The following is a 55698-nucleotide window of genomic DNA, read 5'->3' as shown; positions in this document are numbered from 1 at the left end:
GTCATCGAAAGCCATGGCGATCCCTTTCAGGTCGGAGTGCGAGCGACGTCTACTTACCCAGGGCATCGCAAGAACACTCCCGCACGTGCCGGGAGACCGCCAGCGCCCGGCACCGGCGGCCGTGGCCGCGCGCTCGGCCGAGCCGCATCAGCGCACCGAGACGGGCGGGGATGGCCAGATGTTACCGGCCGGTTCGGGTGACCAGGGAGATCAGCTGGTCTGCGGCCGGCGCCGAGGAGGCGGGGTTCTGACCGGTGACCAACAGCCCGTCGGTCACCACGAACGGCTCGAAGTTGCCCACCTTGTCGAATTCCGCCCCCTTGGCGATCAACTCGTCCTCCACGAGGAACGGCACGACCTGGGTCAGGCCCATGGCCTCCTCCTCGCCGTCGGTGAACCCGGTGACCCTCCGCCCCGCGACCAGCGGCTTTCCGTCCGGCGTCGCCGCATGCCGCAGCGCCCCCGGCGCGTGGCACACCAGCGCGAGCGGCTTCTCCGTCGCGAACATCCGCTGGATCAGCCTGATCGAGCTCTCGTCCTCGGCGAGATCCCACAGCGGGCCGTGGCCGCCCGGGTAGAACACCGTGTCGTAGTCGTCGGCGGACACCGAATCCAGCCGCAGCGTCTGGTTGAGCTGGGCCTCCGCGTCCGCATCCGCCTCGAACCGGCGCGTCTGATCGGTCTGGAAGTCCGGCTCGTTGCTCTTGGGGTCCAGCGGCGGGCGCCCACCCTTGGGCGAGGCGAGCGTCACGTCCCACCCGGCGTCCCGGAACCGGTAGTAGGGCGCGGCAAGCTCCTCGAGCCAGAAGCCGGTCTTGCGTCCGGTGTCACCCAACTGGTCGTGCGAGGTCAGCACCATCAGTACCTTGGTCATCGTGCCTCCTGAAGTAGTCGGTCCAGCCCCTACCTGCAGTGGATCACGGCGCGGGCGATGGTGTGGCCGAACCTTCAGGCGCTCACGAGCGAGGGTCGCCGACCGGGCCGAGTTCCCCGGGGGCCTGGCGCCGTGGTGGGGCGACGAGCGCCGCGTCGGCGACCCGGTGTGAGGGCTCCGGCCGGGCGCGCTGATGACGCGCGGCCCGACCGGAGGCCCCGCCTACCGGTGCGGCCGGGACAGGTCCAGGTCGACCTCGGCCGGATGCGCGTCCCGGAACGCCTTCAGCTGGTCCTTGATGTCGTCCCAGCTGCCGTACCCGTCGATGCCCTGGTAGGACCAGAACAGGTAGCCGGCGTAGCCGAGCGACCAACTGTCGTCGATCTTGGTCTGCCGGGTGAAGTACCTGTCGTCCTTGGCCGGCAGCTCACCGATGATCACCGGCTTGCCGTCCGTGTTGTAGAACGACGGACCGCGGCCCTCCCACGGCGAGAAGTCGTAACCGTCGCCCTTTTCCCAGTCGTACCAGTGCACCTCGTAGAAGTCGCTGTACGCGTACCGCCGGGCCGGCCCGCTGACCTGGGCCCGCAGGGCCGCGTCGGACCACCAGTTGCCGACCGTCACGTCGGCCCGGGTGGCGCTGAGCCACTTGTACGCCCCGGAGCCGGCCGCCACGACCAGCTTGTGGCCGTACCGGTGCAGCGCCACCACCTGCTGCGCGACGAATCGCTGCATGACGTCCAGCGGGATGAGGTCCCGGTCACCGGGGCCGGTGGCGCCGTTGCCGGTCCCCCACACGTCGTCCGAGGCGACGGTGAACTCCGGCTCGTTGATCACCTCGTAGCCGAGCAGCGCCGGGGCGTGGGCGTACCGGCGGGCCATCGGGATGAGCACCCGGTCGAGATAGCTCTGCGTCCTGGCCGGGTCGGTGATCAGCTTGGTGTGCGTCGGGCGGACCTGCTGGTAGCCGGCCGAGGTGTTGGTCAGGTCGACCGACCAGAGGGTGAGCAGCACGGCCACGTTGTGCCGCCGGGCCCGCTCCAGCAGATCGTCGAGGTTGGGATAGAAGGCGGCCGGTACGCCGGTGACGGTGTCGTCGGCGGCGAACGTCGGGCTGCACCGGCCGTCGATGTGCAGCCAGAACCGGACCGAGTTCACCCCGTACGCCTGCAGGTTGCTGAACATCGACTCGAAGGCGGCCGGGTCGTACTGGCAGCCGATGTCGGTGCCGAAGGTGTTCACGCTGCCCCACGGCACGTTGACGCCGTTGAGGAAGATCTCCTTGCCGTTGAACGGGAGCCGGTTGCTCGGCGTCGGCCGGTGGTGACGATCGGGCGAGCCGGTCCGGCTGTCCGCCCGGCCGGTCCGGTCGCCGGCCGGCGCGGCGACGGCGGGGCCGGTGGCGGTGGCGACGAGGCCGGCCAGCAGCGCCGCGGCGAGCAGCGCGCGGCCGAGTCGGCGGGTGCGGGTGGTGCGCATCCTTGCTACCTCCTCAGTGTGGTGGACCTGACGGGTGGAGCGGGAAACGTCGACGTGATCGGGACGAACCGGCCCTCGGTGGCGGACCGGTCGAGTGCGCACATCACCTCCAGAACGTGGTGGGCGAGGTCCCCGCCGGCCTGGTGCGGCACCCCGGCACGGATGGCGGCTCCCATGTCGAGCACCCCGATGCCCCGGTGGTTACCGGCGGCCGGGGCCTCGATCACCTCCGGCGTGTCGGCCCCGAGCGGCCAACGGGTGATGGTGCCGCCGAACGCGTTCGGGTCCGGCAGCGCCAGCGTCGCCTCGCTGCCGGTGATTTCGACGAAGCCGTGCCGGTTGAGCGGCGAGTCGAAGCTGAAGATCATCGTGGCGGCCGCGCCGGAGGCGTACTCGACCATCCCCGAGACGTGCGTCGGCACCGCCACCGGCACGGTCGTACCGGCCAGCGGACCGTTCGCGACCGTCCGGCTCGGCCGGGAGGTGCGGGCGACCGAAACCGCCCGCTCGGCCGGCCCGAACAGCAGGGCCAGGGTGGTGAGGTAGTACGGGCCCATGTCGAACAGCGGTCCGGCGCCGGGCTGGAAGAAGAACGCCGGGTTGGGGTGCCAGACGTCCGGACCCGGGCCCTGCATCAGGGTGAGCGCCGTCAGCGGGGTACCGATCCCACCGGCGGCGATCAGCTCACGGACGGCGGTCAGCCCCGGCCCGAGGACGGTGTCCGGCGCGCAGCCCAGCCGCAGCCCCCGCTGCTCGGCCAGGGCCAGCAGGGCAGCCGAGGCGGCCAGGTCGGTGGCCAGCGGCTTCTCGTTCCACACGTGCTTGCCGGCCTCCAGCGCCGCCTTGGCGACCGGCGCGTGCGCCGCCGGGGAGGTCAGGTTGACCACCAGCTCGACCCCGTCGTCGGCCAGCGCCTCGGCGGGCAGGCCGTGCCGGCCGACGCCGTACCGCTGGGCCTGCCGGGCCGCGGCCGCCCGGTCCAGGTCGGCGCACCAGGCGACCTCGACCGTCGGCGCGGCGCTCAGGGTGCCCAGGTACTCGCCGCTGATGTTGCCGCAGCCGATCACCGCCACCCGCAGCGGCGCCACGCCGGTCACCGCGCACCCCGCGGGTAGCCGGGGCCGTGCTCGAACAGCCACCGCGCGCTCTGCTGCACCGCCGCCAGCACGTCGGTGGCGCACCGGTCCAGCTCCACGATGTGCCATTGCGCGGACGGCGCGGCGGCGAGCGCCTCGACGACCGGTACCCGGCCAGCGCCGACGGCCGTCATCGGCGCCTGCGGATCCGTGGCCGGACCGTCCTTGACGTGCAGCAGGCGTACCCGGTCGCCGAGCCGACGCAGCAGGTCCGGCATATGCTCACCCCCGACGGTCGCCCAGTAGATGTCGACCTCCAGCACGACCCGCGGATCGAGCGCGTCGGCCAGCACCTCCAGCCCGGACCGGCCGTCGACCCGGTTGGCCAGCTCGAACTCGTGGTTGTGGTAGCCGACCCGCACTCCGTCGTCGGCCAGCCGGGCGGCGACCCGGTTGAGCCGGTCGGCCAGGTTGAGGATGGAGTCCCGCTTCTGGAACGTCTCGGCGGCGATCCACGGAAAGATCGCCGTGTCGGCACCGAGCACCCCGGCCACCTCGACCACCTCGGCGGGCGCCCAGTCCAGCAGGTCGGCGTGGATGCTCGACACGGTCAGGCCGGCGGCGTCCAGGTCGGCCCGCAGCCGCCGCGGATCGTTGCGGACGTCGATCGGCTCGATCGCGCCGTAGCCGGCGTCGGCCAGCTCGCGGAGCACCTCGGGCCGGCGCTCGACCGGGGTGTCCCGGAACGTGTACCACTGGACGGCGAGGGGATTTTTCATCACCGATCTCCTTTGCTCAGGTCGTTGACGCATCGGACGACACCCGGCGCGGCCCAGCCCGGGTCGGCGGCCGGGACGTCGGTGTGGATGGTGAAGACGTGCCGCTCGCCGGGGAGCAGCGTGATCATCTGCTCGTCGACCACGGCGGCCGGGTCGATCAGGTCGGCGAGCACCACCAGGTCGCGCAGCAGCGTCTGCGCCTCGACGGTCAACGCGACACCGGAGCCGTCGGGCAGGTCGGCCGGACAGATCCGGAGGCGGGCCGGCGGCAGGTCGACCGCCACGTCCTCGGCGAGCAGCCGGCGGACCGGCGGCCCGTCCGCGTGCGCGGTGAGCAGCAGCGCCGCCGCCGGCACCTCGAACGGCAGGCTGTAGCGCCCGGCCGGGGCCAGCTCGACGGGTTGGTCAAGACCGCCCAGCAGGTCACCGTCGAGGTCGTGCAGCTGCACCCGCAGCGCGGTCCGCCACGGGTCGGGCGAGTTGTTGACCAGGTGGACGACCGGCCGCCGGCCGGTTGCGCCGGTCACCGTCAGCAGCCGCGGCGCGTACGCGCGGCGGACCGCGTACCAGCTGGGTTTGCGCCGTTCGTCGCCGTCCACCATGGCCCAGGAGACCACCGGCCAGCAGTCGTTGAGCTGCCACAGGATGGTCCCGGCGCAGTGCGGCCAGAGCGCCCGGAAGTGGCCGATGCCGAATTCGACGGCCCGGGCCTGGTTGAGCTGGGCGAGGTAGTGCCAGTCGGCGGTGGCCCGCCGCGGGTCACCGGACGGGATCGCCGGCAGGTGCGGACGCAGCCCGTCCAGGATCTTGCGTTGCCCGCTCTCGGCGCGCTGCCGGTTGGTGGACGCGGCGGTGTCCCAGCCGAGGGTGGGATCGCTGGTGGCCCGGTCCATCGTGGACCGCGCCGGCGGGCCCTGGAAGCCGAACTCGGCGACGAACCGGGGCTGGTAGCCGGCGTACGCCGAGTAGTCGCGCTGGTTCCACACGTCCCACACGTGCATGGTGCCGTGCGCCGGGTCGTTCGGGTGCACGTCCGCCGAGCCCGAGTACGGGCTGCCCGGCCAGTAGGGGCGGGTCGGGTCCAGCTCGGCGACCAGCGCCGGCAGCAGCTCGGTGTAGTAGCCCAGCCCCCATGGCCGGCCGGCCAGCGGCTCCTGCCAACTCCAGTCCTGGAAGCCCCAGATGTTCTCGTTGTTGCCGTTCCACAGCACGAGGCTCGGGTGCGGCGCGAGCCGGGTGACGTTGTCCCGGGCCTCGGCCAGCACCTCCGAGCGGATCGGCTCCCCCTCCGGGTAGGCCGCGCAGGCGAACAGGAAGTCCTGCCAGACCAGCAGGCCGGACTCGTCGCACAGGTCGTAGAAGTCGTCGGTCTCGTAGATGCCGCCGCCCCAGACCCGGATCAGGTTGACGTTGGCGTCCAGCGCCTGCGTCAGGCGGCGCCGGTAGCGGGGCCGGTCGACCCGGCTGACGAAGCAGTCGTCCGGGATCCAGTTGACCCCCCGCACGGCCACCGGCACGTCGTTGACCCGGATCACGAACGGGGTGCCCGCGTCGTCGGGCCGGGTGTCCAGCTCGACCCGGCGGAAGCCGATCCGGGCCTGCCAGCGGTCCAGCTCGGCACCGGTCACCGGGTCGGCCAGCCGGACCGTCAGGTCGTACCGCGGCTGGTCGCCCATCCCCACCGGCCACCACAGCCGGACCTGCGGCACCGTCAGGGCGACCGGTACGGTGTCGGCGCCGGCTGGCAGCTCAACGGTCCGCTGGTGGTCGTCGACCGCCACGGTGACGGTCAGCGGGCCGGTGCACCCCTCGGCGCGAACCACCGCCACCTGGGCGCTCACCCGACCGGTCAGGTCCTCGACGGTGACCAGCGGCAGCACCGGCGCCAGCCGGGCCGCCTCGACGGTGACCAACTCGACCGGCTTCCAGATGCCCGCCGTCACCAGCGTCGGTCCCCAGTCCCAGCCGAAGTTGGCCGCCATCTTGCGGACGTACTGGAACGGCTGGTCGTAGGCCGCGGGCAGGTCGCCGAACCGGTCCCGCATCGCGTCGGTGTACGTGCGCACCGGGTCGAACTCCACCAGCAGCTCGTTGTCGCCGGCCACCACCAGGTCGGTGACGTCGAAGACGTACCGGCGGTGCATGTTGGCGGTCCGCCCGACCGGTCGACCGTTGAGCCGGATCTCGGCGACCGTGTCGAGGCCGGCGAAGTGCAGCTCGTGGCGGCCGGCGCCGAGCCGGTCGGCGGCCAACGCGACGGTGCTGCGGTATCGCCACCGGGTCCGGCCCACCCAGTGCTGGTGGTCCTCGTTGCGGTCCAGGTACGGGTCGTCGAGCAGGCCGGCGGCCATCAGGTCGGTGTGCACGCAGCCGGGCACGGCGGCCGGCAGCACCGCCCCGGCCACCGCAGCCGGCACGTCGGGGCCGGCTTCGACGGCGCGCAGCGTCCAGCCGGCGTCGAGAGGGGTTCTGGTCGTCATGCGGCGGTTCTCCTGTGCTGTGCTGCGCCCACCGGGGACCGGTGAGCCACGTTGGGGGGCGGGGAGGGGTCGAGATCGACCTCGACCATGCGGGCCGGGGCGCCGGGGACCGCCGCCAGGTCGACGCCGGTACGGTCGGCGCCGGTGACGGCCAGGCCGGCCGGCAGGTCCAGGCCGAGCCGGAGTGGGCCGTCCGCCTGGCGCAGCCGGACGGTCAGCGGACCGGTCGCGGCCGCAACCGTCGCGGTGACCCGGGTCAGGTCGCCCGGCTGCGGTTCGATCCGGGCAAGCCGGCCACCGGCGGCCTGGATGGCGTAGCCGACGATCCCGTCCACCAGTGCGATCAGCGGGCCGGCGGCGCAGTGGCTCCACTGGTGGTGGCTGTCCGGCCGGGCCGACCACATCTCCTGGATGGTGCCGTTGTGCCGGATCGAGGCCATCGGCGCCCACCGGTCGCGCAGCTCGTCGAGCACCGGCTGGATCCGCCGCCGGGCCACCAGGGCGCCGAACCGCCACACCGCGTTGGCCGGGTAGGACAGCCCAACGGACCGGTCCGGCCCGGCGAGCAGATCGGTCATCGCGTCCAGCGCACCGCCGGGAGCCAGGTCGTAGCGGACGGCGGTGGCCAGCGACCGGTCGTCCAGCCGGTAACCGTCCGGGCCGTCGGCCCACGGCAGGTTCGCCACGTACGCCTGCCGCTCGGGCTGCCAGAACGACGCCTGGACGAGTTCGAGCAGCGCGTCGGCGAGCCGCCGAGCCGCCTCCGCCTCCGCCGGCTGCCCGGCCAGCTCGGCCAGCGACGCGTATCCGCTGCGCAGCATGGCGACGGCGTACAGGTTGAACGCGCAGGTCTTGTCCCGCTGCTCGGCGAAGGCGTCGTGGTCGATCCACACCTGCGGCGAGCCGAGCCCGGTCACCGGCAGCAGCCCGGCGGTGTCGTGCCACCGGCGCAGGTAGGCCACGAAGCGTCGCAGGGGTGCGAAGACGGCGACGGCGGTGTCCCGGTCGCCGGACTCCCAGTAGTGCTGCCAGCAGTCGAGGACGAAGCCGATGCTGTGATCGACCATCGAACCCCAGCCGGTCAGCTCCAACTCCCGCTGGCCCAGCCGGACCAGCCGGTCGTGACCGGGCCAGCTGTCCAGGAAGTACCCCTCCCGGGTCAGGCCACGGGCATAGGTGCGGATGAACCGGGCCGATTGCGCGGTCGCGCCGAACAGCAGGCGGGAGACCCGCAGCTGGTGGCTGCCGTCGCCGCTGTACTGCTGGCGTTCCCGGCCCATCCCGTCGACCACGGCGTCCTGTGCGCTGTTGCGGATGGTGTTGAGATTCGCGGTGAGCACCCGGTCGACCAGCGGGTCGGCCAGCTCGACAACCGGTTCGACCGGCCAGGGATACTCCCGCCGGCGGAATGCGACCCGGCCGATCCGGACCGGCCCGTCCGGGTTGCGCACGTGCAGCTGGATCCAGCGGCAGCACTCGTACTCGAACGGCTCGTAGCGGACCGGCGTGCCGCCGAGGATGACCCGGGACCAGCTGAACTGGCCGTGGTCGAGCCATCCGGTGGCGGTCGGGTCGTGCCCCTCTGCGGTGACCACCTCGACGGTGCTGCCGGCCGGACCGGCCAGCTCGACCACCGGCCAGCCGACCCGCTGCCGGTCCAGCCGGTAGGTGACGTACCAGGACCGGCCGACCGCGCTGGCCGGCAGCATCAGCTCACCGGTCTGGCTGTCACCGCCGTCCCCGCCGGCGGACGGCCACCCGACCGCGCCGGCCGACGACGACCCGTCCCGGCCGGCGGACGGCGACCCGGCCGGGCCGGTGACGGCGGCGCCGGGGCCGGTCGACCGGGTGTCCGGCGACGCCGGAGCGCGGAAGTCGAACCAGTCGTCCGGATCGGCGGACCAGTGCACCGATCCGCGGTCGGTCAGCTCGACCGGCAGCAGTCGCGTCTCGTCCAGCATCGGGATCGGCCGGTCGATCAGCGTGCCGGGTTCGAGCGGCCGCGCGTCACCGACGATGTCGGTGAGCGGACCGCCGATCGGCGGCCGGTCGGACGGCACGTCCAGCGGCACCGCCGCCCGCCAGTCCAGCCCCGACCCGGCCGGCCCGGTGCTCGTGGCCGATCCGGCCGCCCGCAGGTCGGTGATCTCCTGCCAGCCGCGCAGGTAGGACCGGCGCCGGCCACCGGGGCGCCGGGTCCGGTCGACGGCCACCTGCCACCGCTCGTCGGTGCCGATCACCTCGGTACGGCCGTCGGCGTGGTCGAGGTCGAGCCGGCAGATGAAACCGGGCCGGCCGGCCACGTAGGTGCCCTCGCCGGTGCCGAAGTAGACCACCTCGGCGGCGATCGTGTTGCTGCCGGCCCGCAGCAGTCCGGTCAGGTCGATCCGGTCGACTTCCAGCACGCGGGGATCGCAGGGTGCGGGTCCCCAGCCCACCCGTTCGCCGTTCACCGTCAACCGGTACCGGCTGTCGGCGCTGAGCCGGGCGACGGCCCGGCGGACCGGACCGTCCAGGGTGACCTCCCGCCGGCAGCGGACCACCGTGTTGGGCAGCGCACGCTGGCCACCGATCCAGATCCACCGCGCCGGGGCGAGGTCGACCGGCGGTTCCACCGCGACCCACCGGACCCCGCCGGTCATGACGGGCCGCCGCCGGTCATCGCTGGGCTCGACCCGGCGATGAGCAGCCGGTATCCCCACGGGCCCAGCGCCACCGCCTCGCCGGCCGGCACCGGCTCGCCGGTCACCAGGTCCGACCAGCCACCGCCGACCGGGCCGCCGGCCGGCCCGCCGGCACCGCCGGGCGGCCCGCCGGCACCGCCGGGCGGCCCGCCGGCACCGCCGGGCGGCCCATCGGCACCGCCGGGCGGCCCGCTGTCCGCCGGGCGGAGTCGGGTCGGCTGCCAGGACCAGTTGGCGTAGAGGTGCACCCGGCGACCGTCCGGGGTCCGGCCGGTGCTGCGGCGTACCGCGTCCGGCAGGTCGGGCCGCTCCACACCGGCGTCGGCGAGGACCCGGGCGGCCAGCCAGCGGCCCAGCTCCGGATCGGGCACCGTGCCCACCACGGTGATCCAGCCGGCGCCGACCGCGACCCGGGTCGCCGCGGCGAACCGACCGAAGTACGGGTGCGCGTACCGGGCCAGCACCGCGACGTTCTCTCCGGTCGGCAGCAACCCGTCGGCCCAGCCGGTGGCCAGCCCCGGCGGCGGTTCGCCGGCCAGGTCGCCGCCGGCCCCCGGGCCGACCGGCAATGGCTCGATCAGGTTGCTCGACTCGTCGTAGTCGATGCCGGCGGCCCGGATCAGCTCCGGAAAGGTGGTCCGGGCCCGGGCCAGCTCGTCGGCGTAGCCGGTGCGCGGGCCGAGCACCAGGTGCCCGCCGGCGCGCGCGTACGCCAGCAGGGCGGCATGCTCGTCGTTTCTGCCGGCGTACAGGGTGGGTACCACGGCGACCGGGAAGCGACGGGCCAGCGCCGCCGGGTCCTCGGCGGGGAGGGTCCGCGCGTCCCGCACCGCCAGCTGCGCGCCCACGTCGTGGTACGCGCGGTAGAAGCTGTCCACCAACCGGCCGTACGACTGCGGATCCGGCGCGGTGTTGTCCGGGGTGACCAGCGGCGGCTGGTACTCCAGGGCCCGGCGGCTGCGGTGCGAGGTGACCAGCAGGACCTCGGCGTCCGGCGTCGACCCGGCCAGGGCCGGCCCGGCCTCGCCCAGCACGCCGGCCAGCTCGCTCAGTTCGGCGTAACACCGGCCCGTTTCGAGCCGGTGGTTGAGGATTCCACCGGTGAACGTCTCGGCGCCGAAGTGCAGGGTGTGCCAGTGCCAGTAGCTGACCAGGTCGGCTCCCCGGGCCACCATGGCGAGCGCGGTGAGCAGCCACTGCCCCGGGTACGGCGGGTTGTTGACCTCCGAGGCGCCGATCGAGCCGGCATTGGTCTCGGTCACCAGAAACCGCTCGTCGCGGTACCCGCGCGCGGTGTCCGCCTGCAGGTAGACGTGCCACGCGCCGCTGTCCCGGTTCCACCAGGGAGTGCCCTGCGGCTTCGCCGTCGGCGGATCGGCGGCCAGACCGTCCTGGGTGGCGTGGTAGACGTTCGCCGCCGTCCGGTCGCAGCGGGCGGCGATCCCGAGCCCGTCCGCGGCCGGCTGGTGCGCGGCGATGCAGGTGGTGATGAACTGGTCGGGCCGGGCATACCGGCGGACGATCGCGACCTGCCAACCGATGAACTCGTCCACCAGCGAGTCCTGGTAGGTCCGCCAGAGCAGGTCGTACGTCGGGTTGGTGTTGAAATCCGGTCGCCACAGCTCGTCGAATCCGGTCAGCCGGTGCGACCAGAAGGTCAGCCCGCACGCCTCGTTGAACGCCGCGACGGTGCCGAACCGCCGCTCGACGTACCGGACGAAACCGGCGAACGCCGAGTCGTTATGCAGCAGGTGCGCTCCCGGCTCGTTGTCCACCTGCCAGCCGACCACCGCAGGGTGGCCGGCACAGCTGTCCGCCACGGCCCGGATCACCCGCTCCGCGTACCGGCGGTAGACCGGGTCGCAGAGGTCGGCGTTCTGCCGGCCGCCGTACCCGATCGGCCTGCCGGTGCGGTCGTGCGCCAGCACCTGCGGGTGCGCGGTGGCCAGCCAGGCCGGGATGGCGTACGTGGGGGTGCCGACGATGACGTCGATGCCCCGCCGGGCCGCGCCGTCCAGCACCGGACGCAGCCACTCGACGTCGAACTCGCCGTCGCGGGGCTCCCAGGTGGACCAGACCGACTCGCCGACCCGGATCACCCGGAAGCCACCCGCGGCGATCAGGTCGAGGTCGGTGTCCAGCCGGTCCGCCGGCAGGTACTCGGGGTAGAAGGCGGTGCCCACCCGGGGCCAGTCCGTCACGCTCGCTCCTCGATCAGCCGGTGCAGGGTCACCTCGGTCAGTCCGTACCGGCCCAGAGCCACGGTCACCAGGCCGTCCGCCCCGGCGGCCCGGTCCGCCGGCCGGTAACCGGGCGGCGGTCGGAAGGTGACCTCCCGGCGCTCCGGGGTCAGGTTGGTGACCAGCGCGGACAGCTCGCCCTGCCGGTCGGTCCCGGTCAGCGAGACCGACGCCTGCGCCGGGACGGCCAGCTCCAACACGGTCCCCGTCCGGTGCGCGGCGGGGGCCCCGGCGGGGAACCGGTCCAGCGGGCTGACCTCGCTGCTCAGGCCACCCAGCCGGGCCTGCCGGCCGAACCGGTACGCGGTGACCGGGTCGAACGCCCCGACCGGGGTGAAGGCATACCGGAACCGGGCCGGGCCGGGCTGCTCCGGGGGCGTGTTGCAGGGCCAGAAGTTGTTCATGACGTACGAGTAGAGATGCCCGGTCCGCACGCCGAACCGGTCCGGCCAGCGGCCCCGGACCAGGTCCCCACAGGAGAACAGCGGCGCGTCGGGGGTGGCCCACAGCACCCCCGGTCCGTTGGCGGCGGTCAGGCAGACCGCGGACTGGCAGGTGAGCCACTCGTTGGCCGCGCCGGGGCCGTGGTCGGTGACCGGCTGCACCCAGCCGAGCTGCCGGTCGTAGTGGACGGCGGGTCGATCCACCCGGAACGGGAAGGCGATCGACAGCGAGGCCATCGCGATGCCGGGCAGCGGGTCGAGCGTAACCTCGAGTTCCGCGATGCCGGCGTCGCCCAGCAGCAGGTCGAGGTGCAGGTCGCGCAGTCCTGCGCCGGTTCCGCGCCAGCGCACCCGCAGTCCCTCCGGGGTTCGCCTGGCCCCGACCAGCCGGACCGTTGGAACCTGCTCGGCCAGCTCGGTCCGGGTCGGGTGGTAGCGCGAGTCAAGTTGGTCGATCCGTTGCCGGTCATGCGGGCCAGCCGCGGTACCGGCGGCGGCGAGCCGGACCAGCTGGCCCAGCGGGTACGGCGCGGTCGGGTCCAGCAGGTCCCGGCCCGTCGGCCGGTGCACCAGGCCGACCGGCAACCCGTCGCCGTCCCGCAGCGCGAGCCGCCAGGTGTCGGTCTCCAGCGGCGCCCCGCCGGTGGCCGGCCGGACCGGGCAACGCTCATCGACCGGCCCGTCGCCGCCCGCTGGCCCGAGAGGTACCGCCGGATCGGCGGATGGCTGCTCGGGGCCGGCCGGGACGGCGTCGGGCCCCTCGGTCAGCGGCAGGAACCGGTAGCCGTGTGCGGGCAGCTCACCGAGGCGTGCCCGGACCCGGCGCCAGCCGGCGCAGGCGCTCAGCTCCTCCACCGGCAGCGGTGCGCCGTCCGCGTCGAGCAGCCGGCCGCCCGGGGGCAGGTCCAGCTCCACCGCCAGGTCCGCGGCCCACGGGTGCGGGTTGTAGCCGAGCACCCCCGGTCCGGTCAGCCCGAGCACCTCGGCGAGTTGGCTCAGCGACCGACGCGCCCCGTCCTGGCCGGTGCCGTACGCGGCGGCCAGCGCGCGCCGCTTCCAGCCGAGCTGGTCGGCGACCGGCGCGGCGTGCGGATGGCTGGTGGCGCGGGCCCAGGTGTAGGTGTGTTCACCGGCCACCGCGAGCCCGTCCCAGGCCCGGTCCAGGCTGTCCCGGTCGGGTCGGTACCGGTCGTCCCACACGGTCAGCGCTGCGGCCAGCTCCTCGGCGGCCAGCACGGTGAGCTGCGCGCTCCGGTAGGTCGCCGTGTCGGCCGCCGCCGCACCGGCACCGTCCTCCCAGAACCCGCCGCTCTCGGATGAGTGCACCGGCAGCCGCTCCCGCAGCGGATGGATCGCCGAGAGGTAGTCCAGGAAACTGGAGACCCGCAGCCGTGGGTAGACGAACCGCGCGTTCCACCGGGCGACGAAGTCGACGTCACCGTCGGCCAGATCCTCGTTGTCGGCGTGCGTGCCGATCACGGCGAGGTCGGTGGGCAGGTGGTCCGGTCGCTCGTAGCGGGCCAGCAGCCGGCCGAATCCATCCGCCGCGCCCGCCACCGACTGCGGGTCGCCCGCCACGAAGCGCAGCTGCGAGTAGTGGTCGGCGAAGTGCGCCAGCACCTCGGCGCCGTCCGGGCCGCGCCACCGCACCGGAGAGGCCAGGTGCAGCTCGTCGCTGCTGTCGGTGGCGGCCCGGTGGTGGTTGGCCATCCCCACGAAGGCCGGCACCCCGGCCGCGGCCAGCACGCTGGGCAGCGCGGCCGGATAGCTGGGTACGTCGGTCAGGTTGGCGTACCGGCGCACGGGGGCGTCGGCGGCGGGCAGCGAGCCGCCGAACCGCAGCGCCCGGCGCAGATCGGCCAGCCCGACCAGGTTGACGAGCAGGTTGCTGTGCAGCGCGTTCACCCCGAGCCGGCCGGCCCGGACGGCCGCCAGCAGCCGGTCCCGCTGCCGGGCGGACCGGGTCCGCCGGTACTCCTGCACCACGACGGCGCCGTCCACACAGAACCGGAAGTCCGGATCGGCGTCGAACCGGTCCAGGGCCCGGTCGATGTTGCGACTGTGCAGCTCCAGGACCTTGCCCTGGTTGTCGGTGAAGCCGAGGTCCAGGTGAACGTGCGGGATCAGGTGCAGGGTCCAGCGGCGAGCCGGGGTGACCCGGACGGTCCACTCCCCGGCCGGGCCGTCGGTCCGGCGTACCGTCACGTCGGCCGGCCCGTCGAGACCGGGCAGCGGGAACCGCCAGCGGAACATGCCGAAGTGCCGGCCGGCCGGCACCGGCGGTACGGCGTACTCGCGGCCGGCGTGCCGGACCACGAGCCCGGCCGGGAACGTCCCGCCCGGCGGCACGGTGACGTCGAGATCGACCAGCTCGACCGGTTCCCCGGCCCGCTCGACGAAGAACGGGGTGGCCCGCAGCGCCACGGTGACCGCCGCCACGTCCACCGACCCGGTCGGGTCCGCCGGACCGGCGGGGTCCGCCGGGCCGGTCGAGTCCGCCGGGCCGGTCGGGTCCGCCGGGCCAGTGGGGTCCGCCGGGCCGGCGCGGTCCGCCGGGGGGATCGGCCGCAGGCTGATCCGGGTCCAGCGCAGCCACGAGCCGAACCAGGAGCCGTAGTGCCGGCGAGCCGGCGGCAGCGGCTCGCCGGGTATCCGGGCGACGTCCGCGCCGGCCGGCCGGTCGGCGCCGGTGGCGGCGTACTCGTCGCTGACCGTGCTCACCGCGAGCTGGTGTCGGCCGGCGGTCAGCCACCGCGCGGGCAGCCGGACGAGGAGCTGGCCGGTACCGGCGATCGGCCCGGGTTCGCCGGTGTGCCGCCGGTCCAGGCGCTCGACGACGGGGTGGTACACCGCCCGGTATCTGCCGTCCAGGACCAGCTCGAGGTCGGGGCACGGGCCCCGGTCGGCCGCGTATTCCAGCCGCAGCTCCGCGTCGGCGGGAGTGTCGATGGTGAACGCGCCGAGCACGCGGTGCGACCGGAACCCTCCGGTCGCGTCGTACACGCCGGGCTGGACGGCCGGCCAACCGCCATCGGGCAGCTCCACCCGGACGGTCGGTGCACCGTCCACGGTCGGCCAGGCCACCTCGCCCGGTGTCGTCGTGACCGACCAGGCCATCTGGTCAGCGGGCACGCTGGTCCCCTCGGGTGACCGGCCCACCGGTGACGCGGGTGAGGAACAGGATCTGCTCCCGCAACTGGTACGTCGCGCCGCCGTCGTGCCCGTTGTACTCGTACACCTGGATCCGCTTGTCGTCGCCGGCCCAGTGGTTGAACGCCGCGAAGACGGTCGACGGCGGGCACACCGAGTCCATCAGCGCGGTGGAGAAGAGGGTCGGGGCGGTGGCGCGGGCGGCCAGATTCACCCCGTCGAAGTAGCCGAGGGTGGTGAAGACCTGGGCCACCCGGTCCCGCCGGTACTGGAGGTAGTCGGCGATCTCCCGGTACGGATACTCGTTGCTGATCTGGGTGGCCCGGCGGAAGCCGCAGAGGAACGGCACGTCGACGATCGCCCCGGCCAGCCCGCTGCTGAGCCCGGCGGCGGCGATGGCCAGGCCGCCGCCCTGGCTGCCGCCCTTGACCACCACCCGCTGCCCGTCGACGGCGGGTAGTTGCCGGAGAGCGTCCACCGCCATCGCGGCGTCGGTGTAGAGCCGGCGGTAGTAGTAGCTGCCCGGGGCGCCGATGCCCCGGGTCATCACCCCGCCGACCTGCGGTTCGACGTCGCCGTCGGGGGTGTCGGCGCTGCCGTAGTAGCTGGACTGGCCGCGGCTGTCCATGATCATGTGCGCGTAGCCGAGCGATGACCAGATGGTCGGCTCGACCGCCGGGCCGCGTCCGCCGCCGTAGCCGAGGTACTCCAGCACGACCGGCAGCGGTCCGGAAGCGTGCTTCGGTACCCGCAGCCAGCCCTTGATCGGTTCGCCCTGGTAGCCGGAGAACGTCATGTCGAACGTGTCGACATGGATCAGGCCGGTCTCCACCTCCGTCAGTTGAGGTGGCACGGCGGCCGACCGCGCGGCGTCGAGGGTCTTGGCCCAGAATTCGTCGAAGTCACCGGACTCGACCCGGTCGGGTCGGTACGCTCGCAAATCCTCAAGGGACATGTCGATCAGCACGGAAGCCTCCTGGGTGCGGGTCGGTCAGGGTGCGGACAGCCGCGACGTCAGCCGGCTCGTCCGTCGGGTGGGAGCGGTCCGCCCGGCGCGCCGTCGAGGGCGAATTCGGTGTCCGGAGCGCGGCCGGTCAGCCGCAGCCCGCTCCACCGCACGTCGGTGCACCGGTCCACGACGAGGGTCGGCCCGAACTCATCGGCCGGCACGTCCCGCCAGACCACGGCGAGGTCCCGGAGGGACACGTCGCGAGCGCCTTCGACGTGCAGCGCCGGCGGCCGGCACGCCCGCAGGCCGTTGATGTCGTCCTCCCGGCCCGGATACGGGGCGGCGGAGTCGATCGGCCGCAAATCCTGCCGGCGGCCCGGCCGGTCGGTCCACCTGTCCATCTCCAGCCGCACGTCGCTGAGCTGAACGTCGTCGATCTCGCCCGGCGCCTGCGCGTAGATCACGATCCCGTTCTCGGCGCGGGCCAGGATGTTGCGGATCCGGACCCGCCGGACCGCTCCGGCCTGCTCGTGCCAGGGCGCGGACCGGATCATGATCGGCTCCCCGGCGCCCCACCAGTCGGCTCCGTCGTGCCGGGTCTCGATGACCAGGTCGCTGAAGAGCACGTTCTCGACGTCTCCGCCGGGGCCGGTGCCCATCGACACGGAGATCCCGCGGTGGCTGTTGCGGATGGTGCACCCGGTCACCACGACGTTGCGGATCGGCCGGTCGGTCTCCACGCCGATGGTGATCGCGGTGGACCGGGACTCGATGGCGCAGGCGGTGACCAGGACGTCCGACGTGCCGCCGAATCCGGCGAACTCGTCGGTGGTCTTCAGGCAGATGCCGTCGTCGGGACAGCGGATGTCGCAACCGACGACCCGTACCCGCTTGCAGTGGTCGATGTCGATGCCATCGGCGTTCGGCACCCGCATGTCGTTGGCGATCCGGATCCCGTCGATGTGCACGTCGACGCAGCCGGAGAGGCGCACCGTCCACAGCGCCGCGTCGACCAGCCGGACGTCCCGCAGGAGCACCCCGGTGCAGCCGATCAGGATGACCGGGAACGGCCGGCTGGGATCCATCCGGTAGATCCCGTCGCCCTCGCCGCGGACGTACGCCGGCGCGGAGCCGTCAATCGTGCCCGTACCGGTGATGGCCACGTCGCTGGCGCCCTCGGCCCAGATCAGCGCGCCGTTGGCGACCCGGCTGCCGGTCGACTCCCCCGCGGCCAGCGCGCCGACCCGGAAGGTCCGCGAGTAGTCGGCCGGGTCGGTGGCGGCGACCAGCCGGCTGCCGGCGGCCAGGTGCAGTTCGACGTTGCTCTTCAACTCGATCGAGCCGCAGCGGTACGCGTCGCCCGGCAGCAGCACCACCCGACCGCCGCCGCGGGCGGCGGCAGCGTCCACAGCGGCCTGCACGGCGTGGGTGTCGTCGGTCTGGCCGTCGCCGGTCGCTCCGAACGTACGGGGCAGCTGATCCGTGCCGAGCTGAAAGGTGTCCATGCCGATCCTTCGTCGCGTCGCGTCGCGGCGCTCGCCGGGGACCGCCGGATCGTGCGGTGCGGCGTCCCGGTCCGCTTCAGCAGTAGATCACTGAATCGCTTAAGCAACAAGGGGGATGGCCGGGCGGATCGTCGCGACCCGGCCGTCAGCTCCGGCGCGGTCGCAACGGTCGGGTGGACTGCCGAGCGTTGAGGGTGCCCGCCGGCAGCGTGACGTGGCTGACGTCGCCCCGCAGCTGCATCGCCAGCACCGCCCGGGCCGCCAGCTCGGCCTGCCGGGCCGGCGTCTGCTCGACCGCGGTGATGGACGGCACGGTTATCTCGCACAGATCCGAGTCGTCCCAGGCGACCACCGACACGTCCGCCGGCACCGAGAGCCCCATCTCGTGGGCGACCCGCAGCGCGGCCGCGGCCATGACGTCGTTGTCGAAGACCACGGCGGTGGGCCGCCGGCTGGCGCTCATCAGCCGGCGCATCGCCCGCATTCCCTCGGCGGCGCTGTAGTTGGTGTAGAGCACCTGGTATTCGCTGCGATCCAGACCGGCCCGGTCGACCGCCTCCAGGAAGCACTGGTCGCGCCGCCAGGTGTGGAACAGGTTCTCGTTGCCGGCCACCCGGGCGATCACCCGGTGACCGAGGGCCCGCAGGTAGTCGATGATGCTGGTGGTGATGCCCGCCATGTCCGCCTCGACCGTGCTGAAGCCGGCGAGCCCGACGTCTCCGCCGATCACCGCGGCCGGCATGCCCAGCTCACGCAGGACGTCCAGCCGGGGATCCTCGCGACGCAGATCGGTGACGATGACACCGTCGACATGCCGGCCGGCCCACCACTTGCGGTAGACCGCGAGGGTGTCGTCGATGGCGTCCACCAGGTGCAGCACCAGGGCGATGCCGTTGCGGTTGAGCTCGGCCTCGAGGCCGCTGAGCAGCTGAGTGAAGTACGAGTCGACGGTCATCACCCGGGGCGGTCGCACCACCACCAAGCCGACCGCGTGGGCCCGGGAGGCCACCAGCGCCCGGGCGGCGATGTTCGGCGCCCAGCCGAGGTCGCGGGCGGCGGCCTGCACCCGGGCCCGGGTCTCGCTGGACACGCCGGGCCGGTCATTCAGGGCGTACGAGGCGGCCGCCTCGGAAACCCCCGCGTGGTTCGCCACCTGCCGGATGGTCACCCGGGCGGGCTTCCCGCTCGATCCGTTGTCGTTGGCTATCGTGGCCACCCGCGCTCCCGTTCCCCGGCCTGCCCGTGCCGCCGGGCCCGGGAATTTCTCCTCCCCCGGATCGTACCGGTCGGCACTACTTAAACGCATCGGCCCCCATTGAGCCGCCGCAGCCCGACGGGCCGGGCGACGCCGGAAGTCCCCTGCCACGCGCGAGATCGCAGCTGAGGCCGTTCCCAGCCCACCCGGCCCGCTCCTGGCCCTCCGGCGACGCCCGATGGCTCCAGGAGGTTACGGTTCGATTACGACGGCCGTCCGATCAATATGAACTGAATCGCATAAGCGTTACGCTCGCCGCCACCGTCTCCCGCGGGGCGGAACATCAACAGTCCTGAATCGGAGTGGTCGATGAACAGACGACGCACCGTCTCTGCCGCCACGCTCTGCGCCGTCGCGCTCGTCGCCTCGGCCTGCGGCAATGGCGGCGACAGCAAGGGCAGCGGCAGCAAGGAACTCAACATCATCAGCATCGCGACGCCGTCCGGCCCGGGATACGCCACCCTGCAGAAGGCGATCTCCACGTTCGAGCAGCAGTCCGGCGCCAAGCTGAACCTGACCACCGCCGCCGGCGACTCGGTCATCAGCCAGTTCGAGTCCAGCTCGCTCGCCGGCAACGAGGCCGACGTGGTCAACATCAACCCGGTCGGCAACGTCCGCAACTGGCTCAAGAGCGGCGCCATCGTGGACGCCAACCAGTACCTCGACTCCTGGGGCTTGAAGGACACCGTCAACCCGGAGGCCGTCAAGCAGTGGACCCTGGACGGCCAGCTGCAGGGCTTCCCGTACGAGACGTTCACCTGGCCGCTGTGGCTGAACATGGACCTGCTGGCCAAGGCGGGCATCACCGCCGCGCCGGCCACGCTCGACGAACTCCAGGCGGACGCCGCCAAGCTGAAGGCCGCCGGCATCACCCCGCTCGCCGTCGGCGGCAGCGACTGGACCGGGCAGGACATGCTCCAGCGGTTCATCCAGCTGTACCTGCCGACGTCGGACTACCCGGACGTGTTCGGCAGCGGCAAGTACTGCGCCAACCAGCACGCGATGGACGCGCTGACCGAGGTGACCAGGCTGCGCGACGCCGGGCTGTTCGCCAAGAACGTCCAGGGCCTTACCTCGAACGACATGAACACCGCGTTCTACACCGGCAAGGCGGCCATGATGCTCGCCGGGTCCTGGGCCTTCGGCGACGTGCCCAAGGCGTTGGCGCCGCACATCGCCTTTACCGGCCTGCCGCTGCCGGCCTCCGGCGCGGCGGTCAGCAAGCCGGCGTTCGCCGTCGGCTACACCTCGGCCGGTTGGCTGATCAGCAAGAACGGCGCGAAGAAGGGCGACCTGATCAAGCAGTTCCTCAAAATCATCTACAGCGACGAAACGGTCAAGGAGACGATCAGCAGCGCCGGGTTCGTGCCGGCGGTGGCCAAGGTCCCGGATCTGCCGGCCGACGCCAGCCCGCTGGTGACCGCCTCGATCAAGGCGGTGGCAGCCACCGACCGGCTGGTGCCGACCGACGCGTGGGTCCCGCCGTCCGTGGTGAGCAGCTACACCCAGGGCTCGTCTGTCGCCTACACGCCGGGCAAGTCCGCCGCGGACGTCTGCAAGGCGCTCGAGAAGGTCTACGCCTCGGCGAAGTAGCGGACCGTGCCGGGGGAACGGGTCACTCCGCTCCCCCGGCACTCCACCGACCCGGAAGGGAGTCGCGTCACCGATATGACCCAGGTCCTCACCCCCAGCACGCCGGCGGCCGTACCGGCGGCCCGGGTCGATCGCCGGCCGGGCCGGCAGCGACGCCGCGCCGACCGGCTGCTGGCCCTGTTCGCCGCCCCGGCCCTGCTCTGCTACGCCTTCTTCCTGCTCGGCCCGCTGGTCGCGGTCTTCTACATCAGCTTCCTGCGCTGGCCCGGGATGCTCGCGCCGAGTTCCTGGATCGGGCTGGACAACTACCGCCGGATGATCGACGACCCGGTCTTCTGGACCGCCTGCCGGGTGACCGCGATCCAGCTGGTCGCCACCGTACCGGCGCTGGTGGTGCTGTCGTTCATGCTCGGCTATTACGTGGCGCAGAATCCGCCGGGGGTCCGCGCGCTGCGGGTCCTGCTGTTCATTCCCGGCCTGCTGTCGCTGGCCGCCCAGACCACTGTCTTCTTCGCGGTGCTGTCGCCGAACGGGCTGATCAACAGCACTCTCCAGTCGCTCGGACTCGACTCGTGGGTCCGCGCCTGGCTGGCGGACCCGGCCACCGCGCTGCCGGCGCTCATCCTGGTCACCCTCTGGGGCGGCGTGGGCTACACGTCGATCCTCTTCTCCGCCAACCTGTCCAGCATCGAGGAGGCCGTCTACGAGGCCGCCGAGCTGGATGGCGCCGGCCGGTGGCGGACGATGTGGCGGATCGCGTTCCCGATGTCGTACAGCTACGTCGGCGTGGTCACGATGTTGCAGTTGCTGTGGAACCTGTTCGGCTCGGCGGCGATCGTCCTGCTGCTGACCAAGGGCGGGCCGGGGAACTCCACCACCACGCTGTCGTACCTCGTCTACCAGAAGGCGTTTCTGCAGTACAACGTCGGCTACAGCCAGGCCATCGGCGTCGTGCTCTTCGTGGTCGGGATGCTCGGCATCCTGATCATCCGCCGGATCTTCCGTCCCCGTTTCTGACCCGCGCAGTGAGGACATCCCGATGAAGCGCCGATCCCGCGCGGGCACACTGCCCGCGCACATCATCGTCTGGCTCTACGCCGCGGTGCTGTGTGTTCCGCTCTATTTCGTCCTGGCATCCACGGTCAAGGACAACACCGCGGTCTTCGCGAACGGATTCGCCCTGCCGAAAGAATGGCTGTGGAGCAATTTCAGCAAGGCGTGGGAGTTGGCCGGGCTGGGGCCGGCGATGCTGAACTCTTTGCTGATCACACTGGCCGCCGAGGTGTTCGGGCTGGTGCTGGCCATCCCGGCGGCCTACGCGGTGGCCCGGTCCCGCAGCTGGTTCGCCGGTTTCGCCGAGAAGGCGTTCAGCCTCGGCTTCCTGATCCCTGCCTTCGCGGCCCTGGTGCCGACGGTGCTGCTGGCCATCCGGCTCAACCTGTTCCACACGCGGCTCTTCCTCATCCTGTTCCTGACCGCCACCGCGCAGCCGCTGTCGGTCATCCTGCTCGCCCAGTTCATGCGGCTGGTCCCGGCCGAGATCGAGGAGGCCGCGCTGGTCGATGGCGCGGGTCGGTTCCGGATCCTGTTCACCGTCTTCATCCCGCTCTCGATGCCAGGGATCGCCACGATCTTCATCCTGAACTTCCTCGGCATCTGGAACGAGTACCTCTTCTCGAACGTCCTGCTCGGCTCGGACATCGCGGTCCGCACCATCCAGGTCGCGCTGCCGACCCTCCAGTCGCAGACCAATCCGCAGTACGGATCCTCTCCGCGGCCACCGTGCTCTGCTCGGTGCCGGTCTTCCTCCTGTTCGCCCTGGCCCAGAAGCGGATGATGACCGCGCTCAGCCAGGGTGCGGTGAAGGGCTGACCGGCGCTCCGATCCGGTCGCGCCGGTGGGAGCGAAGCCGGGGACAGCTTCGCTCCCACCGCCTGTCACGGGTTCTGCACGATGGCGAACGGGCTCTCCACGCCCCACGACGAGGCGCCCTGCTCGAAGTCACCGTTGTTGAGCAGGTTGCCCCCACCGCTGCTGAGCGACGCGTCGTCCAGGTAGATGGTGCCACCGGACGTGGAGTCGGTCAGTCGGAAGGTCACCCGGTTGTTGCCGCCAGAGTCGAAAATGATCTGACAGGGCTGCCAGGATCCGGTCGCGGTGCAGCGGTTGCCGCCGAGCTCGGCGCCCCACTCACCGGCGTGGATCCGGAAGTCGATCGTGCCGGAGCCGCGCAGGTAAACGGTCGCGGTGTACGAGGTGTTGCCGCTGACGTTCGGGATCTGGGTGAGGTTGCGCCACCCGCCCTGGGCGGCCAGCTTCGCCGCCCAGGAGCCGCTGCGGGTGTTGCCGCCGCCGGTCCCGCCGGGGTTGCCGGAGCCGCCGGTGTTGCCGGAGCCGCCCAGGTCGAGGTCGACCTCGCCGGCGTGCGCGTCGTGGAACGCCTTCAGCTTGTCCTTGATGTCGGCCCACCCGCCATAGCCGTCGATCCCGTTGTACGACCAGAAGAAGTACCCGAGGTAGCCGAGGTTGTACGTATCGTTGATCTTGGTGTCCCGGGTGAAGTAGGCGTCGTCCTTGGCCGGCATCTCACCGATCACCACCGGCTTGTCGTCGCTGTTGTAGAACGTCGGGCCGCGACCCTCCCAGGGGGAGAAGTCGTAACTGTCGCCCTTCTCCCAGTCGTACCAGTGCACCTGGTAGAAGTCGCTGTACGCGTACTGCTGGTCGGAGCCGCCGACCTGGGCCCGCAGCGCCGCGTCGCTCCACCAGTTGCCCACCGTCGCGTCCACGTGGTTGGCGCTGAGCCACTTGTACGCTCCGGAGCCGGCGGCCACCACGTACTTCGAGGTGTTCTTGTGCAGCGCGACGACCTGTTGGGCGACGAACCGTTGCATCGTGGAGAGCTGGATCAGGTCCCGGTCGCCCGGCCCGGTGTTGCCGTTGCCGGACCCCCACACGTCGTCCGACGCGGTGGTGAACTCCGGCTCGTTGATCACCTCGTAGCCGAGCACCGCGGGGTTGTCGTTGTATCGCTGGGCCATCGGCACCAGCACATTGTCGATGTAGCTCTGGGTGCGCCCGGAGTCGTTGATGAAACTGGTCCGGGCCGGTCGGATCGCCAGGTAGGCGCTGGAGGTGAAGGTCAGCTCCGGGGCCCAGAGGGTGAGCAGCACGGCGACGTTGTGGTTGCGGGCCCGACCGAGAAAGTCGTCCAGGTTGGGGTAAAAGTTCGCCGGTACGCCGGTGACGGCGTTGTTGCCGTCGAAACTGGGGCTGCACCGGCCGTCCACGTGCACCCAGAAGCGCACCGAGTTCACCCCGTACGCCTGCAGGTTGCTGAACATCGACTCGAAGCTGTTCGCGTCGTAGTTGCAGCCGATGTCCGAGCCGAACTTGTCGACTCCCCATGGCACGTTGACGCCGTTGAGGAACACGGACCGGCCGTTGATGGTCAGCCGGTTGGCCGGGTTGGCGTGCGCCGACCGGGCCCCGCCGCCGACGGCGACGGTCAGGCCGGCAGCTACCAGCAGCAGGGCGACGAGCGCTCTCGTTCGCCACATTCGGGCAATACAGGACACAGGTACCTCCTGTGAATCGGAGGGGCACGTCCGTCGGGAGGATGCGGGTCGGGCGGACCCGGATCGCGAACGTGCGGGACTGACCACGGTCCGGGTGGGCCGCGGTGGCGGGAGACGGGTGGAGCGGGCGAGCGGGTGGCGAGAGCTCCGACCGGCCCCAACTGCCTTAAACGTATAAGCATATGACGATGGATCAGATTGAAGCACTGCGTTACCTGCGTGTCAACGATCCCGATCTATCTGACCAAAGTGGGCAACACTCTGTCGGTCGCCGATTACTGAGTCGTTTCAGCTCGGCGACACCGCCGAGATCCGTCGCCGTGGCCTACACCTGGAGGCCGAGGCGGCTTGGCGTGCTTGCCGGGGTTCCGGGTCGCCCGCAGGAGTGCGCGGCTGGCCGGGCTGCACCAGCCGTCATCCGCGGGCGATGAAGACGTCGAGAGCGGCGAGCGGGTGGCGAGAGACGGGGCCAACGTGTTCCCGCAGGGCTTGGTCGAGGCGGTGGAGCTTGCCCTCGGGTAGGCGCAGGCGTCGACCGATCGCCGAGGGGGCGGTGCCGCCGTGCCAGGCGATGAGCAGGGTGCCACCGGGGCGCAGCACGCGGCGCAGTTCCCGCAGACCGGCGTCCAGGTCGGGCCAGATGGCCACGGTGTTCACCGAGACGATGCGATCGACGCTGCCATCGGGCAGGCCCGTCCGGGCCGCGCTGCCGATCCGCAGGTCGACCCGTCCGGTCTGGATCGCGGCGCGGTTGTTCTTCGCGGCAAGGGTCCGCATCTCCCGTGCCGGGTCGACGCCCTGGACAAGGGTTGCCCCGGTGCGTTCGGCGATCAGCCGGATCAGCGCTCCCGGGCCGTAGCCCACTTCGAGGACCCGCTCCCCCGCCCGTACGTCGAGGAGGTTGAGCAGGTCATCCTGGCGGTTGGCGCGGAGCATGAACAGGCCGGCGAGACGGCCGAGCAGGCCGCGGGGCATCGCGAAGGGAGACGTGACCGGTTGGCCGGTGACCGACGAGGCAGGGCGTTCCATCCGGCCAGGCTGGCACTTCAAGCCGGCTTGAAGTCAAATGGGGCATGGAGCTCGTTCCCATCGGTGAGGCCGCCCACCGGCTCGGCATGAACACCTCCGCGCTGCGCTACTACGAGGAACGCGGGCTGGTTCGGCCGGCCGAGCGCCGCAACGGACGGCGCATGTACGGACCCGACGAGCTGCGCCAGCTGGCGTTCGTTCAGGTGATGCAGCGACTCGGGATGGGGTTGGACGTCGCGGCGGCCGTGCTGGAGCAGCCGAGCGATCAGTGGCGGTCCCTGCTGCGAGAACAGATGGCCGCGTTCGAGCTCCTGATCGCCCGGGCCACGGCGGCCCGTGGGTTCCTGCAGCACGCGATCGACTGCCCGGCCCACCACCCCGTCCGCCAGTGCCCCCACCTGATCGAGACCTTGGACCGGCAGCTGCGCCACACGACTGCCGACAGCGCCACCTCAACGCCGTGACCGCCTGAGGTTCTGCGGCTCAGCCGCGTTTCACGAGGCGGCCGATGGCGGCAGTCAGCTCGGTGGCCCCGCTCTCGACCGTCTGCCCGATCCCGCGGGCCTGGCCGTCGACCCACCGCAGTCGGGCGAGCAACTGGTCCTTGCCGGCGCCGTAACCGGGAGTCCGGTGACGGGGCTCCATCATGCGATCCCTGGTACCCCCCGGGCCGGTGGTCGAGGGCACGCTGGCGATCCTCGGCTCGCCGACCGAACGGGAGCAGCGGATCAGCCCAGACATCGCGGCGGTCCTAAGCCGCCGGCCTCGCCCCTTCGCTGCCTGGGCCGCGCGCAATATCGACGCCTTCCGCTGATTCGGCGGAGGCGCCCGGTCGGGCCCGGGCCCGGCGGCGTCGGACCGGCCGGACACCGTGCGATACATGAACCACCCTGCGGGTTCCCGATCGACCCACTCTGAATCGAGCCGGACGGAGAGCAGCGGTGCTGCGGTCCCCCCTTCAGACGAATCGGCGGGCGGTGGTCTCCAGCCGGTCGCGGTACGCGGCCCACCACGCCTCGTCGCCGTCGGGCAGGTTGTCGCCGGGCCGCCGCAGCCCCACCCGCCCGTCGATCAGCTCGCGCGTCAGGTCGGCCTGCCCGGCGTGCCGATGCAGCTCGGCAAGCATGTGCACCAGGATCAGGTGCAGTGTCACCGCCTCGTCGCCCCACCACGGCACCACGCCGGGCGCGTCGAGCGGGAGCGCCTCGATCGTCGCGTCGGCGTGCGCCCAGACCCGGTGCCAGAGCCCGACGATCTCGTCTCGTGGCTCGTCGGCGGTGGCCCACATGTCGGCGTTCGGCTCCGCGCCCTCGGCCAGGGCGGCGACGGGCTCGGGAAAGGGCCGGCCGAAGACCAGACCGAAGTACTCCGAGGTCACCAGCGCGGTGTGCTTCACCAGCCCGAGCAGGTTCGTGCCGGTCGGGACGAGGGGGCGGCGCACGTCGTACTCGGAGAGTCCATCGAGCTTGCCCAGCAGCGCCTCTCGCCCCTCCCGCAGGTATTGCTGGAGGTTGGCCTTGGCATCCAGGTCCGTCATGCCGGCCATGATCGCACAGCCGGTCGTCCTGCTTACGGGACGAACGAGTCCTCCGCCGTGGCTGGGATGCCGATCTCGGCGCGGGCGCGACAGGTGACCGCCTCCTCGAACCGGGTGTGAGGCGAATCTGTCGCCCACCGTGCGGGCCGGCAACGTTCCCGGGCGTGCGCCGGTTCCTGGCTGTCGTAGGGGTCTCATAAGCTCCGGCAGACCCATCGCCACTGTCGAGGGTGACCCCGGTGGCCCCGACCAGCCTTGAGGAGTTCCGAGCATGCGTCGTCCGGTTCGGTTCGAGCCCAGCAGCGGGATGACCGGCATGCCGGTCACCAAGATGGGCGGACAGCCCGTGTGGCTGCGGGCGCCGCAGTGGCCGGTGTCACGTTCGCTCGGCGAGCCGATGACGTTCATCGGCCAGTTCCGCCTCGACGCCGACGGCGAGGTCCGGATGGCCTACCTGTTCATGACCGACGGTGACGAGTACGTCGATGGCACCTGGGAGCCCGACGGTGGCGAGAACGCCGTGATCGTTCAGCCCGAGGGATCTGTACCGGCTTTCCTCACTGTGACTGACATGAGCGTGGGCCCGTCCTGGCCCGTGGAGGACCACCTACCGGTGGCCCAGCAGGTCCCCGGAGACGAGGAGGTGTGGGAGTTCCTGGGCGACGAGCCGGTGTGGTTGCAGGGGGACCAGACGCCTGGGCCGGACTGGCGGCTGATCGGACAGCTGACCGACCATCTGGGCCACAACTTCGGCGACGCCGGAATCGGCTACGTCTTCGTTTCGGCGGACGGCACCGAAGGCAGGTTTCTCTGGCAGTGCGGCTAACTATCCGTACGCCGACCGTGCGCCTCCGGCCAGACCGCGTGATCAGGTCGTGATCAGCGCGGGGAGTTGGGACATGTGCCCGAAGACAAGGGTGGCGCCCGCCGCCCGCAGCACCTCCGGGGCGGCGTGGGTGGGGCCCGACGGCGCGAAACCGAACACCGTTGCCCCGGCGGCCACACCGGCGGTGACACCCGCGACCGAGTCCTCGATCACGACGGCCGCCTCCGGGTCGATCTTCAGCGCCTGCGCCGCGGCCAGGTAGACGTCGGGCGCGGGTTTGCTCCTGGGCACCTCCATACCGCTGAAGACCCGAGCGCCGAAGTACCCGTCCAGCCCGGCGATCTTCAGTTGCATCTCGACCTTTCCGCGGTCGGCCCCGGTGACGCAGGCGAACCGGTCATCCATGAGCGCCGCGACGGCCCTCACCGCTTCCTCGGCTCCGGGGATCGGGACCAGACCCGACCGCAACGCCGCGTCCCGCCGGGCGCGGAAGGTAGCCAGCCAGGCGTCGTCGATCCGGAAGCCGGTGTTCTCCTGGATCACCGACCACTCGTCCCTGAGCGCCCGACCGACGAACAGCTGGATGCAGTCCCGCTCGGAGATTTCCCAGCCGAGCTCGAGGAGCATCGTGCGCAGCACGCCGTTCGTGATCGCCTCGGAGTCGACGAGCACACCGTCACAGTCGAAGAGCACCGCGGAGAAGCGGGGGGTCGAGGCAAGCATGTGGAGCAACTCTACGTGCTGGCGAGCGACGCTCATGATCAGCGGCGCCGGCCGGCCGGACTTGACTGCTCCGCCGGTGTAGACGTGTCCGTCATCACCGCCGTTCTGGGGGGCATGCGGGCCTTTCCCGCCGGTCGCGCTATGCTTCCGGACCGAAGGGGAGTAGTCCCTCGCTGGTCGTCGACATGCTGGAGCCCGCCGTCGCGGGGTCCCGGTGGCCGGGTCCCTCGCCGGGATGGACGAGACCTTCGACCCGTTGGTGACGAATGCGTTGCCTGCGGCGTCGAGGCTCCCTTCGTCATCCGGGACCGACGCGCCCTGGCCGCGCGGAGGGGAAATTCGGTCCGTGATTCATTTCGTGTTGCTTGTCGTCTGCGCGGCGGTCATCTACCTGTCCTGCGAGTGGTTCGTCAACGCCGTGGAGTGGCTGGGGCAGCGGCTGAACGTGGGGGCCCTGGCGGTGGGCACGATCCTGGCGGCCTTCGGCACCGCACTGCCGGAGAGCGTGGTGACGTTCGTGGCCGTGGTCTTCGGCCACTCCGCCGAGCAGAAGGACATCGGCGTGGGCGCCGCGATGGGCGGCCCGCTGGCGTTGGCCACCGTCGCCTACGGCGTCACCGGCGTGATGCTGCTCCTGCGCCGCCGTACCAGGGTGACGACCGCTGTCGCCGCCGGGGTGCCCGACGGCGCCGGCGCCGGACCGGTGCCGGGTCACGGCCTGGGCGACCTGGGCCGGCTGGCCCGTGACCAGCGGTGGTTCCTGACGATCTTCGTGGTCAAGGTGGCGCTGGGCCTGGTGGCCTTCGCGATCAAGCCGTGGCTCGGGTTGCTGTTCTTCGCCGCGTATGCCGCGTACTTCTGGAAGGAGATCCGCAGCTCGGCCGCCGACGGCGAGGGTGAGGATCTGGACCCGCTGCTGATGCAGCGGCGCCGCAGCGTTCCCGCCACCTGGGCGGTCGTGACCCAGACCCTGATCACGCTGGTGATCATCTTTGGCGCGTCCCAGTTGTTCGTCCGGCAGCTGGACGCGATCGGCCCGATGCTGGGTCTGCCCGCCGCGGTCACGGCGCTGCTGCTGTCGCCGATCGCGACGGAGCTGCCCGAGATCATGAATGCGATCATCTGGGTCCGGCAGGGCAAGACCTCGCTGGCGCTGGCGAACATCTCCGGCGCCATGATGATTCAGGCCACCGTGCCCAGCGGCCTCGGTCTGCTGTTCACCCCCTGGCGATTCGACGCCGCGCTGCTGATCTCCGGCATCGTCACCATGGCGGCCATCGTCTACCTGCTGGTCCTGCTACGCAGCGGCCGGTTCACCCCGCGCAACCTGTCCTTCGCGGCCCTTTTCTACCTTGCCTTCGCCGTCGCGCTGATCCCCGTACTGGCCTGAGTCACGTCGCGGGCTGCGCCAGCGCTCCGGGTCCGGCGCCGTTCCGGGTCCGGGCAAACGTTGCAGGTCCGGCTCACCTCACGGTCCGGGTCACCGCCCGCTTCGACCGGGTCCGCCTGGTCGAAGCGGGCGGCGGCGTGTCCGACGGTGGTCGGCGCCCGCCGACCGCAGGCCTCAGGCCCGCAGCCGGCGGCACCCCCGATCAGGAGTTCTTGCTCAGGTACGGGGTGAGCGACTTGACCTGGCGGGAGTCGCTGGCAAAACCGAGGTAGCCGAGCTTCCAGTTCTCTTCGATGGTGCGCAGCAACGAGTAGTGGTTGTACTTGACGGTGTTGGTGTAGCCGCGTGCCCCCTGGCGGGACACGACGATCATCGGAACGTTGCCGCCCCCGTGCACCTCGGGGTTTTTGCTCAGGTCGCCGGCGGTCACCGGCAGCGAGTCGCAGCAGTATTCCCCGCCGGGGCCCTCGTCGTAGGTGATGAAGATGGTCGAGTTGCCGGTCCAGGCCGGGCTGCTCATGATCTTCTTGACCTGCTGGTCGACGAAGTTGTCGCCGAGCTGTTCGAGCTGGGTCTCGTCCAGGGTGTCGCAGCCCGGACCCATGTGCATGTCGTGGCAGAGGTTCGGGGTGATCCAGACGAACTCCGGCACCTTGTTGGCCGCGATGTCCGCGTCGAGGTAGGTCAGCGGGACCACCTTGTTGAGCCGGCTCGGGTTGTTGACGATGCTCGGGTAAAGCACGAACGGGTTGTGCCCGGGCGCGTACGCTCCGGATCCGTTGGGGTCCATGTAGCGACCGCCCAGGTAACCCGGGTACGGCGCCGACTCCATGTACGCCTTCCAGGAGACGTGGTTGTCCTCGAACTGGTCGACAATGTTCGTGTGGTCCAGGAACGGGCCCTGGTTGTTGTTGTTCGCCGCGCTGCCCCAGGTGGAGCCGGAGGTGACCGCGATGTAGTTGGGCTGGCTCGGCTGGGTGACGCCGTAGTAGTTCATCGCCGACCCGTAGGTGCTGGCAAGCGCCCGCAGGTGGGGCGTACCGGCGTTGTTCGGGTCCAGGATCTGCTCCCGGCTGTGGTTCTCCATCATGATCACAAAGACGTGGTCCATGTGGTGCGCGTCCTTGTCCCGGTGGGCGGGGTGCGCGAACGACGCCTGGCTGGCGCCGAGGGCGACGCCCAGGACGACGGCCACGCCGGCGGCCAGGCCGGCGAGGAGTTTGGTCTTCACTGTGCACCTCTCGAGAGGTAGTGGGCGGAAGGGCGCCGGCACGGCAGCCTTCCGCCGGGGGTCACGATCGACGCTAGGAACCAGAACTGAACTCCCCATGGAAAGCGCAAGAAGCGTGGCCATCTGGGCGAAGCCCCGCATATGGACCGGGTCGCGCCATCGCTCGTGGCGCGCTTGACGGTCACGTGCTGCAGGTGGTCTGCAATCCGTGGGCGGCCTCGATGCCGGGCAGCCCACCGCCGACACGGCCGGGCGAGAGCACCAGCACCGGCGAGGGTGGGCCGGCCAGCAGCGGGGTTTTCCCAGGCATCGCGGAGGACTACCGGCCCTCCCCCGCGACGGCGGACGCGAGCGCCAGCGACGCGACGGCCAGGGCGAGGAAGGCGCCGGGGTAGGCGATGTTGTGCAGCACGCGGGCGCGGACGTGGGTGATGACAGCACCGGTGAAGAAAACGACGAGCCCGGCGGCGGCCGCGATGCCGAGGGGTCGCACGCCGAGCAGCCCGAGCAGGAGCCCGGTCGCTCCCGCGGCCTTGAGCAGCCCCAACGGCGCGAGCCAGGACCGCGGTACGCCGACCTCGCTCATGTTGGCCAGGACGAACCGGGCCCGCGCGAGATCGGCGACGGCAATGAACGCGTTGGACACGGTCGTGGCGATGGTGACGGCGACGTAGGCGGCGAACATCGTGCTCCTTCGCGACGCGGCTGTGACGGAGTCAGCCGGATGCCCGCTGACCCGATCGAGCCTCGCCGCAGGGCGAGATCGCGTCCAATAGACGCTTCCATAACCTGATGGCATGGATCTCGACACCCGGTTGCTGCGCTACTTCGCCGCCGTGGCGGAGGAAGGGAACCTCACCCGCGCGGCGGAAGGGCTCTTCGTGTCCCAGCCGGCGTTGACCAAGCAGATCGGCCGGCTGGAAACTCACCTCGGCATGCGGCTGTTCACCCGGTCCCGCGCGGGGATGGTGCCCACGGCGGCGGGTCAGGCACTCGCCGCCGGAGTGCCGGCCGTGCTGGCCGCCCTCGATCGTGCGCTGCGAGAGGCCCGGCGCGCCTCGAGCCACGCCGCTCGGGTACTGCGGGTCGGGTTCCTGGCCGGCGCCGCCAACGAGGCCACCCAGCAGATCATCGCCGCCTTCGCCCTTCGGCACCGGGACTGGCGGGTCGAGATGCGGGCCTCCCCCTGGACGGACCCCACCGGCGGACTGGCGAACGGCGACACCGACGTGGCGCTCCTGCGGCTGCCCTTTCCCGGTCAGGACGGTCTGCACGTGGAAACGCTGTTCACCGAGCCCCGCTGCGTGGTGCTGCCCGTCGGCCACCCGCTGGCCGGACGGGACCGCATACCCTTCCGGGACCTGTGGCAGGAGCCGTTCGTGGCCGCCCCGGCCGAGACCGGCTGGTGGCGTGACTGGTGGCTGGCCACCGCCGAACGGGAGGGTCAGCCCGTCCGGATCGGCGCCGTCACCGACAGCGGTCAGCCCGACGACTGGCTGACCGCGATCGCCAGCGGCTACGGCGTCGCGCTGGCCCCCGAATCCGCCGCCCGCTACTACGCGCGCCCCGACGTCACCTACCGAAGCGTCACCGGCGTCAGCCCCAGCCAGGTCGGGGTCGCCTGGCCGCCCGGGGCTGACGCCGACCCTGTCGTCCGGGACTTCATCCGGTGCTGCCTGGACAACCGCCCGGGCCCACAGCGCTAGCTACCGGCTGCGGTCGTGTGGAGTTCGGCGTAGACCACGATGTTGTCGACGTAGTGCAAGGTGTGGTTGTCGAAGTCACCGCCACAGGTGATCAGCCGCAGCCCGGCGTGGTCGATGGCGCCATAGATGGCGTCGGCCGGGAGACGGTCCTTGGCGTAACGATCGACGTGGCTGACCGCGAACACGGCGGTGATGCCGTCCTGACGGGTCACCCGGACCTGGTCGCCGGGGCGCAGCGCGGAGAGGCGGGCGAACGTGCCGTCGGCCCCGTGGTAGTTGACGTGTCCGGCGAGCACCGCGGGGCCGAGGGACCCGGGGGTCGGCGCCTTGGTGTACCAGCCGACGGTGCGGGCGTCGGCAGGCACCTGCATGCTGCCGTCCGGGTTTTGACCGAGGCCGGTCACCGCCTCGTCGACGTGCAGCGCGGGGATGCGGATCCGGGTGGGGATCGAGGTGGGCAGCAGAGTGCCTCGGGTGAGCACACCTTGGCCGTTCGTCGAGGCGGCGGAGGGGGCTGCGGTGGGCGATCCGCTCAAGGGCGGCTCGGGTGCCGGCTGGTCGTGGTGGCCGATCGCCAGCGCGACGGCCCCGACGACCGCCAGCACAGCGGCGATCGTCGGGGCGTAGACGCGGGTACGGGTCATCGCTGCGCGCGGCTGAGGGCGAACGAACGACGGCGGGTGACCACGATGATGCCGAGGGCTGCGAGCAGGGCGAGGCCGCCGGCGCCGTACCAGACGGCAGGCTCGTGCCGGGTGCTGCCATCGCCGGTGGCGACTCCGCCGACCGGCACCGAGCCCGCGGCGGCGCCGGAGACCATGCCGCACAGGGCCGGATCGGTGGCCTCCTCGGGGATGCCGCGCAGCCCCGCGGACTTGGCGAGGGTGGACTCGCCGAGACCGGCGAGGTCGTACTTGTGGTTGCCGTTGGCGTCGATGCCGTGCTGGACGACGTGCAGGTCCTTGAGGTGTGCGATGGTGCCCTTGGGCAGATCGGCGGCCGGGATCGTCCGGTCGTACATCAGGTTTCCCTTCGCGTCCGCGACGGGCATCCGGTCGACGGCGAGGCCGCTGGCCTTGGCGGTGTCACCCCTGGTGGTCAGGGAGATGAAGATGTCGCCATAAACCGGCATGCCCTCCTCGGTGCTGACGTAGCCGTTGCCGTTCTTGTCGGCGGACATGTCGGGGCAGTGGAAGTCCATGCCGCCGGTGGAGCCGTGCAGGTGCTGGGCGTGCGGCGAATTCGGCACCAGGCCGGTCGAGCGGATGCTGACCCTGAGGTCGCCGTCGTCCATGGCGGTGAGCGTGGCGGTGCCGCTCGCGCCGGACTTGTTGAGCTCAAGCAGCTTGACGTGCACACTTTCGTCTGCAAACGCCGCGGTCGGAGTGGCCAGGAGCAGCGCGGCCATGGCCGGGATGGCGAACAGGGTGCGACGGAATCTCATGAAATTCTCCTTTGGAATGTGATCAACGGGCTGAAGCGAACAAACTGACGAGCGTCTTCTGTACGGGCAGGGCCTCCTTCCAGCCCGGCTCGGCGACGGTCCAGCGCAGCAGGTATGAACGGCCGTCGGAGACCGCGATCAGGACCCGGCGCTCGTGCAGGGTGGTGTCCGAATCGGGCCGCCAGGTGTACTCCCAGTCGGCGCCGCCGCGTCGCAGCAGCAGGACGCCCATGCTGATGCGCCGGTAGCCGGGCAGCCCGCCGTCCTTCTCCCGGGCCTGCCAGTAGGCCAGCGGTTGGTGGGTCACCACCGGCGACTGCGTCACCGTGAACGCCCGCGGCCCGGTGGGGTCGGCGAAGCAGACGTCGTTCCCCACGGCGGAGCGCCGCCACCCCTCGGGGAGCGCCAGCGCGAACCCCGTCGGATCGCGGAACCAGATCCATCCCGGCGGGAGTTCGGCCGGGACGCGCGTGGTCGCCGCGGCGACGGGTTGCCGGTCAGCGCCCGGGCCGCACAGGTCGTTGGCCTGGTCCGCGGGCGCGGCGGTGGGGGCGGCCGACTCCACAGCGGTGGGCCGGGCCGGCTCGACATGATGGGACCGGGCGGCGTAGGCGGCGCCGCCCGTGACACACAGCGCGACCGAGGCACCGGCCACCACGACGCCACGCAGACGACGGCGCCGGCGCGGTGGGACGGCCGCGCGGCCCCGGGCGACGCTCCCGGCCGGCGGGATGGCCGCGGCGCTGGTCATGCGCGCCGGTGGGGCCAGCACGGGCGCCCCGCCGGTGACCGTCGCCAACCACGCTGAGGTCGCCGCCGCGTCCGGACGACGGTCCGGGTTCTTGTCGAGCAGTGCCAGCAGCAGGCCGGCCAGTGGCCCGGCCCGACGCGTCGGGTCGGGATCGTCATTGAGCAGCGCCTGCAGCGATGCCTCGACACTGTCGCGGGCGAACGGCGCCCGGCCCTCGACGGCGGCGTAGAGGGTGGCTCCCAACGACCACAGATCAGCCGGCGCGCCGGCCTGCTGAGCGCGCAACCGCTCCGGAGCGAGATAGTGCGGCGAGCCGAGCAGCGGGTCCGGTCCGCCGGCGCTCCGGTCACCGATGGTGGCCAGCCCGAAGTCGGTGAGCACGACCCGCCCGTCGGTGGCGAGCAGGATGTTGGCCGGTTTGACGTCGCGGTGCAGCACCCCGGCTGCGTGCGCGCTGCGCAGCGCGGAGAGCACCCTGGCGCCGAGCCGGGCGACCTGCTCCGGCGGCAGCGGCCCATCGGTCTGGATCACCTGTTGCAGGGAGCGGGCCGCGACGTGTTCCATGACCAGCCAGGAGCGGTCCCGCTGCCATACGACGTCGTGCACGGTGATCACGCCGGGGTGGTCGAGCCGCGCGGCGGCGCGGGCTTCCCGCATCGTCTGGGCGGCGAGCAGGGCGGTGGAAGGGACCGTGATCTCCTTGACCGCCACGAACCGCTCAAGCAGCTCGTCGCGGGCCCGCCATACCCGGCCCATGCCGCCCGAGCCGATCAGGTCCAGCAGCCGGTACCGGCCGCCCACCAGCTCGTCCATCGCCTCACTCCGATCCCGTCACGTACAGGGGATTCGGAACCGCTGGCGGGGCGGATGGGTCGGATCAGGTGAGTTTGACGAGCGCGTCCAGCGGGGCCGTCGGAGTGGTCGAACCCGGCGCGGGTTCGACCGTGACGCCGACGCCGGATGAGCCGGGCAGGCCGTCCACGATCTGCACGACCGCGGACTGGCCCTGGTGAAGCGCGCCGACCGAGGACGGGACGCCGCCGCGGATCGTCCACAGCTGGTACACCCGACCGGCCGCCGGGGCGCCCGTTGCGGCCAGCATGATCACTCCGGCGTCGTTGAGTCGCGAGCTGGCCACGGTGACCCGCCCGCCGCTGGTGAGCCGCTGGTCGCGTACCACCAGATCCGGTGCGGCGAGGATGGCGCGGACCCTGGCCTCGCTGGCCTGCGCCGCCTCGGCGAGCTGGTGCTCGTGGCGGACCCGGTGGTCCTGCACCGCGTAGACCGCCGTACCGGTGCCCACCGCGGTGACCAGCACGGCTGCCGCCGCGGCCAGCCGCATCCGGCGTGACGGCCGTGTCCCGGCCGGCGGGACGGCCGGTTCGGTGGGCGGGAGCTGCCGGGTGTGGGCGATGGCGGTCAGGACCGAGTCGCGTAGCCGGGGCGGCGGTACCGCCCAGGTCCCGTCGGGAAGCCGGGCCGCCGCCTCGCGCAGTTCGATGAGCTCGGCTCGGCAGTCGTCGCAGTCGCGCAGGTGCCGTTCGAAGGCGGCGCGTTCGAGGTCGTCAACGGCGTCCAGCGCGTACGCGCCCACCAGGGAGTGCACGTTCGGGTTCATGCCGTCACCTCCGCGGAGAGGCAGTCGCGCAGCCGAGCGAGTCCGTCGCGCATCCTCGACTTGATCGTGGGCAGTGGCGCTCCCAGCAGTTCGGCGACCTGCGGGTAGGTGTTGCCGTGGTAGTAGGCGAGGGAGACCGCTTCGCGTTGCAGTTCGGTCAGCTCGTCCAGGCAGTTGCGCACCTGGCGGCGTTCCAGGCGGACGGCGACCTCGTCGGCGACCTGGTCGAACGGCGTGTCGATCGCGGCGGCGCCGGCCCGGATCGTCCGGTCGGTGGCCGCCTGCTCGGACCGGGCCCGGTCGACCGCCCGGCGATGGGCGATGGTGAAGATCCATGAGGTCGCCGACCCGCGGTCCGGGTCGAACCGAGGGGCCGACCGCCACACCTCCACGAGAACCTCCTGGGCGACCTCCTCGGCCTGTGCCGGATCGCGGAGCACCCGCCGGACGAGACCGTAGATGCGAGGGGCGACCATGTCGTACAGGGCGCCGAAGGCCCTTTCGTCGCCGCGGGAGACGTCTCGTAGCAACGTCGCCATGTCTGGCGTCGATTTCGGGCTGGGCACCGGCTTGAGGTGCTCTGCCCGGCGGCTGGTGCCGCGCTCGTCCATCGTCTCCGCCCTTCATGCGCAATGTACCGCTCAAGCGGTGATTCGGAGCGCAGCCCGCCGCGGATGGGTGGCGGATATCAGGTGGTGTCGTCGAGGATGGTGAGCAGGTCACGCAGCGCCCCGGCGAGGGCGTCCCGCCGGGCCGGATCGAGTCCGGCAAGGATCCGGTGTTCGTTGGCGACATGGTCGGGCAGCGCCCGGTCGATCAGCCGGTGGCCGTCGTCCGTCAGCGCCACCGTCACCGACCGGCCGTCTGCGGTGCTGCGGGTACGCCGGACCAGTCCACGGGATTCCAGCTTGTCCAGGCGTTGCGTGATGGCGCCGGAGGTGACCATCGCCGAGCGCATCAGCTGGGACGGGCTGAGCCGGTACGGCGCTCCGCTGCGCCGCAGGGTGGCGAGCACGTCGAACGAGGCGGGGTCCAGGTCGTGGGTGGCGAAGGTGCGGCGTAGCTCGACCCCCACCAGTTGCGCGGCGCGGGACAGCCGGCCAAGCACTGCCATGGGGGACACGTCCAGGTCCGGCCGCTGCACCGCCCACTGGGCCAGGACTCGGTCAATGTGGTCGGGCACACCCCAGGCTAGCGCAATACCTTAGATCTAAGCTAATTTGGCTTAGTGCTAAACAATCGTTTCGCCCCGCTGGCGACCGCGGCGCTGGCGCCGGCCGTCTGGGGCACCACGTACGTCGTGACCACCGAGCTGCTGCCGCCGGACCGGCCAATGCTGGCCGCGCTGCTGCGGGCCCTGCCCGCCGGGCTGTTGCTGGTCGCCGTCTCCGGGCGGCTGCCCCGCGGCTCCTGGTGGTGGCGAGCCGCCGTGCTCGGTGCGCTCAACATCGGGATCTTCTTCGCCCTGCTGTTCGTGGCCGCCTACCGCCTGCCGGGCGGCCTCGCGGCGATCTTCGGCGCGGCGCAGCCGCTGCTGGTCGCCGTCCTGGCTGCCGGACTGCTCGGCTCGCGGCTGACCTGGCGGACCATGCTGGCCGCGGCCGCCGGGGTGGTCGGCGTCGCGCTGCTGGTGCTGCGGTCCGACGCCCGGCTGGACGCGCTCGGCGTGCTGGCCGCGATCGGCGGCGCCGCCGTCATGGCCCTCGGCGTGGTGCTGAGCAAGAAGTGGAAGCCGCCGGCGCCGGTGCTCGCTGTCACCGGATGGCAGCTCGTCGCCGGCGGTCTGGTGCTGTTGCCGGCCACCCTGCTCATGGAGGGACCGCCACCTGCCGCCCTGACCGGCCGCAACGTCGCCGGCTACCTCTACCTCTCGCTGCTCGGCACGGCCATCGCCTACACGGCGTGGTTCCGCGGCATCCGCGACCTGCCCGCCACCAGCGTGACCTTCCTGGGACTGCTCAGCCCCGTGGTGGCCACCGTCGCCGGCTGGCTGCTGCTCGACCAACGCTTCACCGCTGGTCAACTGGCCGGCGCGGGCATCGTGCTGGCCGCCCTCGTCGCCGGCCAGGCCAGACCGGCACCCGCCGCGGCACCGGCGCCGGCAACGCCACCAGCGCCGCGCCGGATCGCGCCGGGGCGGCAGGCATCGTCGGCTCCCGTCCGCAAGACCGAACGATCGGCTGAGCGCGGTCCATCGGAACACATCGGGAGTTGAGTGCCGGTTGACCACGTCGAAGACGGCAAGCGGAACTACGCGAGCTTGGCTCCGCCGGCAGTCCGCGACTACGCCCGCCTACGTATCACCGGTCAGTTCCTCGGCCGACGACAGCACCAGGCATGGGCAGCCAGCATGGCGGCCATGACCGGTGAAACCCCATCTGACCGACGATCCTCGATTTCGGCGCCAGCCGCCGCCACGGTGGCGGTGCGGCTCGAGCGGATGACCGAAGAAGAGTTCGGGTCATGGAAGGCGGATGCCGAGGTGCATTTCGCGCGGAGTGTCACCCGGTCCGGTGTGCCGGCCGAGGCAGCGGCGTCCGAGGCTGCCGACACATTCAGGTCCCTGCTTCCCGACGGCGCCGCGACGGCGGGGCATCACCTCTGGTACGCCTACGACGGCGACCGCCGGGTCGGTTTCCTCTGGTTGAGGCTCACCGGTGCCACTGCTTTCGTGTACAACATCGCCGTCGAGCAGGACCAGCGCCGCAAGGGCTATGGCGGCGCCATCATGGAAGCTGGCGAGCGTTGGAGCCGAGCCAACGGCGCGGCGACGATCGGCCTGCACGTCTTCACCCACAACCACGGTGCCCGCGAGCTGTACCGGCAAATCGGCTACGTCGAGACCGGCCGCAGGTTGTCGAAGTGCCTTTGAGTCGGCCGGTGGTCCAGGCGGCGGCCGTAGTGCCGCTTGGCGCCCCCCGCCTGGCCGTGGACCCTCGCCACCAACCGTCTAGCCTCGCCGGTATGGCCGCCCACCGCCTGCGCATCGGTACCCGTAACTCTCCAATGGCGCTGGCCCAAGTTGAGCGGGTCCGGGCGATGCTCGCCGACCGCTACCCGGAGGTCACCGTGGACGTGGTGGCCATGTCGACCAGCGGGGACCGGTGGCACGGCGACCTCGCTGCGCTGGGGGGCAAGGGAGCGTTCACAAAGGAGGTGGATGCGTCCCTGCTCGCCGGAGACGTCGATCTTGTTGTGCACTGCGTCAAGGACGTTCCCGGCGACAGGCCGGCACCGGCCGGAACCATCATGGCCGCCTACCTCGCCCGCGACGACGTACGGGACTGCCTCGTACACCCAGGCGGCTTGCGCATCGATCACCTGCCCGCCGGCACCAGGATCGGCACGTCCGCGGTCCGACGGGTCGCGCAGCTGGCCCTGCATTGGCCGCACCTGGTGCCGGTGGCTATCCGCGGAAACGCGAACAGCCGACTTGCCAAACTTGACGCCGGCGGCGCCTATGACGCCCTGCTGCTCGCGGCTTCCGGGCTGCAGCGAATCGGGCAGGCGGCCCGGATCACCGAGGCGATCGACGTCGACACGATGGTGCCGGCCGTCGGCTCCGGCACCCTTGTCCTGCAGTGCCGCGACGACGACAGCCACACGCGGGAGATCGCCGCGAGCCTCGCCGACCCCAAGACCATGCGGGAAACCGCAGCCGAGCGGACCATGCTGCACATCCTGCAGGGCACCTGTCACTCACCGATCGCCGCACTCGCCCGTACCGAACGTGATGGCCTCCTCAGCCTCCGAGCGAGGGTGATCAGCCTCGACGGCAAGACAGTGCTCGACGTGCACCAACGGGCGACAGACCCAACCGCACTCGGAGCTTCTGTGGCCGCCGCCCTGCTCCGTCAGGGGGCCCGCGACCTGCTCGACGTGCCCGCCCCCACGACGGAATAGACGACCCCCGTGCCCGTAGTCCGTGGATCTCGACCTGGCCCCGGCTCCACCTGGAATCACCACTACCCCAAGGCGCAGATGGACATGAAGCGCCTCAACCCCGAGTTCTCCAAGCTCAGGTCCGAGGCCCGCCTATTCGTACGAGCGACCTGGTGACTGTCGCGGTGCGGCGGGGAGCAGGTCGGTGTCGCGGCCGGTCTGGGACAGCCCGGCGGCGGCCACGAGGGTGGCGATGGTGTCCTCGACCAGGCTGGTCTCGCCGATAATCACCTCGCCGGTCCAGCCCAGGACATCACCCGGGCTGTACCAGCCGGTCATGTCCTGCTCGGTGAACTCGCTGGCCTGCGGCCGGGTGGCGTGCCGGCGCAGGGTCTCGGACAGGCTGACGTCGAGGTAACAGAACACCGAGGTTCCCCGGTGAGCATCGCGCAGCCGGGTCAGCATGTCGCGGTAGCGGCTGCTGTGCAGGATGCCGTCCAGGACGACGTGGTAGCCGTGGTCGAGACAGAAGCGGACGTTCTGCTCGATGAGCGCGGGCGCCAGACCGCCGGGCTTGTCACGCTCGCGCAGCAGGATACGGCGCAGATGGTCCTGCTCGACCAGGGCGCAGCCGCGGCCGTGGCGGTGCCGTAGCTGCCGGGCGATGGTGCTCTTGCCGGAACCGGAGTTGCCCCGGATCACCAGCAGCTTCGTCTCGCACGTTCCCACCATCGCCGGCGCGGTCACGGGCCCATCCTCCCAACCAGCTCCGCGACCGAACCGGGGGCGCGCCGGCCGCGGCTAGATACTGGCCGTACCGACGGTGAGCCGGACCTCGTGACCGTGGACCTGGGCCACCCCGCACCGGACCTGGCTGGCGCCCCATCACCCGCTCACCGCGCCCCGGGCGACCCGGGCCGGCGGCGGCAGGGCGGTCCCCGCAGGTGAGGCCCGGAAGGCTTCGAGCGCCAGCGCCGCGAACCGCCGCGCCGCCGCCACCCGTACGCCGGGCGCCGCCGCCCACAGCCCACGGCCGGCCATGAGCACCAGGATCAGGTCGTCCAGGACGAAGTCGGCCCGCAGCGAACCCGCCTCCTGCGCCCGCCGGCACAGCAGCGCGAGCGACCGCAGCATGCTCGCCCGATGCGCCGCGAAGTCGACCGCTCCCGGGTAGGACGACAGGAACGCGTCGACGAACCCCTGATTGCGCACGTTGAGCTCGGTGATGTCGGTGACGATCGAGCACAGCCCGCGCCAGGGATCCGGGTCGGCGCACCCGGCGCGCACGATGCCGCTGCAGGCTCGCAGCTCGTCGGTGAACGCCTCGTCGACCAACGCCTGTTTGGTCGGGAAACGCCGGTAGAGCGTCGCCGGCCCGACCCCCGCCCGGCGGGCGATCTCGCGCATCGGCACGTCCAGCCCGTGTTCGGAAAAGGCGGCCCGGGCGGCCTCGATCAGGCGGTCCCGGTTGTCGCGGGCGTCCGAGCGGAGCATGTGAGGCAAACGGTCGGCCATGAGGTCTCAGTTTAGCCAAGTGGACGGGGGCGTCCGTTACGTTCGGGGCATGAAGGCGATCATCATCGAGAGGTTCGGCGATCCCAGCGGGATGACCATGGTCGACGTGCCGTCCCCTGAACCGGCGGCGGGCCAGCTGCTCGTCGCGACGGAGGCGATCGGCGTCGGCGGGGTCGACGCCGTGATCCGGCGCGGCACCCTGGGCGGCTACGGATTCCGCGAAGGCATCGTCCCCGGCAGTGAGGTGGCCGGGCGCGTCATCGCCGTCGGTCACGGTGTCGATCCGGCCTGGACCGGCCGCAGCGTGTGGGCGTTCACCGGGGTCGGCGGCGCCTACTCCGAACAGGCGGTCGCGCACGTCGAAGACACCACGGCCCTGCCCGAGGGCCTCTCCCCGATCGACGCGGTGACGCTGGGCAGCTCCGGGCCGGTGGCCCACTTCGCGCTGGCCCATGCCCACTTCGCCGAAGGCGATTCGCTACTGGTGCGGGGCGCCGCCGGAAGCATCGGCATCATGGCTGTCCAGCTGGCCGCGGCCGCCTCCTCCGCCCCGATCGCGGTGACAACCTCCTCCCCCGTACGGGGTGACCGTCTGCGCGCCCTGGGCGCCACGCAGGTGCTGGACCGCGCCGGCGCCGGTCCCGACTCACCCGCCGAGTTCGACGTCATCCTCGACATCGTCGGCGGCCGCGACATGCCCTCATTCCTGGACCGTCTCGCCGACAACGGCCGCCTGGTCTCGGTCGGCGTGGTCGCGGGACACCCACCCGAGGACTTCGGCACCAAGCTGATGGCGTCGTTCCAGCGCTCCCGCTCGTTCGCGACGTTCAGTCTCAACACGGTGCCCGGTCCCGCCCGCAACGCCATCCGGGAGGGCCAGTTCGCCGCGGCCGCCCGCGGAGACCTCGCCTGCGTGGTGCACAAGACTCTGCCGCTGGGCCAAGCCGCCGAGGCCCATCGACAGATGGACGCGGGCGAGGTGGTCGGCCGAATCGTGCTGACACTGTGAGCCGACCGCATCTCCTTCGAGGTGACGTGGCGCTGCTGGACTTGACGGCGTAGAGCAGGTCAAGGATGGCCGGCGCTCCCACGCCACTCCCCTCCTGCTTGCTGCCGACCTCAGTCCACGTCGAGCAGCACCTTGCCGGCTACCCGACGGTTGAGCAGGGCCGCCGCGGCCTCGTCCAGGCGACGCCAGGAACCATGCCATCCCACCGGGGTACGCAGTGCGCCGTCGCGGACGAGGTCCACGAGGTACGCCAGGTCCCGGCTCGGCGAGGCGACGTCGCCGACGGACCTCAGGCACCGCGCCGCACCGGAAGCGAAGGTGGAGTTCACCGGGAAGGTGGCCGGTTCACCGGACGCCCAGCCGACGCTGTGCAGCACACCGCCCGGAGACAGCATCCGCCAGGCAGCCGGGAGGACGTCTCCACCCACCGTCTCTACGACCACGTCAACGGGACCGGCGACGGCGTCGATTCCCACCACGACCTCACCGGCGCCGAGCTCGGTCAGGCCGCCCACCCGGCCGGCAGAGCCGACCACCGCCACCACCTCGGCACCCTCGCGGCGAGCCAACTGCACGGCGAGGCGACCAACTCCCCCGGACGCTCCGGTCACCAGCACCCGCCGCCCGGCGAGTGGCCCGCTGGAGCGCAGGGCGCGAAGGGCGGTCACCCCGACGGTCGGCAGGACGGCCAACTCGGCGACGTCCATCCCGGGCGGGATCTCCGCGACGGCGTCGACGTCGACAGCCATTCGCCGCGCCCAGGCGCCGGCGCCGAGGGCGATCACGGGAGCGCCCACGCGCGGGCCGGGACTCGCCGTGGCCGCGCGTAGCACGCGCCCGACGCCGTCATGCCCGAGCACCGCGCCCGCCGGAAACGCGCTCGCGTAGCGGACCTCGCCGTGGTTGACCGACACGTGTGCGACCTCGATCAGGACCTGCCGGGGGCCGGCGACGGGCTCGGCAACCTCGTCCGCCCGGTAACCCGGGCCGGCGTCAGGGGTGGCGACGATCGCTCGCACGGCTCCTCCAGGCTATCCGGACCGACAGTCCGCTTGACGTCGGATACTATCCGGACCGACGGTCCGTTCAAAGGGGAACCATGGCCGAACGTGCCGACGCTGCCCGCAATCGCCAGGCGATCCTGCAGGCCGCCGACAAGCTGCTGCGCGACCACGAACCAGGACACATCTCGCTCGACCAGGTCGCGGCGACGGCCGGCGTCGGCAAGGGCACCGTCTTTCGCCGATTCGGCAGCCGTACCGGGTTGTTCCAGGAACTGCTCGCCGAACGGGCGGCACGGCTCGGCGCGGCCGTGGAATCCGGGCCGCCACCGCTGGGCCCGGGGGGCCCACCCGGGCAGCGACTGCTCGCCTTCGTCGACGAACTGGCTCTCCTGGCCGCACAGAACATCCGCCTGATCGCCGCCCACGAGCGGGCCTGCGGCGCCGACCCACACAGCGATCCCACGTACCAGAGATGGCACCGGCACCTGCGCGGGCTCCTGAGCGAGCTACGCCCGGACGCCGACGCCGACTTCCTGGCGCACATCGTGCTCGGCGGATACAACGGCGAACTGGTCCGCCGGATCACCGCCAGTGGCGGGGTGCCGCGGCTACGGATCGCCGTCCGGGACCTGGCCCAGCGCGTCGGGGACGTCGACTGAGGCGCCACCGACACGGGTCAACCCGCCGACCGCCGGCCCTACGTTGCCGCCAACTCCCAACCGGCGGCGTAAGGAGGATCAACCCTGTCGAGGCCGGTCCCACATCGTCGCCGGCACCACCATGGGCGCACTCTGCCTCATGCTGATCGATTGACGGGTGCCTTGGCCGCGTCATGAGTAGTTCGAGCAGACGGCGCGGCGCGAGGGCGACCTACGCCAGATCTAGGACACTGGATCGACGGGCTCTTACGCCGAGGTAGCCCATGCCGAACCTGAACCCTTGCCTGACCTGCCCGCTCGATTGCCGTGCCAGCAGCCAGCGGGTCGATCACAGCAACCCGCCGAGCGACGGAGCGGCCATTGACCCGGATGATCGACGCCGACCCGGCCGCCACCATGCGTCAACGGCTCGCGGAGCAGCTGACGGGCAAAGGCCTGCTCGCTCAACCGGAGGTAGCGGCCGCATTCCGTGCGGTGCCGCGGCACCTGTTCGCCCCTCCCGGCACCAGCCTGGAGGCGGCGTACGCCGACGAGGCGCTGGTCACCAAGCGGGATGCCGACGGGAAGGCAACCAGTTCGATTTCGGCGCCCTGGCTTCAGGCCTACATGGTGCAGACCGCTGGACTGCGGCCCGGGGCACGGGTGCTGGAGATCGGATCGGGTGGCTACAACGCGGCGCTGGTCGCCGAGATCGTCGGCCCGACCGGCGCGGTGACCAGCATCGACATCGACACCGACGTGGTTGGCCACGCCCGCGCCGCGCTGACGCGCGCCGGCTACCTCCACGTGCAGGTTTTCCCGGCCGACGCCGAACACGGCTACCCCGCCCGCGCCCCCTACGACGCCATCATCGTCACCGTGGAGGCCAACGACATCCCACCCGCCTGGACCGCGCAGCTCGCCCCCGGCGGCGTCCTGGTCGTACCGCTGCGGATCCGCGCCAACACGCGCTGCCTCACCCTCCGACGCCAGGACGACCACCTCACCGCAACCGCGGCCCTGCAGTGCGGATTCGTCCCTATGCAGGGCCACGGCCACAGCCCCACCCACCGCCTCTCCCTGCTCGGCGAGGACGCCGTCCTCGAACTGGACGAGGCCACCAGCCTCAACCCCACCGCCTTCGGCGCCGCCCTCCACCAGCCGCGGGCCGAGGCCTGGTCACCGGTCGCCCTCGCCACCGACGACAACACCGCATTCGAGTCCCTGCACCTGTGGCTGGCCAGCCAACCACGGCCCTTCGCGGTCCTCACGGTCGACCGGGAACGCACCGCCGGTCTGCTCGATCCCCAGGACCGGTTCGTCTGCCCCACCCTGCTCGCCCCCGACAGCCTGGCCTACCTCACCGTACGAAGATCCGATGACAGCAGGTGGCAGCTCGGCGCCCACGGCTTCGGCCCGCACGGCACCGACCTGGCGCAGGAGATGACGGACCTCATCCGCATATGGGACCGCCATCACCGGCACACCGACGACCCGCACATCACGATCCACCGGGCAGGAACCCAGCTATCGCCGAGCGCCAGTCCCCGTCTGCTGGTACGCCGACGGCACACCGTCATCGCCGTCGCCTGGCCGGGTCGCCATTCATAAACGCAGTCCCGACCCCGGAGCAGAAGATCGTTTTGAGCGGTGCCGGCGCGGGGAAACAGGCCGAGCATGAAGTGGTCGACCCGAGCCGCGTCCCTGGCCGGCGCTGCCGTCGCAGCGCTCGCCGCCCGCGACCTGCTGCAGCGCGAACACGCCCTGCTGCGCAACTTCCCGGTTCTGGGCCGGGCCCGCTACCTGCTGGAGTCGATCGGGCCGGAGCTGCGGCAGTACATCGTCGCCGGCAATGACGAGGAACGGCCCTTCACCCGCGACCAGCGCCGCTGGGTGTATGCGTCGGCGAAGAAGGAGAACAACTACTTCGGGTTCGGCACCGACAACGACCTCGAGTTCACCCGAGGCTATCCGATCATCAAACACCGCACCTTCGGCCGGGCCGTACCGACGTCCACGCCGGCGGCCGGCGAGGAGGTACGGCTGCCGGTGGCCAAGGTGCTCGGCGCCGCCCGGGGCCGGGCGCGGGCGTTCCGGCCGCCGTCGCTGGTCAACATCTCCGGGATGAGTTTCGGGTCGCTGTCCGGTAAGGCCGTCGAGGCGCTGAACCGGGGCGCGGCGCTCGCCGGATGCATGCAGAACACCGGCGAGGGCGGCCTGTCGCCGTACCACCGCAACGGTGGGGATGTGATCTTCCAGCTCGGCACCGCGTACTTCGGCTGCCGGGATGAGCAGGGCCGCTTCAGCCTGCCCCGGCTGAAGGACGTGGTCGCGGGAGCACCCGTACGGGCTTTGGAGATCAAACTCAGCCAGGGCGCGAAGCCCAGCCTGGGTGGTCTGCTGCCCGGGGCGAAGGTGTCCGCGGAAATCGCCGCGACCCGCGGCATCACCCCGGGCCGCGACTGCGTCAGCCCGTCCCGGCATGCCGAGTTCACCGACTGCGACAGCCTGCTGGACTGGGTGGAACTGCTCGCCGCCGAAACCGGCCTGCCCGTCGGCATCAAATCCGCCGTCGGTGACCTCGACTTCTGGGTGGAACTGGCCGATCTGATGCGCGACACGGGGCGCGGCGTCGACTTCATCACCATCGACGGTGGCGAGGGCGGCACCGGTGCGGCGCCACTGATTTTCAGCGACTCGGTGTCGCTGCCGTTCCAACTGGGCTTCTCGCGGGTCTACACGGTCTTCGCCGAGCGGGACCTGCAGGACAGCATCGTCTTCGCCGGCGCCGGGAAGCTGGGTCTGCCGGACAACGCCGTCGTCGCGTTCGCCCTGGGCTGCGACATGATCAACGTGGGCCGGGAGGCGATGCTGGCCATCGGCTGCGTCCAGGCGCAGAAGTGCCACACCGACACCTGCCCCACCGGGGTCGCCACCCAGAACGCCTGGCTGGCCCGAGGGCTGGACCCGACACTGAAATCGGTCCGGGTCGCCAACTACATCCAGACCCTGCGGCGGGACCTGATCAAGGTCGCCGAAGCGTGCGGCGTCGAGCATCCCGGCCTCATCGACACCGACGCCGTGGAAATCCTCGACGGCCGCACGGCCTCCACCCCACTGCGTGAGGTGTACGGGTACCGGCCCGGCTGGGGTCTGCCGTCCACCACAGACCGGGCCGACATCGTCCGCATCATGACCGCGGCGGCACCGCAGGGCGGAAGCGCGACCCCGTCGGCCACCGCGCAAGGCTGACCGTCCGGCCCGACGGGGTCGATTCCTGAGCTCTCGTCATCAGTGGGCCAGCCCGCGGCCAGATGTGGGCGGACGACACCGCCAGCGACGGCGGGTTCCGGCCTCTGCACGAACCGGACGGGAGCCCGAGTGGCTTCACGCGCTGGTACCGGGGCTGGCTCGAACAGGCCGAGGAGCAAGCCCAGTCCCGAGCCGGGACGCTCCGTAGCACGGGAGGCGGCAGTTGAGCGCAGCTGGTCGGGCCCGCGTAAACGCTTCGCTGGATGAATGCCCCCAGTGTTCGCTCTCCTTGAGGCCCTATGCGCATGCCATGCAGAAGCGGGCGAACGGCCGCGCGGCCAGCCGCTCGTCGCCGATCGGCCGCCCGCACCGTTCGCAGACGCCGTAGGTCCCCGCGTCCACCCGACGCAGCGCGTCGTCGACGTCGGCGATCCGCTCCCGCGCCCCGGCCAGCAGCGCGGTCAACTGGGCGCGTTCGAAGCCGATGGTGGCGCCCTCCGGGTCGTGCTCGTCGTCGGCATTCGAATCCCGCGATGCCAGGAACAGCGCCTCCAGATCCTGGGCCAGCGACGCCGCCTCAGCCTCCGCCCTCGCTCGCAGCCGCAGCAGCTCATCCCGGACCATACGCCTAGCCTAAGCGGCGCCGAGGCGTCTTCCCTCAGCTACGGCAGACGATGGTCGCGTCGTCGGTGGCGACGCCGTCGCGGACCTCGGCCTCCCGGACCCGGCGGATGATCTCGCCGGGTCCGGCGGTCTCCAGCAGGTGCAGCAGACCCGCCCACCCGGTGAGCCCGAAGGTGTCCACCAGCCGGCTCGCGCCGTTGCTGAGCAGCGCGGCCGCGGTCACCCCGCCCGCCGGGCAACTGCCGGTGATCGCCTCGGCCACCACCCGCGGGTCGTCCTTGGCCACCCAGAAACCGCCCGGGCTGTTCCGGCGAGCACGCAACTCCAGCAGCAGCCGCCGGTACTCGTCGCTGCCCTCGGGAATGTCCTTCAGCCGGGCCTCGAAGGACCGGGCGATCGCCACCTCGCGCGGGTCGTGAGCGACGAACGGCTCGGCCCCAGCCCTCCCGAGGACCACCACGGCGTCACCGAGGACCAGGTGCTCGACGAGGCCGCCGGAGAATCGGAGCATCCCCACGGCCGCGAACGGGCTGATGGGGTGGGCGACGTCGCACGTGTCGCGGTGTTCGTCGGTGATCCGCTCGATGCTCTCGGCCAGCACGTCGCGCAGGCTCCGGTCCTGGGACAGCGCGCCCAGGAGGGCACCGCCGAGACGGGTGGCGTACCAGGTCACACCGTGGTGGCAGACCTTCTCGGCGCCGGTGATGCCGCCCGCGCCGTCGACCAGGACCATGCCGGAGGGAACGGCGCCAGCGAAATCCTCATTGGTACGCCCGGGGTGTCCCGCATCGGTTGCCATCGCTACCCGCATCACGCGATCATGACACGGTCAGCGCATCGGCGGTCTTACCCACCGGGCGGCCTTTCTCGACCAGGGCATCGAGGGCCTGCGCGGCGCCGCAGCTTGATGCCGGCCCAGATGACCGGCATCGGACTTGATGCTCAGGTCCGATGCCGTCACACCATGTCGCTGGTATCCGTCCACATCCAGAAGTCCGTCTCGACCGGCACGCCGGCCTCGGCGAACCAGGCGGCCACCCGATCCCGGGCGGTCCCCGGCGGCAACGCGTCGGTGAGGTCTCCGCGCCGCACCGCCGCGGTCAGGGCCGCGGCCAGCCGGCCGACCAGGTCGGCACCGCCGGCGACGATTCCGGTACGCGCTTCGAGCAGCTCCACCAGCGGCCCGATGGCGCCCACCTCGGCGCTGACGGTGAACAGGCTCCGGTTCGGCAGTCCGCCGGACGAGACGCCGGTGTACCGCTCGACGAAGGCGACGTACCGTGGCTCCGTCTCCCGCCAGCCCGGCCAGGCGCTCACCAGCAGGACCCGCTGCCGATCGCCGGCCGCGGCGGTGCGATCCAAGAGATACTCCCGGTCCGGGGCCGTCATGAGTCGACGGTAGTGGCCCGGTGCTGCTCGGTGCCGCGTTCGTCGGCGGCCTGCTCACTCTGCCGACCTTGTTGGTGGTCCGGCAGTCGATCACCGCTCCGAGCGGCCGTCGTACCGGGTCCGGGCGGCCTCGACCTCCGTCAGGTGGGTGGTGGCCCACGCCTCCAGGCCGGAGACCAGGTCGAGCAGGCTGCGGCCCAGGTCGGTGAGCTCGTAGTCGACCCGGGGTGGCACGCTCGCGTGCACGGTGCGGGTGACGATGCCGTCGCGTTCCAGGCCGCGCAGGGTCTGGGTGAGCATCTTCTGGCTCACCCCGTCGATCCGCTGGGCCAGCTCGCCGTACCGCTTCTGACCGTCGGCGAGGGTGAGCACGACCAGCACGCTCCATCGGTCGCCGATGCGGTCGATCACCTGCCGGCTGCCGCAGTTGCGGTTGAACGGATCGGGCTTCACCTGATCACTCTCCATCGGTGCGTGACATACTTCAAGGTGCCTACTCTCCAACGGGAAGTGATAGGACGGCATTCCCGTTGGTCACCAGCGACAGCGGAGCAACAACCGTCAGAGGAGAGCACGCCATGTCCATCGTCGTCACCGGCGCCACCGGCCACCTGGGCCGCCTGATCGTCGAGTCCCTGCTGCGTCGGGGCGTACCCGCCGGCCAGATCGTGGCGCTCGGCCGGGACGTCAACCGGCTCGCCGACCTCGCCGACCGGGGCCTGGTCGTCCGGACGGCCGACTACGACGATCTCGACTCGCTGCGCGCCGCGTTCGCCGGGGCACAGAAGCTGATGTTCGTGTCCGGCAGCGAGGTGGGCCAGCGGGTGCGACAGCACGGCAACGTGATCACCGCGGCCCGCGAGGCCGGGGTCGGGCTGGTCGTCTACACCAGCATCGCGCACGCCGACACCTCCGACCTGCAGATGGCCGCCGAGCACCAGGCCACCGAGCGGCAACTGCGAGACTCCGGCCTGCCGCACGTGCTGCTGCGCAACAGCTGGTATCTGGAGAATTACACCGCTCAGCTCCCGACGTACCTGGCCCACGGGGTGGCCGGGGCGGCCGGTGACGGCCGGGTCAGCGCCGCCGCCCGCGCCGACTACGCGGAGGCCGCGGCCGAGGTGCTCACCACCGACGGCCACGCGGGCCGGGCGTACGAGCTCGGCGGTGAGGCGTTCACCATGACCGAGCTGGCCGCCGAGGTCGCCCGGCAGACCGGCCAGGACGTCCGCTACACCGACCTGCCCGTGGACCGGTACACCGAGCTGCTCGTCGCGGCCGGGCTGCCCGAGCCGTACGCCGCCGCTCTCGCCGACGCCGACCGGGGTCTGGCCCGGGGGGCGCTGTACGTGCCGGTCGACGACCTGGAGAAGCTGATCGGGCGGCGGCCGACCTCGCTCGCCGACGCCGTGCGCGCGGCCGTCTGATTCGTCCCGCCCCGCCCCGTCCCGGTCCGCCGGGACGGGGCAGCCGCCACCACTCCTGGCCGGATAAGTAGAATGACTGATTCATGACTGTACGTGACGTGCGAACCGACGAGTCCCTTTCCGGCGTACGGGTCCTGGTGACGGGGGCGACCAGCGGCCTTGGCCGCTCGATGGCCGAGGCGCTGGCCGACAGCGGCGCGCGGGTGGTCATCACCGGCCGCGATGAGGGCCGCACCGCCCAGGTCGCCGAGCAGATCGACGCCGATCGCGGGCGGGTCGGTGGTGTCGCCATGGACGTCCGGGATGAGCGCTCGGTGGCCGAGGGTGTCCGCCGGACGGTCGAGGGCCTGGGCGGGCTGGATGTGCTGGTCAACAACGCCGGAATCGGCATGCGGACCGTGAACCCGGAGTTCTTCACCGAACCTCGAGGCTTCTGGGAGGTCACGCCCGACGGTTTCCGGGACGTGATCGACACGAACCTCACCGGCTACTTCCTGGTGGCCCGCGCGGTCGTACCGACCTTCTTCGCCGCGGGCGGCGGACGCATCGTGAACATCTCGCTCAACGAGGCGACCATGATCCGTAGAGGTTTCGCGCCCTACGGCCCGTCCCGAGCGGGGTCCGAGGCACTGTCCCGCATCATGGCCGCCGATCTGCGCGAGCACTCGGTATGGGTCAACGTGCTCCTGCCCGGCGGGGCCACCCGTACCGGCATGATCCCCGACGGGATGCCTCAGGCAGTCAGCGAGCAGATGCTTGATCCCGCTGTCATGGCCGCTCCGATCCGCTGGCTGTGCTCGCCGGCCGCCGACGGTGTCACCGACGAACGCATCGTGGCCCGCGACTTCGATGCATGGCTGCGTACCCGGACGACCGATCCGTCCCGGGTCCGGGGGTGACGCGCCGGTGAGGCGAAGGCCAGGCCGGTGACGCCGAAGTTGCCCACCAACGGGGCGCTGGTCGGGCAGCCGACGCCGGTCGCTGCGTAAGCACATCTCAGCCCGTGGCGTAGCACGGCGATCTGCCCGTGGGCGGCCGGTGGGTACGGTGTTGGTCTCGTACCCGTTGCCGACGGCTGTTGGAGGACAACGTGCGGTGGCGCCCCTCCCCGGTCACCGGCGTCACGGTGACGGCCGCCTTCGCGCTGGTGGCGAACCTCGCGACCGGGACCGTACGGGTCGAGGCCGCCTGGTGGCCGCCCGTGGTGTGGATGCTCGCCGGGCTGCTCATGGTGGTCTCGGTGGTCACGGAGGTGTCCGGTCGGCGAAGCGACGCCGCCCGTCAGGCGTTCCCAGGCGCCACCGATCCGCTCGCGGTGGCCGCTGACCAGCTGGCGACGGCCGTCGAACGGCAGTGGCAGGCTGAGGCGGAACGGCGGCGGATCAACGACCAGAACATGTTCCCGGTGCCCTGGCAGCCCGCCACCACGTCGCTGGTCGAGGCATGGTCCTATGTGGTCGACGCGGCGGTCGATCGATCCGACCCAGCGCCTGCTGCTGCCGATTCTCGACGGGCTGGACGAGATGCCCCCGGAGCAACGCCGGCACGCATTGGCCGGCATCAACGACGCCCTGCAGACCGGCGACCGGCTGGTGGTCGCCTGCCGGACCGAGGACTATCAGCAGGTCGTCGATCCGCCGGCTGGCGTGCCGGTGAAGCTGCGGGGCGCGGCGGGCATCGTGCTGAGCGCACCCGACGCCGACGCGGTGCGGGGCTACCTGCGGCGGGAAGCGGGCGGTTCGCCGGCCGCGGCCGCACGCTGGGCGCCGGTGCTGGCCGCTCTCGACGGCGGTACGGCTGTTGGCGCGGCCCTGCGCAGCCCGCTGCTGGTCAGCATGGCCAGCACGATCTACAACCCCCGCCCCGGCGAGGACGCCGGAACGCTGCCGGACCCGGCGCGACTGTGCGACGCCGGGCTCTTCCGCACCGGCGAACAGATCGCGGATCACTTGTTCGGGGCGTTCATCCCGGCCGCGTACCGGCACAGCCGCCGGTGGGCGGCCGGCCCCGCAGAGCGCTACCTCACCTTCCTGGCCCGGCACCTGCGGGATGACTGCGGCGGGGCCACCGACCTCGCATGGTTTCAGCTGCGCCGCTCCGCACCTCGCCGGTTGTTCCTCTTCCTGGTCGCCGGCCTGTGGATCGGCGTGGTGTCCCTGGCTGCGCTGATCGCCGGACTGCACGGGGTGAGTCTGGCCACGGCGCTGGCGATCGGGTTGGGCTGCGGGTTGATGGTCGGTGACGTCACGGAGGTCCAGGCCCGGTCCGGACTCGACAGCTATCCTCCCCGGCACGGAGTGCGGTGGTCACGTGGCCGACTCGGGCTCGGGTTGATCGCGGGAATATTCGCCGGCTTCGGCTGGGGGCTGCCGATCGGGCACGTCGCCGGCGCCTACCCCGGTCTGTTCGTGGGCCTGATGTTCGGCTCCATGGCCTTGCTCTACTTCGGCGTCGAAGCCGTCGAGAGCGCACCGGCGAATCTCGCCCGGACGGCGGACCCGCTCGCTGTGCTCGCCGCCGACCGGCGCACCGTCCTGCTGATGGCAGGGGCGTGGTGGCTGCTGGTGCTCGGCCTGTCGATCCTGGTCAGCCTGCCGGCTGGCGCACTCCGCGGGGGGCTCGGCTTCGGTCTGGCGATGGGGTTCGTGGCCGCGCATCTCGGCGGGGATGCGGCGTGGCCGATGTACACCGCGACCCGATGCTGGTTGGCCCTGCGGCACCGCGTTCCCTGGCGGTTCGCCAGCTTCCTCGCCGACGCGCAGCGCCGCGGCGTCCTGCGTCAACGCGGCGCGGTCTACGAGTTCAGCCACGCACGGCTGCAACACCGCCTCGCCGCCCGCTGACTCGCCCTTGCTGCAGACCTGAGGGTGCCAGGACGCGCGCGCGCGGGACCCTGACCGAGGGCAGCCGCGCCGCAGCCCGCGCCACTGGCTGAGCGGGCGGTCAACTTTTCCGCGGGTCATCTACCGGCCGGTCGGGTCGCCGCTGGACCATGTCCGGTCCCGAGCCCAGCCCCTGCTGGTCGGGCATGAGCGCGGCCGCAGCATCCTCCTGGTCCTCGTAAGCCCGATGGACCGCGGACTCGAGCAACATCCGCTGCCGCCGAAGCGGGGCCCGACGTTCCGGCCGCGCCACGGACTCGAGATCCACCAGAGCCGCCATGATTCGCCGGCTCACCTGCGGCGACCGTACGCCGGCGAGCCGCACCTCGTCGAAGGCCAGCCTGACATACCCGGCCCAGCTCATCACCGGTTCGATGAAGCGCAGAGTGCCCTGCGCGTCCCGGTGCAGGCCGTCGGGAAATTCGCGCGCCGCGAGGTGGCGCAGACAGTCGTGCAGACGATCGAGGGCCTGCTTCGTGGTGGTCGGGTCGAGGAACGGCTCGGCTATCCCGCGCTCAGCGACGTCGACGAGCTTCCTCAGGCCGTACGACGGGTCCTCCTCGTGGATCCGCTCGGAGCCAAGGACGACGTGGCGCAGCACCTGACGGACGGGTGGCCGCCGGCCGCCGTGTACCCGTAGCAGCGGCGCGCCGGCACAGACGAAGTCCCCCACCATGGGAATCAGCTCGATGAGGCTGTCCGTCCGCCGGGCCGTCTCGACGAGACGGGCCCGGTCCACCGAAAGGAGGATGCCGGGAGCCGACGCCGTAACGATGTCATCAGGTGGCGCCGCCGCCTCCTGCGGATACTCCTTGTTGAGCTGTGCCCGTGTGGTGTTCCCGACCAGATCAATCAGCCCGCCGGGCCGCAGCGACTGGCCGGCGTGGTCTACGTAGAGGACCAGGGTCACGATGCTGGCGAACATCAGCAGGTACGCCACGACGAGGGACACACCGGGCACCCGGCCCGACCGGTCGTCGATCTCGCGCAGCACCAGCAGCGTGTGCACGAAGGTGGCCGTGAACAGACCCACGGCCAATTGGCTGGAGCGGTCGTGCAGCAGCGCGCGAACGATCCGCGGCGAGAACTGCCCCATGGCGAGCTGGATGGCCACCAGCGTGACGGTGAGCACGAGGGTGGTGAGGGTGACCGTGGCGGTGGCGATCGTGCTGAGGACGGTCTGCGCGTCCGTGGGGCTGCCGGTCAACCATGCGGGGACGAGGGTGTGGTCGACGCGCCGGTCGACCGTCACGGTGAGAGCGGAGACCAGAACGCCGGCCAGGATGCACAGCAGCGGCACCAGCCACAGGGTGCCACGGAGTCGACGGGTCAGCCGTGAGGGCAGCACCGCCCGGCGTTACCCGTCCACGGCCAAAGGTAACGGGGCCGTGGGAGCGTCGAACGACAACTGCCCGGGGGTGGCGAGGGGAAATTCAGGACGTTCGGGTGGAATCGGCCACCCGGCGATCACGCCGTCGGCGTCCGGTCGCTCAGCGCGGACCGGCTGCGTCCTGCCCGCCCTTGCTGCGCTCATCCGGGATCGGCGTCTCCTGGACACCCTTCGGCGTGGTTGGCTGCGGCTGACCGCGGAGGTAGAGGAACCAGTAGAAGCCGGCGACGAACAGGCCGCCGCCCACCGCGTTGCCCACGAAGGCCAGAACGAGGTTGCGGACCGCATCCCCGATGCCGATCCCCGGGACGTGGGCGAACATCGCCGCCGGGATGAAGAACATGTT

Annotated in this window: 53 protein-coding genes (2 of these 53 cut by a window edge); 18 read left to right on the top strand and 35 right to left on the bottom strand. The window is 71.6% G+C overall.

The window, feature by feature from the left end; genetic code table 11:
* The 12 genes from ACFFHU_RS25880 to ACFFHU_RS25825 all read right to left on the bottom strand — a co-directional run.
* A protein-coding gene (locus ACFFHU_RS25880; RefSeq protein WP_377342859.1) for a CsbD family protein crosses the window boundary here: on the bottom strand, positions 1 to 15 show its start. Its footprint begins 159 nt before the window's first position; 15 of the gene's 174 nt are visible here — the first part of the coding sequence; the start codon lies at positions 13 to 15; the stop codon falls past the left edge of the window.
* 166 nt (positions 16 to 181) lie between these two features.
* The gene (locus tag ACFFHU_RS25875; protein WP_377342858.1) at positions 182 to 874 is read right to left on the bottom strand and encodes a type 1 glutamine amidotransferase domain-containing protein; all 693 of its coding nucleotides are present in this window, start codon (positions 872 to 874) and stop codon (positions 182 to 184) included.
* Positions 875 to 1096: 222 nt separating this feature from the next.
* Positions 1097 to 2353 carry a hypothetical protein gene (locus ACFFHU_RS25870; RefSeq protein WP_377342857.1) on the bottom strand — a complete coding sequence of 419 codons (1257 nt, stop codon included), beginning with the start codon at positions 2351 to 2353 and terminating at the stop codon, positions 1097 to 1099.
* A gap of 5 nt (positions 2354 to 2358) precedes the next feature.
* Entirely contained in the window at positions 2359 to 3450 is a 1092-nt protein-coding gene (locus tag ACFFHU_RS25865) for a Gfo/Idh/MocA family protein (RefSeq protein WP_377342856.1), read from the bottom strand.
* The gene (locus ACFFHU_RS25860; RefSeq protein ID WP_377342855.1) at positions 3447 to 4208 is read right to left on the bottom strand and encodes a sugar phosphate isomerase/epimerase family protein; all 762 of its coding nucleotides are present in this window, start codon (positions 4206 to 4208) and stop codon (positions 3447 to 3449) included. The genes ACFFHU_RS25865 and ACFFHU_RS25860 overlap by 4 nt, the downstream gene beginning before the upstream one ends.
* On the bottom strand, positions 4208 to 6688 hold the full coding sequence (locus ACFFHU_RS25855) for a glycoside hydrolase family 2 protein (RefSeq protein WP_377342854.1): 2481 nt from the start codon (positions 6686 to 6688) through the stop codon (positions 4208 to 4210). The genes ACFFHU_RS25860 and ACFFHU_RS25855 overlap by 1 nt, the downstream gene beginning before the upstream one ends.
* Positions 6685 to 9330 carry an alpha-L-rhamnosidase-related protein gene (locus tag ACFFHU_RS25850; RefSeq protein ID WP_377342853.1) on the bottom strand — a complete coding sequence of 882 codons (2646 nt, stop codon included), beginning with the start codon at positions 9328 to 9330 and terminating at the stop codon, positions 6685 to 6687. Before ACFFHU_RS25850 ends, ACFFHU_RS25855 begins: the two co-directional genes overlap by 4 nt.
* Entirely contained in the window at positions 9327 to 11573 is a 2247-nt protein-coding gene (locus ACFFHU_RS25845) for a beta-galactosidase (RefSeq protein ID WP_377342852.1), read from the bottom strand. Before ACFFHU_RS25845 ends, ACFFHU_RS25850 begins: the two co-directional genes overlap by 4 nt.
* Positions 11570 to 15187 carry a glycoside hydrolase family 38 N-terminal domain-containing protein gene (locus tag ACFFHU_RS25840; protein WP_377342851.1) on the bottom strand — a complete coding sequence of 1206 codons (3618 nt, stop codon included), beginning with the start codon at positions 15185 to 15187 and terminating at the stop codon, positions 11570 to 11572. The genes ACFFHU_RS25845 and ACFFHU_RS25840 overlap by 4 nt, the downstream gene beginning before the upstream one ends.
* Positions 15177 to 16172 carry an acetylxylan esterase gene (locus tag ACFFHU_RS25835; RefSeq protein WP_377342850.1) on the bottom strand — a complete coding sequence of 332 codons (996 nt, stop codon included), beginning with the start codon at positions 16170 to 16172 and terminating at the stop codon, positions 15177 to 15179. The genes ACFFHU_RS25840 and ACFFHU_RS25835 overlap by 11 nt, the downstream gene beginning before the upstream one ends.
* Positions 16173 to 16219: 47 nt before the next feature.
* Positions 16220 to 17659 carry a glycoside hydrolase family 28 protein gene (locus tag ACFFHU_RS25830; RefSeq protein ID WP_377342849.1) on the bottom strand — a complete coding sequence of 480 codons (1440 nt, stop codon included), beginning with the start codon at positions 17657 to 17659 and terminating at the stop codon, positions 16220 to 16222.
* Between the two features lie 145 nt (positions 17660 to 17804).
* Positions 17805 to 18875, bottom strand: a complete 1071-nt coding sequence (locus ACFFHU_RS25825) for a LacI family DNA-binding transcriptional regulator (RefSeq protein ID WP_377342848.1) — start codon at positions 18873 to 18875, stop codon at positions 17805 to 17807.
* A 348-nt stretch (positions 18876 to 19223) separates the two neighbouring features.
* Here ACFFHU_RS25825 and ACFFHU_RS25820 point away from each other — a divergent pair, with 348 nt between their 5' ends.
* The 3 genes from ACFFHU_RS25820 (at position 19224) to ACFFHU_RS25810 (ending at position 22344) form a co-directional block, all read left to right on the top strand.
* On the top strand, positions 19224 to 20507 hold the full coding sequence (locus tag ACFFHU_RS25820; protein ID WP_377342847.1) for an ABC transporter substrate-binding protein: 1284 nt from the start codon (positions 19224 to 19226) through the stop codon (positions 20505 to 20507).
* Positions 20508 to 20582: 75 nt separating this feature from the next.
* A complete protein-coding gene (locus tag ACFFHU_RS25815; RefSeq protein WP_377342846.1) occupies positions 20583 to 21524 on the top strand; it encodes a carbohydrate ABC transporter permease in 942 nt (313 codons plus the stop codon).
* Between the two features lie 22 nt (positions 21525 to 21546).
* On the top strand, positions 21547 to 22344 hold the full coding sequence (locus ACFFHU_RS25810) for a carbohydrate ABC transporter permease (RefSeq protein WP_377342845.1): 798 nt from the start codon (positions 21547 to 21549) through the stop codon (positions 22342 to 22344).
* Between the two features lie 100 nt (positions 22345 to 22444).
* Here ACFFHU_RS25810 and ACFFHU_RS25805 read toward each other — a convergent pair whose 3' ends face one another.
* Positions 22445 to 24067 (bottom strand): cellulase family glycosylhydrolase, encoded by a 1623-nt coding sequence (locus ACFFHU_RS25805; RefSeq protein ID WP_377342844.1) that lies wholly within the window; start codon positions 24065 to 24067, stop codon positions 22445 to 22447.
* A gap of 432 nt (positions 24068 to 24499) precedes the next feature.
* On the bottom strand, positions 24500 to 25114 hold the full coding sequence (locus ACFFHU_RS25800; protein WP_377342843.1) for a class I SAM-dependent methyltransferase: 615 nt from the start codon (positions 25112 to 25114) through the stop codon (positions 24500 to 24502).
* Positions 25115 to 25158: 44 nt separating this feature from the next.
* Between ACFFHU_RS25800 and ACFFHU_RS25795 the strand changes: the two genes are divergently transcribed.
* Positions 25159 to 25578: a MerR family transcriptional regulator gene (locus tag ACFFHU_RS25795; protein ID WP_377342842.1), complete on the top strand. Its 420-nt coding sequence runs from the start codon at positions 25159 to 25161 to the stop codon at positions 25576 to 25578.
* A 19-nt stretch (positions 25579 to 25597) separates the two neighbouring features.
* On the opposite strand, the gene ACFFHU_RS25790 is transcribed toward ACFFHU_RS25795, so the two are convergent.
* Complete coding sequence (locus ACFFHU_RS25790) at positions 25598 to 25762, bottom strand: metal-sensitive transcriptional regulator (protein ID WP_377342841.1); 165 nt, start codon at positions 25760 to 25762, stop codon at positions 25598 to 25600.
* A 25-nt stretch (positions 25763 to 25787) separates the two neighbouring features.
* Between ACFFHU_RS25790 and ACFFHU_RS25785 the strand changes: the two genes are divergently transcribed.
* Positions 25788 to 25928, top strand: coding sequence for a hypothetical protein (locus tag ACFFHU_RS25785; RefSeq protein WP_377342840.1), 141 nt, complete (start codon positions 25788 to 25790; stop codon positions 25926 to 25928).
* Between the two features lie 144 nt (positions 25929 to 26072).
* Here ACFFHU_RS25785 and ACFFHU_RS25780 read toward each other — a convergent pair whose 3' ends face one another.
* Complete coding sequence (locus ACFFHU_RS25780) at positions 26073 to 26651, bottom strand: DinB family protein (RefSeq protein WP_377342839.1); 579 nt, start codon at positions 26649 to 26651, stop codon at positions 26073 to 26075.
* A 271-nt stretch (positions 26652 to 26922) separates the two neighbouring features.
* On the opposite strand from ACFFHU_RS25780, the gene ACFFHU_RS25775 reads away from it, so the two are divergent.
* Positions 26923 to 27477 carry a YwqG family protein gene (locus ACFFHU_RS25775; RefSeq protein WP_377342838.1) on the top strand — a complete coding sequence of 185 codons (555 nt, stop codon included), beginning with the start codon at positions 26923 to 26925 and terminating at the stop codon, positions 27475 to 27477.
* A gap of 42 nt (positions 27478 to 27519) precedes the next feature.
* On the opposite strand, the gene ACFFHU_RS25770 is transcribed toward ACFFHU_RS25775, so the two are convergent.
* Complete coding sequence (locus ACFFHU_RS25770) at positions 27520 to 28200, bottom strand: HAD family hydrolase (RefSeq protein ID WP_377342837.1); 681 nt, start codon at positions 28198 to 28200, stop codon at positions 27520 to 27522.
* Positions 28201 to 28546: 346 nt separating this feature from the next.
* On the opposite strand from ACFFHU_RS25770, the gene ACFFHU_RS25765 reads away from it, so the two are divergent.
* Entirely contained in the window at positions 28547 to 29590 is a 1044-nt protein-coding gene (locus ACFFHU_RS25765; RefSeq protein WP_377342836.1) for a sodium:calcium antiporter, read from the top strand.
* 202 nt (positions 29591 to 29792) lie between these two features.
* Here the strand turns inward: ACFFHU_RS25765 and ACFFHU_RS25760 are convergent, their stop codons facing one another.
* From ACFFHU_RS25760 to ACFFHU_RS25750, 3 genes are all read right to left on the bottom strand, one after another.
* Positions 29793 to 30821 carry an alkaline phosphatase family protein gene (locus tag ACFFHU_RS25760; RefSeq protein WP_377342835.1) on the bottom strand — a complete coding sequence of 343 codons (1029 nt, stop codon included), beginning with the start codon at positions 30819 to 30821 and terminating at the stop codon, positions 29793 to 29795.
* 181 nt (positions 30822 to 31002) lie between these two features.
* Positions 31003 to 31131 (bottom strand): hypothetical protein, encoded by a 129-nt coding sequence (locus ACFFHU_RS25755; protein WP_377342834.1) that lies wholly within the window; start codon positions 31129 to 31131, stop codon positions 31003 to 31005.
* A gap of 9 nt (positions 31132 to 31140) precedes the next feature.
* Complete coding sequence (locus ACFFHU_RS25750) at positions 31141 to 31506, bottom strand: DoxX family protein (protein ID WP_377342833.1); 366 nt, start codon at positions 31504 to 31506, stop codon at positions 31141 to 31143.
* 112 nt (positions 31507 to 31618) lie between these two features.
* On the opposite strand from ACFFHU_RS25750, the gene ACFFHU_RS25745 reads away from it, so the two are divergent.
* Positions 31619 to 32527 carry a LysR family transcriptional regulator gene (locus ACFFHU_RS25745; protein ID WP_377342831.1) on the top strand — a complete coding sequence of 303 codons (909 nt, stop codon included), beginning with the start codon at positions 31619 to 31621 and terminating at the stop codon, positions 32525 to 32527.
* On the opposite strand, the gene ACFFHU_RS25740 is transcribed toward ACFFHU_RS25745, so the two are convergent.
* The 6 genes from ACFFHU_RS25740 to ACFFHU_RS25715 form a co-directional block, all read right to left on the bottom strand.
* Positions 32524 to 33171 (bottom strand): class F sortase, encoded by a 648-nt coding sequence (locus ACFFHU_RS25740; RefSeq protein ID WP_377342829.1) that lies wholly within the window; start codon positions 33169 to 33171, stop codon positions 32524 to 32526. The two genes, ACFFHU_RS25745 and ACFFHU_RS25740, sit on opposite strands and share 4 nt — an antisense overlap.
* On the bottom strand, positions 33168 to 33971 hold the full coding sequence (locus ACFFHU_RS25735; RefSeq protein ID WP_377342828.1) for a GVDTG sorting domain-containing protein: 804 nt from the start codon (positions 33969 to 33971) through the stop codon (positions 33168 to 33170). The genes ACFFHU_RS25740 and ACFFHU_RS25735 overlap by 4 nt, the downstream gene beginning before the upstream one ends.
* 22 nt (positions 33972 to 33993) lie before the next feature.
* On the bottom strand, positions 33994 to 35535 hold the full coding sequence (locus tag ACFFHU_RS25730) for a serine/threonine-protein kinase (RefSeq protein ID WP_377342827.1): 1542 nt from the start codon (positions 35533 to 35535) through the stop codon (positions 33994 to 33996).
* 64 nt (positions 35536 to 35599) lie between these two features.
* Entirely contained in the window at positions 35600 to 36340 is a 741-nt protein-coding gene (locus ACFFHU_RS25725) for an anti-sigma factor (protein WP_377342826.1), read from the bottom strand.
* The gene (locus ACFFHU_RS25720) at positions 36337 to 36951 is read right to left on the bottom strand and encodes a sigma-70 family RNA polymerase sigma factor (RefSeq protein WP_377342825.1); all 615 of its coding nucleotides are present in this window, start codon (positions 36949 to 36951) and stop codon (positions 36337 to 36339) included. Before ACFFHU_RS25720 ends, ACFFHU_RS25725 begins: the two co-directional genes overlap by 4 nt.
* Before the next feature lie 77 nt (positions 36952 to 37028).
* Positions 37029 to 37523, bottom strand: a complete 495-nt coding sequence (locus ACFFHU_RS25715) for a MarR family winged helix-turn-helix transcriptional regulator (protein WP_377342824.1) — start codon at positions 37521 to 37523, stop codon at positions 37029 to 37031.
* Positions 37524 to 37568: 45 nt separating this feature from the next.
* Here ACFFHU_RS25715 and ACFFHU_RS25710 point away from each other — a divergent pair, with 45 nt between their 5' ends.
* The 3 genes from ACFFHU_RS25710 to hemC all read left to right on the top strand — a co-directional run bounded on the left by ACFFHU_RS25710 (position 37569) and on the right by hemC (position 40243).
* Positions 37569 to 38555 carry an EamA family transporter gene (locus ACFFHU_RS25710; RefSeq protein ID WP_377342823.1) on the top strand — a complete coding sequence of 329 codons (987 nt, stop codon included), beginning with the start codon at positions 37569 to 37571 and terminating at the stop codon, positions 38553 to 38555.
* On the top strand, positions 38556 to 39212 hold the full coding sequence (locus tag ACFFHU_RS25705) for a GNAT family N-acetyltransferase (protein WP_377342822.1): 657 nt from the start codon (positions 38556 to 38558) through the stop codon (positions 39210 to 39212). It begins immediately after the preceding gene.
* Between the two features lie 92 nt (positions 39213 to 39304).
* Positions 39305 to 40243, top strand: a complete 939-nt coding sequence (hemC, locus tag ACFFHU_RS25700; RefSeq protein WP_377342820.1) for a hydroxymethylbilane synthase — start codon at positions 39305 to 39307, stop codon at positions 40241 to 40243.
* A gap of 132 nt (positions 40244 to 40375) precedes the next feature.
* Here hemC and ACFFHU_RS25695 read toward each other — a convergent pair whose 3' ends face one another.
* The gene (locus ACFFHU_RS25695; protein ID WP_377343487.1) at positions 40376 to 40954 is read right to left on the bottom strand and encodes a kinase; all 579 of its coding nucleotides are present in this window, start codon (positions 40952 to 40954) and stop codon (positions 40376 to 40378) included.
* 153 nt (positions 40955 to 41107) lie between these two features.
* Positions 41108 to 41737 (bottom strand): TetR/AcrR family transcriptional regulator, encoded by a 630-nt coding sequence (locus tag ACFFHU_RS25690; protein ID WP_377342819.1) that lies wholly within the window; start codon positions 41735 to 41737, stop codon positions 41108 to 41110.
* 49 nt (positions 41738 to 41786) lie between these two features.
* On the opposite strand from ACFFHU_RS25690, the gene ACFFHU_RS25685 reads away from it, so the two are divergent.
* Positions 41787 to 42746 carry a zinc-binding dehydrogenase gene (locus ACFFHU_RS25685; RefSeq protein WP_377342818.1) on the top strand — a complete coding sequence of 320 codons (960 nt, stop codon included), beginning with the start codon at positions 41787 to 41789 and terminating at the stop codon, positions 42744 to 42746.
* A 110-nt stretch (positions 42747 to 42856) separates the two neighbouring features.
* On the opposite strand, the gene ACFFHU_RS25680 is transcribed toward ACFFHU_RS25685, so the two are convergent.
* Complete coding sequence (locus tag ACFFHU_RS25680) at positions 42857 to 43765, bottom strand: zinc-binding dehydrogenase (protein WP_377342816.1); 909 nt, start codon at positions 43763 to 43765, stop codon at positions 42857 to 42859.
* An 80-nt stretch (positions 43766 to 43845) separates the two neighbouring features.
* Here ACFFHU_RS25680 and ACFFHU_RS25675 point away from each other — a divergent pair, with 80 nt between their 5' ends.
* The 3 genes from ACFFHU_RS25675 (at position 43846) to ACFFHU_RS25665 (ending at position 47640) form a co-directional block, all read left to right on the top strand.
* Positions 43846 to 44409, top strand: coding sequence for a TetR/AcrR family transcriptional regulator (locus ACFFHU_RS25675; RefSeq protein WP_377342815.1), 564 nt, complete (start codon positions 43846 to 43848; stop codon positions 44407 to 44409).
* 369 nt (positions 44410 to 44778) lie between these two features.
* Positions 44779 to 45999: a methyltransferase, FxLD system gene (gene fxlM, locus ACFFHU_RS25670; protein WP_377343486.1), complete on the top strand. Its 1221-nt coding sequence runs from the start codon at positions 44779 to 44781 to the stop codon at positions 45997 to 45999.
* Positions 46000 to 46065: 66 nt separating this feature from the next.
* Positions 46066 to 47640 carry an FMN-binding glutamate synthase family protein gene (locus ACFFHU_RS25665; RefSeq protein ID WP_377342814.1) on the top strand — a complete coding sequence of 525 codons (1575 nt, stop codon included), beginning with the start codon at positions 46066 to 46068 and terminating at the stop codon, positions 47638 to 47640.
* A 297-nt stretch (positions 47641 to 47937) separates the two neighbouring features.
* Here ACFFHU_RS25665 and ACFFHU_RS25660 read toward each other — a convergent pair whose 3' ends face one another.
* From ACFFHU_RS25660 to ACFFHU_RS25645, 4 genes are all read right to left on the bottom strand, one after another.
* Positions 47938 to 48264: a TraR/DksA family transcriptional regulator gene (locus ACFFHU_RS25660; protein ID WP_377342813.1), complete on the bottom strand. Its 327-nt coding sequence runs from the start codon at positions 48262 to 48264 to the stop codon at positions 47938 to 47940.
* Positions 48265 to 48298: 34 nt separating this feature from the next.
* Positions 48299 to 48997 (bottom strand): hypothetical protein, encoded by a 699-nt coding sequence (locus ACFFHU_RS25655; protein ID WP_377342812.1) that lies wholly within the window; start codon positions 48995 to 48997, stop codon positions 48299 to 48301.
* A gap of 224 nt (positions 48998 to 49221) precedes the next feature.
* A complete protein-coding gene (locus ACFFHU_RS25650; RefSeq protein ID WP_377342811.1) occupies positions 49222 to 49653 on the bottom strand; it encodes a hypothetical protein in 432 nt (143 codons plus the stop codon).
* A gap of 90 nt (positions 49654 to 49743) precedes the next feature.
* A complete protein-coding gene (locus tag ACFFHU_RS25645) occupies positions 49744 to 50121 on the bottom strand; it encodes a winged helix-turn-helix transcriptional regulator (RefSeq protein WP_377342810.1) in 378 nt (125 codons plus the stop codon).
* Positions 50122 to 50231: 110 nt separating this feature from the next.
* Here ACFFHU_RS25645 and ACFFHU_RS25640 point away from each other — a divergent pair, with 110 nt between their 5' ends.
* From ACFFHU_RS25640 to ACFFHU_RS25630, 3 genes are all read left to right on the top strand, one after another.
* Positions 50232 to 51080, top strand: a complete 849-nt coding sequence (locus ACFFHU_RS25640; protein ID WP_377342809.1) for an SDR family oxidoreductase — start codon at positions 50232 to 50234, stop codon at positions 51078 to 51080.
* 83 nt (positions 51081 to 51163) lie between these two features.
* On the top strand, positions 51164 to 51979 hold the full coding sequence (locus ACFFHU_RS25635) for an SDR family NAD(P)-dependent oxidoreductase (protein ID WP_377342808.1): 816 nt from the start codon (positions 51164 to 51166) through the stop codon (positions 51977 to 51979).
* Between the two features lie 552 nt (positions 51980 to 52531).
* The gene (locus ACFFHU_RS25630) at positions 52532 to 53923 is read left to right on the top strand and encodes a hypothetical protein (RefSeq protein ID WP_377342807.1); all 1392 of its coding nucleotides are present in this window, start codon (positions 52532 to 52534) and stop codon (positions 53921 to 53923) included.
* A 100-nt stretch (positions 53924 to 54023) separates the two neighbouring features.
* On the opposite strand, the gene ACFFHU_RS25625 is transcribed toward ACFFHU_RS25630, so the two are convergent.
* Entirely contained in the window at positions 54024 to 55310 is a 1287-nt protein-coding gene (locus ACFFHU_RS25625; RefSeq protein ID WP_377342806.1) for a DUF2254 domain-containing protein, read from the bottom strand.
* Positions 55311 to 55452: 142 nt separating this feature from the next.
* Positions 55453 to 55698 carry the end of a formate/nitrite transporter family protein gene (locus tag ACFFHU_RS25620; RefSeq protein ID WP_377342805.1) on the bottom strand. Its footprint extends 651 nt past the window's final position, so 246 of the gene's 897 nt are visible here — the last part of the coding sequence; the start codon falls outside the window, past its right edge; the stop codon is at positions 55453 to 55455.

The sequence above is a fragment of the Plantactinospora siamensis genome (assembly GCF_042434095.1).
Classification (GTDB): domain Bacteria; phylum Actinomycetota; class Actinomycetes; order Mycobacteriales; family Micromonosporaceae; genus KBS50.
Note: the sequence above shows the minus strand (reverse complement) of the source record. Positions and strands in the feature narration are given on the sequence as shown.

Excerpts from the sequence above, each read along its gene's own strand:
- ACFFHU_RS25820 (WP_377342847.1), top strand. The coding sequence starts at position 19,224 with ATGAACAGACGACGCACCGTCTCTGCCGCCACGCTCTGCGCCGTCGCG.
- ACFFHU_RS25780 (WP_377342839.1), bottom strand. The coding sequence starts at position 26,651 with ATGACGGACCTGGATGCCAAGGCCAACCTCCAGCAATACCTGCGGGAG.
- ACFFHU_RS25830 (WP_377342849.1), bottom strand. The coding sequence starts at position 17,659 with ATGGACACCTTTCAGCTCGGCACGGATCAGCTGCCCCGTACGTTCGGA.
- ACFFHU_RS25650 (WP_377342811.1), bottom strand. The coding sequence starts at position 49,653 with ATGACGGCCCCGGACCGGGAGTATCTCTTGGATCGCACCGCCGCGGCC.
- ACFFHU_RS25740 (WP_377342829.1), bottom strand. The coding sequence starts at position 33,171 with ATGACCCGTACCCGCGTCTACGCCCCGACGATCGCCGCTGTGCTGGCG.
- ACFFHU_RS25855 (WP_377342854.1), bottom strand. The coding sequence starts at position 6,688 with ATGACGACCAGAACCCCTCTCGACGCCGGCTGGACGCTGCGCGCCGTC.
- ACFFHU_RS25630 (WP_377342807.1), top strand. The coding sequence starts at position 52,532 with ATGTGGTCGACGCGGCGGTCGATCGATCCGACCCAGCGCCTGCTGCTG.
- ACFFHU_RS25730 (WP_377342827.1), bottom strand. The coding sequence starts at position 35,535 with ATGGACGAGCTGGTGGGCGGCCGGTACCGGCTGCTGGACCTGATCGGC.
- ACFFHU_RS25805 (WP_377342844.1), bottom strand. The coding sequence starts at position 24,067 with ATGTGGCGAACGAGAGCGCTCGTCGCCCTGCTGCTGGTAGCTGCCGGC.
- ACFFHU_RS25665 (WP_377342814.1), top strand. The coding sequence starts at position 46,066 with ATGAAGTGGTCGACCCGAGCCGCGTCCCTGGCCGGCGCTGCCGTCGCA.
- ACFFHU_RS25635 (WP_377342808.1), top strand. The coding sequence starts at position 51,164 with ATGACTGTACGTGACGTGCGAACCGACGAGTCCCTTTCCGGCGTACGG.
- ACFFHU_RS25645 (WP_377342810.1), bottom strand. The coding sequence starts at position 50,121 with ATGGAGAGTGATCAGGTGAAGCCCGATCCGTTCAACCGCAACTGCGGC.
- ACFFHU_RS25790 (WP_377342841.1), bottom strand. The coding sequence starts at position 25,762 with ATGATGGAGCCCCGTCACCGGACTCCCGGTTACGGCGCCGGCAAGGAC.
- ACFFHU_RS25655 (WP_377342812.1), bottom strand. The coding sequence starts at position 48,997 with ATGGTCCTGGTCGACGGCGCGGGCGGCATCACCGGCGCCGAGAAGGTC.
- ACFFHU_RS25640 (WP_377342809.1), top strand. The coding sequence starts at position 50,232 with ATGTCCATCGTCGTCACCGGCGCCACCGGCCACCTGGGCCGCCTGATC.
- ACFFHU_RS25735 (WP_377342828.1), bottom strand. The coding sequence starts at position 33,971 with ATGAGATTCCGTCGCACCCTGTTCGCCATCCCGGCCATGGCCGCGCTG.
- ACFFHU_RS25745 (WP_377342831.1), top strand. The coding sequence starts at position 31,619 with ATGGATCTCGACACCCGGTTGCTGCGCTACTTCGCCGCCGTGGCGGAG.
- ACFFHU_RS25695 (WP_377343487.1), bottom strand. The coding sequence starts at position 40,954 with ATGGTGGGAACGTGCGAGACGAAGCTGCTGGTGATCCGGGGCAACTCC.
- ACFFHU_RS25720 (WP_377342825.1), bottom strand. The coding sequence starts at position 36,951 with ATGGACGAGCGCGGCACCAGCCGCCGGGCAGAGCACCTCAAGCCGGTG.
- ACFFHU_RS25860 (WP_377342855.1), bottom strand. The coding sequence starts at position 4,208 with ATGAAAAATCCCCTCGCCGTCCAGTGGTACACGTTCCGGGACACCCCG.
- ACFFHU_RS25775 (WP_377342838.1), top strand. The coding sequence starts at position 26,923 with ATGCGTCGTCCGGTTCGGTTCGAGCCCAGCAGCGGGATGACCGGCATG.
- ACFFHU_RS25810 (WP_377342845.1), top strand. The coding sequence starts at position 21,547 with ATGAAGCGCCGATCCCGCGCGGGCACACTGCCCGCGCACATCATCGTC.
- ACFFHU_RS25770 (WP_377342837.1), bottom strand. The coding sequence starts at position 28,200 with ATGCTTGCCTCGACCCCCCGCTTCTCCGCGGTGCTCTTCGACTGTGAC.
- ACFFHU_RS25850 (WP_377342853.1), bottom strand. The coding sequence starts at position 9,330 with ATGACCGGCGGGGTCCGGTGGGTCGCGGTGGAACCGCCGGTCGACCTC.
- ACFFHU_RS25675 (WP_377342815.1), top strand. The coding sequence starts at position 43,846 with ATGGCCGAACGTGCCGACGCTGCCCGCAATCGCCAGGCGATCCTGCAG.
- ACFFHU_RS25660 (WP_377342813.1), bottom strand. The coding sequence starts at position 48,264 with ATGGTCCGGGATGAGCTGCTGCGGCTGCGAGCGAGGGCGGAGGCTGAG.
- ACFFHU_RS25685 (WP_377342818.1), top strand. The coding sequence starts at position 41,787 with ATGAAGGCGATCATCATCGAGAGGTTCGGCGATCCCAGCGGGATGACC.
- fxlM (WP_377343486.1), top strand. The coding sequence starts at position 44,779 with ATGATCGACGCCGACCCGGCCGCCACCATGCGTCAACGGCTCGCGGAG.
- ACFFHU_RS25690 (WP_377342819.1), bottom strand. The coding sequence starts at position 41,737 with ATGGCCGACCGTTTGCCTCACATGCTCCGCTCGGACGCCCGCGACAAC.
- hemC (WP_377342820.1), top strand. The coding sequence starts at position 39,305 with ATGGCCGCCCACCGCCTGCGCATCGGTACCCGTAACTCTCCAATGGCG.
- ACFFHU_RS25815 (WP_377342846.1), top strand. The coding sequence starts at position 20,583 with ATGACCCAGGTCCTCACCCCCAGCACGCCGGCGGCCGTACCGGCGGCC.
- ACFFHU_RS25800 (WP_377342843.1), bottom strand. The coding sequence starts at position 25,114 with ATGGAACGCCCTGCCTCGTCGGTCACCGGCCAACCGGTCACGTCTCCC.
- ACFFHU_RS25725 (WP_377342826.1), bottom strand. The coding sequence starts at position 36,340 with ATGAACCCGAACGTGCACTCCCTGGTGGGCGCGTACGCGCTGGACGCC.
- ACFFHU_RS25870 (WP_377342857.1), bottom strand. The coding sequence starts at position 2,353 with ATGCGCACCACCCGCACCCGCCGACTCGGCCGCGCGCTGCTCGCCGCG.
- ACFFHU_RS25750 (WP_377342833.1), bottom strand. The coding sequence starts at position 31,506 with ATGTTCGCCGCCTACGTCGCCGTCACCATCGCCACGACCGTGTCCAAC.
- ACFFHU_RS25795 (WP_377342842.1), top strand. The coding sequence starts at position 25,159 with ATGGAGCTCGTTCCCATCGGTGAGGCCGCCCACCGGCTCGGCATGAAC.
- ACFFHU_RS25875 (WP_377342858.1), bottom strand. The coding sequence starts at position 874 with ATGACCAAGGTACTGATGGTGCTGACCTCGCACGACCAGTTGGGTGAC.
- ACFFHU_RS25755 (WP_377342834.1), bottom strand. The coding sequence starts at position 31,131 with ATGCCTGGGAAAACCCCGCTGCTGGCCGGCCCACCCTCGCCGGTGCTG.